The sequence below is a fragment of the Microbulbifer discodermiae genome (genome assembly GCF_040742695.1).
Lineage (GTDB): Bacteria > Pseudomonadota > Gammaproteobacteria > Pseudomonadales > Cellvibrionaceae > Microbulbifer.
This window is the reverse complement of the sequence record NZ_JBFLAB010000020.1, coordinates 1-57671: the sequence shown is the minus strand read 5'-3', so window position 1 is coordinate 57671 and position 57671 is coordinate 1. Positions and strand designations below refer to the sequence as shown.

General features: G+C 56.8%; 47 protein-coding genes. 25 read left to right on the top strand and 22 right to left on the bottom strand.

Annotation, left to right across the window (positions count from 1 at the left end; all coding sequences use genetic code 11):
- Positions 1-89: 89 nt before the first annotated feature.
- From AB1S50_RS09370 to AB1S50_RS09340, 7 genes are all read right to left on the bottom strand, one after another.
- The gene (locus AB1S50_RS09370) at positions 90-722 is read right to left on the bottom strand and encodes a dUTP diphosphatase (protein WP_367150369.1); all 633 of its coding nucleotides are present in this window, start codon (positions 720-722) and stop codon (positions 90-92) included.
- A 27-nt stretch (positions 723-749) separates the two neighbouring features.
- Entirely contained in the window at positions 750-1526 is a 777-nt protein-coding gene (locus AB1S50_RS09365; protein WP_367150349.1) for a TatD family hydrolase, read from the bottom strand.
- A 7-nt stretch (positions 1527-1533) separates the two neighbouring features.
- Positions 1534-1887 carry a PilZ domain-containing protein gene (locus AB1S50_RS09360; protein ID WP_367150347.1) on the bottom strand — a complete coding sequence of 118 codons (354 nt, stop codon included), beginning with the start codon at positions 1885-1887 and terminating at the stop codon, positions 1534-1536.
- A gap of 109 nt (positions 1888-1996) precedes the next feature.
- The gene (locus AB1S50_RS09355; protein WP_367150345.1) at positions 1997-3022 is read right to left on the bottom strand and encodes a DNA polymerase III subunit delta'; all 1026 of its coding nucleotides are present in this window, start codon (positions 3020-3022) and stop codon (positions 1997-1999) included.
- A 147-nt stretch (positions 3023-3169) separates the two neighbouring features.
- Positions 3170-3799, bottom strand: coding sequence for a dTMP kinase (gene tmk, locus AB1S50_RS09350; protein ID WP_367150344.1), 630 nt, complete (start codon positions 3797-3799; stop codon positions 3170-3172).
- Between the two features lies 1 nt (position 3800).
- Positions 3801-4841, bottom strand: a complete 1041-nt coding sequence (mltG, locus tag AB1S50_RS09345) for an endolytic transglycosylase MltG (RefSeq protein WP_367150343.1) — start codon at positions 4839-4841, stop codon at positions 3801-3803.
- A 13-nt stretch (positions 4842-4854) separates the two neighbouring features.
- Positions 4855-5628 (bottom strand): aminotransferase class IV, encoded by a 774-nt coding sequence (locus tag AB1S50_RS09340; protein ID WP_367150342.1) that lies wholly within the window; start codon positions 5626-5628, stop codon positions 4855-4857.
- A gap of 462 nt (positions 5629-6090) precedes the next feature.
- Between AB1S50_RS09340 and AB1S50_RS09335 the strand changes: the two genes are divergently transcribed.
- From AB1S50_RS09335 to AB1S50_RS09290, 10 genes are all read left to right on the top strand, one after another.
- Positions 6091-6795, top strand: coding sequence for a TVP38/TMEM64 family protein (locus AB1S50_RS09335; RefSeq protein ID WP_367150341.1), 705 nt, complete (start codon positions 6091-6093; stop codon positions 6793-6795).
- Positions 6795-9038, top strand: a complete 2244-nt coding sequence (locus AB1S50_RS09330; RefSeq protein WP_367150340.1) for a hypothetical protein — start codon at positions 6795-6797, stop codon at positions 9036-9038. Before AB1S50_RS09335 ends, AB1S50_RS09330 begins: the two co-directional genes overlap by 1 nt.
- Positions 9035-10318, top strand: coding sequence for a glycosyltransferase (locus tag AB1S50_RS09325; protein WP_367150339.1), 1284 nt, complete (start codon positions 9035-9037; stop codon positions 10316-10318). Before AB1S50_RS09330 ends, AB1S50_RS09325 begins: the two co-directional genes overlap by 4 nt.
- A 1-nt stretch (position 10319) precedes the next feature.
- A complete protein-coding gene (locus AB1S50_RS09320; RefSeq protein ID WP_367150338.1) occupies positions 10320-12752 on the top strand; it encodes an endonuclease/exonuclease/phosphatase family protein in 2433 nt (810 codons plus the stop codon).
- Between the two features lie 97 nt (positions 12753-12849).
- Positions 12850-13530, top strand: coding sequence for a Bax inhibitor-1/YccA family protein (locus AB1S50_RS09315; protein ID WP_367150337.1), 681 nt, complete (start codon positions 12850-12852; stop codon positions 13528-13530).
- A 61-nt stretch (positions 13531-13591) separates the two neighbouring features.
- Positions 13592-13984: a sulfurtransferase complex subunit TusD gene (gene tusD / locus AB1S50_RS09310; protein ID WP_367150336.1), complete on the top strand. Its 393-nt coding sequence runs from the start codon at positions 13592-13594 to the stop codon at positions 13982-13984.
- Positions 13985-13987: 3 nt separating this feature from the next.
- Positions 13988-14350, top strand: coding sequence for a sulfurtransferase complex subunit TusC (gene tusC / locus AB1S50_RS09305; RefSeq protein WP_367150335.1), 363 nt, complete (start codon positions 13988-13990; stop codon positions 14348-14350).
- A gap of 2 nt (positions 14351-14352) precedes the next feature.
- Complete coding sequence (gene tusB / locus AB1S50_RS09300) at positions 14353-14628, top strand: sulfurtransferase complex subunit TusB (RefSeq protein WP_367150334.1); 276 nt, start codon at positions 14353-14355, stop codon at positions 14626-14628.
- A gap of 8 nt (positions 14629-14636) precedes the next feature.
- Positions 14637-14963 (top strand): TusE/DsrC/DsvC family sulfur relay protein, encoded by a 327-nt coding sequence (locus tag AB1S50_RS09295; protein WP_455363744.1) that lies wholly within the window; start codon positions 14637-14639, stop codon positions 14961-14963.
- Between the two features lie 780 nt (positions 14964-15743).
- Complete coding sequence (locus tag AB1S50_RS09290; RefSeq protein WP_367150332.1) at positions 15744-18221, top strand: TonB-dependent receptor; 2478 nt, start codon at positions 15744-15746, stop codon at positions 18219-18221.
- A 587-nt stretch (positions 18222-18808) separates the two neighbouring features.
- Here AB1S50_RS09290 and egtD read toward each other — a convergent pair.
- The 3 genes from egtD to AB1S50_RS09275 all read right to left on the bottom strand — a co-directional run bounded on the left by egtD (position 18809) and on the right by AB1S50_RS09275 (position 23857).
- Positions 18809-19777, bottom strand: a complete 969-nt coding sequence (egtD, locus tag AB1S50_RS09285) for an L-histidine N(alpha)-methyltransferase (RefSeq protein ID WP_367150331.1) — start codon at positions 19775-19777, stop codon at positions 18809-18811.
- Entirely contained in the window at positions 19774-21042 is a 1269-nt protein-coding gene (gene egtB / locus AB1S50_RS09280; RefSeq protein WP_367150330.1) for an ergothioneine biosynthesis protein EgtB, read from the bottom strand. The genes egtD and egtB overlap by 4 nt, the downstream gene beginning before the upstream one ends.
- Positions 21043-21241: 199 nt before the next feature.
- Complete coding sequence (locus AB1S50_RS09275) at positions 21242-23857, bottom strand: TonB-dependent receptor (RefSeq protein WP_367150328.1); 2616 nt, start codon at positions 23855-23857, stop codon at positions 21242-21244.
- 293 nt (positions 23858-24150) lie between these two features.
- Between AB1S50_RS09275 and AB1S50_RS09270 the strand changes: the two genes are divergently transcribed.
- A complete protein-coding gene (locus tag AB1S50_RS09270; protein ID WP_367150327.1) occupies positions 24151-26508 on the top strand; it encodes a penicillin acylase family protein in 2358 nt (785 codons plus the stop codon).
- Positions 26509-26532: 24 nt separating this feature from the next.
- Here AB1S50_RS09270 and AB1S50_RS09265 read toward each other — a convergent pair whose 3' ends face one another.
- From AB1S50_RS09265 to AB1S50_RS09235, 7 genes are all read right to left on the bottom strand, one after another.
- Positions 26533-26796 (bottom strand): hypothetical protein, encoded by a 264-nt coding sequence (locus tag AB1S50_RS09265; protein ID WP_367150325.1) that lies wholly within the window; start codon positions 26794-26796, stop codon positions 26533-26535.
- Positions 26797-26892: 96 nt separating this feature from the next.
- Positions 26893-28275 (bottom strand): siroheme synthase CysG, encoded by a 1383-nt coding sequence (cysG, locus tag AB1S50_RS09260; protein ID WP_367150324.1) that lies wholly within the window; start codon positions 28273-28275, stop codon positions 26893-26895.
- Between the two features lie 20 nt (positions 28276-28295).
- Positions 28296-29573 (bottom strand): serine--tRNA ligase, encoded by a 1278-nt coding sequence (gene serS, locus AB1S50_RS09255; RefSeq protein WP_367150323.1) that lies wholly within the window; start codon positions 29571-29573, stop codon positions 28296-28298.
- 19 nt (positions 29574-29592) lie between these two features.
- Positions 29593-29967 carry a fluoride efflux transporter CrcB gene (gene crcB / locus AB1S50_RS09250; RefSeq protein ID WP_367150322.1) on the bottom strand — a complete coding sequence of 125 codons (375 nt, stop codon included), beginning with the start codon at positions 29965-29967 and terminating at the stop codon, positions 29593-29595.
- Between the two features lie 3 nt (positions 29968-29970).
- The gene (locus AB1S50_RS09245) at positions 29971-31320 is read right to left on the bottom strand and encodes a replication-associated recombination protein A (protein ID WP_367150321.1); all 1350 of its coding nucleotides are present in this window, start codon (positions 31318-31320) and stop codon (positions 29971-29973) included.
- Positions 31313-31924 (bottom strand): outer membrane lipoprotein chaperone LolA, encoded by a 612-nt coding sequence (gene lolA / locus AB1S50_RS09240; RefSeq protein ID WP_367150319.1) that lies wholly within the window; start codon positions 31922-31924, stop codon positions 31313-31315. Before lolA ends, AB1S50_RS09245 begins: the two co-directional genes overlap by 8 nt.
- 63 nt (positions 31925-31987) lie before the next feature.
- On the bottom strand, positions 31988-34330 hold the full coding sequence (locus AB1S50_RS09235) for a DNA translocase FtsK (protein ID WP_367150318.1): 2343 nt from the start codon (positions 34328-34330) through the stop codon (positions 31988-31990).
- Positions 34331-34847: 517 nt separating this feature from the next.
- Between AB1S50_RS09235 and trxB the strand changes: the two genes are divergently transcribed.
- The 4 genes from trxB to infA all read left to right on the top strand — a co-directional run bounded on the left by trxB (position 34848) and on the right by infA (position 37624).
- Positions 34848-35795 (top strand): thioredoxin-disulfide reductase, encoded by a 948-nt coding sequence (gene trxB / locus AB1S50_RS09230; protein ID WP_367150317.1) that lies wholly within the window; start codon positions 34848-34850, stop codon positions 35793-35795.
- 43 nt (positions 35796-35838) lie between these two features.
- Positions 35839-36558 carry a leucyl/phenylalanyl-tRNA--protein transferase gene (aat, locus tag AB1S50_RS09225; RefSeq protein WP_367150316.1) on the top strand — a complete coding sequence of 240 codons (720 nt, stop codon included), beginning with the start codon at positions 35839-35841 and terminating at the stop codon, positions 36556-36558.
- The gene (locus tag AB1S50_RS09220; protein WP_367150315.1) at positions 36551-37276 is read left to right on the top strand and encodes an arginyltransferase; all 726 of its coding nucleotides are present in this window, start codon (positions 36551-36553) and stop codon (positions 37274-37276) included. Before aat ends, AB1S50_RS09220 begins: the two co-directional genes overlap by 8 nt.
- 129 nt (positions 37277-37405) lie before the next feature.
- On the top strand, positions 37406-37624 hold the full coding sequence (gene infA / locus AB1S50_RS09215) for a translation initiation factor IF-1 (RefSeq protein ID WP_010130378.1): 219 nt from the start codon (positions 37406-37408) through the stop codon (positions 37622-37624).
- A 68-nt stretch (positions 37625-37692) separates the two neighbouring features.
- On the opposite strand, the gene clpA is transcribed toward infA, so the two are convergent.
- Together clpA and clpS are read right to left on the bottom strand one after the other, a co-directional pair.
- On the bottom strand, positions 37693-39975 hold the full coding sequence (gene clpA / locus AB1S50_RS09210) for an ATP-dependent Clp protease ATP-binding subunit ClpA (protein WP_367150313.1): 2283 nt from the start codon (positions 39973-39975) through the stop codon (positions 37693-37695).
- Between the two features lie 113 nt (positions 39976-40088).
- Entirely contained in the window at positions 40089-40469 is a 381-nt protein-coding gene (gene clpS / locus AB1S50_RS09205; RefSeq protein ID WP_367150312.1) for an ATP-dependent Clp protease adapter ClpS, read from the bottom strand.
- A 283-nt stretch (positions 40470-40752) separates the two neighbouring features.
- Here clpS and cspD point away from each other — a divergent pair, with 283 nt between their 5' ends.
- Positions 40753-41031: a cold shock domain-containing protein CspD gene (gene cspD / locus AB1S50_RS09200; protein WP_367150311.1), complete on the top strand. Its 279-nt coding sequence runs from the start codon at positions 40753-40755 to the stop codon at positions 41029-41031.
- A gap of 136 nt (positions 41032-41167) precedes the next feature.
- On the opposite strand, the gene icd is transcribed toward cspD, so the two are convergent.
- Entirely contained in the window at positions 41168-42418 is a 1251-nt protein-coding gene (gene icd / locus AB1S50_RS09195) for an NADP-dependent isocitrate dehydrogenase (RefSeq protein ID WP_367150310.1), read from the bottom strand.
- Positions 42419-42571: 153 nt separating this feature from the next.
- Here icd and AB1S50_RS09190 point away from each other — a divergent pair, with 153 nt between their 5' ends.
- From AB1S50_RS09190 to AB1S50_RS09155, 8 genes are all read left to right on the top strand, one after another.
- Entirely contained in the window at positions 42572-43159 is a 588-nt protein-coding gene (locus AB1S50_RS09190) for a pseudouridine synthase (protein WP_367150309.1), read from the top strand.
- Positions 43160-43197: 38 nt separating this feature from the next.
- Entirely contained in the window at positions 43198-44343 is a 1146-nt protein-coding gene (gene mnmA / locus AB1S50_RS09185; protein WP_367150308.1) for a tRNA 2-thiouridine(34) synthase MnmA, read from the top strand.
- A gap of 85 nt (positions 44344-44428) precedes the next feature.
- Entirely contained in the window at positions 44429-45061 is a 633-nt protein-coding gene (gene hflD, locus AB1S50_RS09180) for a high frequency lysogenization protein HflD (protein ID WP_367150307.1), read from the top strand.
- A 102-nt stretch (positions 45062-45163) separates the two neighbouring features.
- Entirely contained in the window at positions 45164-46537 is a 1374-nt protein-coding gene (gene purB / locus AB1S50_RS09175; RefSeq protein ID WP_367150306.1) for an adenylosuccinate lyase, read from the top strand.
- Between the two features lie 9 nt (positions 46538-46546).
- Positions 46547-47707 carry a JmjC domain-containing protein gene (locus tag AB1S50_RS09170; protein WP_367150305.1) on the top strand — a complete coding sequence of 387 codons (1161 nt, stop codon included), beginning with the start codon at positions 46547-46549 and terminating at the stop codon, positions 47705-47707.
- 1 nt (position 47708) lies between these two features.
- Positions 47709-48131 carry a GNAT family N-acetyltransferase gene (locus tag AB1S50_RS09165; protein WP_367150304.1) on the top strand — a complete coding sequence of 141 codons (423 nt, stop codon included), beginning with the start codon at positions 47709-47711 and terminating at the stop codon, positions 48129-48131.
- Positions 48124-48618 (top strand): DUF7931 domain-containing protein, encoded by a 495-nt coding sequence (locus tag AB1S50_RS09160; RefSeq protein ID WP_367150303.1) that lies wholly within the window; start codon positions 48124-48126, stop codon positions 48616-48618. Before AB1S50_RS09165 ends, AB1S50_RS09160 begins: the two co-directional genes overlap by 8 nt.
- 557 nt (positions 48619-49175) lie before the next feature.
- Positions 49176-50756: a thioredoxin domain-containing protein gene (locus AB1S50_RS09155; protein ID WP_367150302.1), complete on the top strand. Its 1581-nt coding sequence runs from the start codon at positions 49176-49178 to the stop codon at positions 50754-50756.
- Between the two features lie 110 nt (positions 50757-50866).
- Here AB1S50_RS09155 and AB1S50_RS09150 read toward each other — a convergent pair whose 3' ends face one another.
- Together AB1S50_RS09150 and AB1S50_RS09145 are read right to left on the bottom strand one after the other, a co-directional pair.
- The gene (locus AB1S50_RS09150) at positions 50867-51808 is read right to left on the bottom strand and encodes an SGNH/GDSL hydrolase family protein (RefSeq protein ID WP_367150301.1); all 942 of its coding nucleotides are present in this window, start codon (positions 51806-51808) and stop codon (positions 50867-50869) included.
- 891 nt (positions 51809-52699) lie between these two features.
- Positions 52700-53974 carry a gluzincin family metallopeptidase gene (locus tag AB1S50_RS09145; RefSeq protein ID WP_367150300.1) on the bottom strand — a complete coding sequence of 425 codons (1275 nt, stop codon included), beginning with the start codon at positions 53972-53974 and terminating at the stop codon, positions 52700-52702.
- Positions 53975-54922: 948 nt separating this feature from the next.
- On the opposite strand from AB1S50_RS09145, the gene AB1S50_RS09135 reads away from it, so the two are divergent.
- The gene (locus tag AB1S50_RS09135) at positions 54923-57091 is read left to right on the top strand and encodes a M3 family metallopeptidase (RefSeq protein WP_367150299.1); all 2169 of its coding nucleotides are present in this window, start codon (positions 54923-54925) and stop codon (positions 57089-57091) included.
- The last annotated feature ends 580 nt before the right edge of the window (positions 57092-57671 follow it).

The window sequence follows — 57671 nt, the reverse complement described above, 5'->3', positions numbered from 1 at the left end:
GACACTGAGGGCATGCTGGACATCTGCCGCAAAACCGGACAGGGGAAAGCCGGGGAAGGCTTTTTGCCGCCCGTTAGTGTGAACAGGTCCTAGTTGGCCGGAGCCTTGGACACGGCTCTGTAACGCTCCGCCAGGGCCCTGTAGAGTTGCTCTGCAAAGTCCGCCTCGCCCGTGTCCAGGCTGTCGGTAAGCTCAACCAGGTGCTCGTTGTCCTCGCGGCCGCGCCACACCTTGAGGTAGGTGCCGTCTTTATACCCGTGTTCCTGCCGGAAGCGGTTGAGAATATTCTTACCTACATAGCGCCGGTAGAGCTCATCGAAACCCATGTCCACGTCGGCCAGCAGTTGCGCGAATCCCGTGAGATCGAACTGACGGCTGGCGAGGGTATTGAGGGTAAAAGTCTCCAGATTCGCACGGAAATCGCCGGCAATTCTATTTCGCCCGCTCAGCTCCGCCTCCATGGCACTGGCCACTTGATCCGGACTGCCCTGCTGCAGCTCGAGACTGAGGCCAAAGTGCCAGATATCGACCAGCTCCAGCTTGACCTGGTCCAGCTCCGGCTCCTGCTTTTTCCACCACTTCCAACCGAAATGATCCAATAGTTCGGCGCTCTCCACCCAGATGGCCCGGTACCAGGGAAAATTCTGCTGCCGCCAGTCAGTGTTGACAAGCGTATTGATTTCATCCTGCAGGGTCAGCATCAGCTGCAATTGTCGCTGCATCATAGAGAGTCAAATCCTGTAATGGGCTCAAACGGCCCGGGGAAACAAGCGGAAAAAGTTTTCAGTGGTCGCTTCGGCCAGCCGCTCGAAGGGCAAGCCGCGCAGATCTGCGACAAATTCCGCCACCTCGCGTACATACGCGGGTATATTGGATTTGCCGCGATAGGGAACCGGTGCCAGGTATGGGGAATCGGTTTCCACCAGCAGTCGGTCCAGGGGAATCCTGCGGGCAACGTCGCGCAGTGCCGCCGCATTCTTGAAGGTCACTATGCCGGACAGGGAGATATAGTAATTGAGATCCAGCGCCGCTCTGGCCATCTCCCAGCTCTCTGTGAAGCAGTGCAGTACCCCGGCGTGCTCCGGATTTCCATGGGCCCGAATCAGGTCGATGGTTTCCTCGCGGGCATCGCGACTGTGCACTATCACCGGCAGCCCGGCCTGCCCGGCCGCCTGCAGGTGCGCGGTAAAGCTGCGCCGCTGAATTTCCTTGGTGTCAGTGCTGTAATAAAAATCCAGACCGGTTTCCCCCAGCGCGACGACACCGGGCTTGCGTGCCAGCGCCAGCAGGGTATCGACTTCCGCCAGCCCTGACTCCACATCCAGTGGATGCACACCGACGGAGCAGACCACGTCACTATAAGCGGCCGCCAGCTCCACTACCCGCTCGACATTGTCCAGGCTGATGCCCACACACAAAAACTTATGCACGCCACGATCGCGGGCCAACGCCAGTACGGCATCGAGGCCGCCATCGAATTGATCCAGCTTTAGCCGGTCCAGGTGACAGTGAGAATCAACAAGCATGGGGTATTTACAGCGTGTGAGTCGGTCGGTTCGATTCCAGCGATCCGGCCAGATAGGTCTCAATCTTGTTTTGCGCTACGTGGTCCTTATCGCTGAATTGGATCCCCACACCGGGAGTGCGGTTGCCCTGGGCACCGGTGGGGGTGACCCAGACTACCTTACCCGCCACCGGGACCTTCTCCGGCTCATCCATCAGGCTGAGCAGCAGGAATACGTCATCGCCAAGGTTGTAGGCCTTGTCCGTACTGATAAACAGGCCGCCGTTTTTGACATACGGCATATAGGCCGCATAGAGCACCGACTTGTCGCGAATCTTCAATGAAAGGATGCCGTTGCGGGCACCGCCTCCCATGGCCTTCATGATCGCCCCCTGTTGTTCCTGTACCGGGATAACTTATCCGAGCAGCCGGCGGCTGTCCAGATTCCACAGAATCCGCACCTCACCGGTGCAGTAGCTTCGTCGCAACCGGTCACTGGTAGAGCCTCCCCCATCGCACCAACAGTTCCTCCAGCAGCAAAACCCGATTGGGATTGGCTCCGCTCACCAGTGCCTGGCGCCCCTGGGACAGGTGATCGTAAAAGGTGAACAGAGCGCGCAGATCTCTCTGCCCCACCCTGGGCAGTCGCTGCAGCAATCCCATGATTTGCGGGTCCAGGGTCAGATCGCAACTGCGCGCACGCAGCATCTGCGTAACCCAATGCTGCCAGAACTGCAGCAACATAGTGAGTTCTATATCGCCGGATGGGGTTGCCCAACGCCCGGCTATCGCCACGGCGCTAGCGCCAGCGCGGCTGAGCGCTGACAGATCCTGTAGGAACTGATCACGGGCTTCGCGGAACTCCGGTTCCGCCAGCTGCAGCGCCAACAGCGGCGCACCACTCGCCAGCGCCAGTACCCGCCGCCCGATCTCGCCATCGAGACCGCCCGCCTTCAGCCAGCTCAACGCCGTATCCTCTGGTGGCGCCGCAAAGGGCAACAGTTGGCAACGGCTGCGAATCGTCGGTAACAGCCCTGCCGCTGCGTCGGTGATCAGCAAAAAGATCACCGCCGCTGCCGGCTCTTCCAGGTTCTTCAGCAAAGCGTTGGCCGCGCTGGCATTCATCGCCTCCGCAGGTGCCAGCCAGATCACCCGCGCGCCCTCTCTGCCGCTGGTCCTGGCAACAAATTCCCCCAACCGGCGAATCTGTTCCACCTTGATGGGACCACCGGACTTGTCCGGCTCGACCCGGAGAAAATCCGGGTGCGAACCCGCCTGCCACAGACGGCAGCCCCGACAGTCGCCACACGCCAGCCCATCGCGCGGCTGCTCGCACAGCACCAGCGCGACAAAAGCTTCTGCAAAACGCCGTTTACCGAGACCTGCCTGCCCGCTTAACAACAAGGCGTGCGGAAAGCGTTCCGCCCGCCACTGGGCGCCGAGCCGCTGCCAGGATTTCCCCTGCCAGGGCAGAGGTGACGGGGTCGCGGATGGCGTGTATTTGTTACTGTCCGGCACTGGATACCTATCCCGTCCTATTTAAGTCCACTCACCCGAAAACCGAGATCAAGCATTAAGTTAAATTTTTAACCTAATGATTTACATATAAATAATTGGGCACGTGTATCACAAAATTGTGCCCATAAATAATCCACCTCTGGCCACCTAAGCTTCCAGCAAGAGGCGTTCCAGTTCACACTGAAGCTGGTGTTGAATACTTTCGAGGGATGCACTGGCGTCGATGATCGTATAGCGCTCCGGTGCCGCCGCGGCCCTCGCCCGATAAGCCGCCCTTACCCGTTCGAAAAAGGCGATCTGTTCACTTTCGAAGCGGTCCGCAGCCCCTGTTCCCGCAGCCCGCTTCAAGCCCACCTGCGGGTCCAGATCCAGCAACAGCACCTTGTCCGGGCGCAGTTCCCCTTGCACCATCTGCTCCAATTGCCCGATCAACACGCCGTCCAGCCCCCGGCCACCGCCCTGGTAGGCATAAGTTGCATCGGTAAACCGATCGCAAATCACCCACTCACCCCTTGTCAGTGCGGGCTGGATAACCTCCGCCAGATGCTGGGCGCGGGCAGCGAATACCATCAGCAATTCTGCAGTGGGATCCACCTGCTCCTTCCGCCGGCTCAGCAGCAACTCTCTCAGTTGCTCTGCCAGAGGTGTGCCGCCGGGTTCCCGGGTCTGTACGAAACCGACCCCCCGCTGTTCCAGCCAGCGGGTGATAAACAGCAGATTGGTGGACTTGCCGACACCCTCTCCCCCTTCCAGGGTGATCAATTTCCCACGCTTCAAGTCAGTCCCCCTGTGCCGGGCTGGAGCGGTAGTCGCTGCGGCGCCTGAGCTGATAGGCGCGCACAGCGCGGTTGTGTTCGGCCAGTGTCGCCGAAAAATGGTGATACCCGTCACCCTTGGCGACGAAGTAAAGGCTGTTCCCATCCTCGGGGTTGAGCGCAGCCCGAATCGCCTCTCGCCCGGGCAGGGCTATCGGCGTGGGCGGCAGTCCCCGAATGACATAGGTATTGTAAGGTGTTGGCCGCTGCAAATCAGCGCGGCGCAGATTGCCATCGTAGGTCTCACCAAGGCCGTAGATTACCGTCGGATCTGTTTGCAGCCGCATACCTCTATTGAGCCGGCGCACGAACACGCCGGCAATGGCTTCGCGTTCGGATGGCTGACCCGTCTCTTTTTCCACCAGCGAAGCCATGATCAGGGCCTGGTACGGGGAGTCGTAGGGGAGCTCCGCAGCGCGGGCCTGCCACTCCTCCTCCAGCACCTGTTGCATCCGCTTGTGGGCCTGCCGAAGCAAATCCATATCCTTGGTCCCGGAGCGATAGATATAGGTATCGGGAAAAATCCAACCCTCGGGACTTTCCCCTGCGAGCCCCAGTGCCTGCGCCGCTGCCTCTGCGGTCTCGCCCTGTGCGGTCTTGACTATTTTCCGGCCAGAGCGGACCTGATTGAGCGCCTTCTGAAAGGTCCAGCCCTCAACCAGTGTAAGGCGGTAGCGGGTTACATCGCCGCGATTGAGACGGCCCACCAGATCCATGGCATTGGAACCCTGGGGGAGCAGGTATTCCCCCGCGTGAATGGCCGTTTCCCCACGCCAGCGCGCATAGAGCACTGCGAGGCGGGGCCACTGGATCACACCCTGCCGGCTCAGCCGGTTGAGGACACGGGACAGATTGTTCCCCTCCTCCACATCGATACGCAGCCCCTCCCCGGGAATGGCCAGCGGGCGCACCAGGCTGGCCTGCGCCGCCCACAGGGCAGCACCCGAAACCACTGCGGCCACCAGGACAGTGCCGATTACAAAGCGACGGATAGGCGCCTCCAATTTGCTTGTCTACTCACCACAACCCTTCCGCGACCAGCCGTTGCAGGTTTTGCGTTGCCTCACCGGGCCTCCAGCGGCGAAAACCCAACAGTTCCACCACCGGGACTATGCCGCGAACACTGTTACACACCGCCAGCTCTTTTGCTTGCAGTACAGAGTCCAGCGAGCAGGGCCGCTCCAGCAGCGGAATCCCGCTGTGGAGCCAGTCCCGCATCACTCCCCGCACACCTGCGCCGGTCAGATCCGGAGTCACCCAGTCGCTCCCCTGCCGCAGCAGAATATTACCATGCAGTGTTTCTATCACCTGGTCGCTGTCGTCCATCAGCAGGCCTTCGCAGGGGCCGCACTCCGACGGCAGCTCAGCGGCGGCGAGATTATATCGTTTCCGCGATAGCCTTTTGCAGCCGGGGTTCACGCCCCGGGAAGTGAGCAACCGGGTCTTGCACAGAAATAGAGTGGCGCCCTGTGCCGACAGGGGGCCGGAATCCAACTCCGAGACCGTCAGATCCCAGTAGCGGTCACCTCCCATCCTGCCGTATCGCAACCGGAGTTTCAGCACCCGGCCCTCCAGCTCGGCCACCGCCGTCCTGACCCCCTGTTCCAGGCTTTGTAACTGGTCCACCGGTAAAGCGCTGCAGCGCTGCAGCCGCGCGAGGTGCAATGGCCACAGCGGCAAGTTGCCACCCTGACAGCGCATGGTTTCCAGCAGCCCGTTGGAGATGCTGTGGTCCGGGGGCAATTCCGCTACCGCCGCGCCGTTCTGAAAGTAGAGGGGAAGTGGAGTCATAGGCACTGTGGGAACGCCGGACCTTTACTGAACCCTGTTTGTGTCGCGGTCAGCAGCATTCATGGGCATCGCATCGCCTGCCGTTTGAGGGCGGCCGAGTGTAGCAGGATGCCGGGATGCCTCCAAGGCCAGGGATATTACTCCAGTCATCGGGAAGAGTGAGGGGTGTGGGCATATATCCAAACTGTATACTTAAGTTTAAAAAATTACCATAACTAATTGATTTTATTAAATAAATTTAAGCTGATAATAAATTTACAAATCTCCCGCGAAACAAACTGGACCGCGGCTTTACCCCTGGTGGCCGGAGGGCCGGAATTCCCTCATTTACACAGCGATCCGGGTCCAGTTGCACTGCATCGGGCCAAAAGGCGGATGGCCGCAAACAGTTGGCTAGGCTGTAAAGTGGAAGGCCGCGAAGTGTTCCCGGTCTGCAGTATCGACTCGGGGCGTGGTAAAGGCGTGAAGAGTTCTCCGATATGGATTCCAGTGGTCTGCATCCTGGTGGTGACCCTGGCCCTCGGCCTGATTCTGTATTTCGATCTCGACGACCAACTCGTCACCCTGCTTCAGTGGCTCGACGGCCAGGGCTGGCACGCGAGCCTACTGTTCGTTCTGATCATGGCGGCGGCAATTGTCTGCCTGGCCCCGGGAGTGGTTTTCACCATGGGGGCCGGATTCGTATTCGGTGTGATAAAGGGCACCATCTTCGTCCTGGCCGGTACTGTACTCGGCGCCACCATCGCATTCCTGATCGCCCGCTACTGTATAGGGCCCCGCCCTTCGCGCTGGCTGCTATCTCACGTGAAACCGCCCAATTTGGGGGAAATCATGCGGGACGAAGGTTGGCGCTTGATTATGCTCACGCGACTGGTGCCGCTGTTTCCGTTCAAACTGTCCAATTACTTTTTCGGTCTCACGCCTGTGCGCCTGTGGGATTTCGTTCTGGGCAATTTGATCGGCATCATCCCGCTGACGGTACACAATGTTTATATAGGTTCTATCGCCTCCGACCTGGCCACAATGGGCAGCATGGACGCCGGGCGCACCCCGGTGCAATGGGCCTTCTATGTGCTGGGATTCATTCTGGCTATCGTCGGTGTGGTGGGACTGATGCGTTTTGCCCGCCGCGCTCTGGCGCAAAAAATTGATATCGAGGACCTCTGATGCCCTGGATGAAATGGTTGCCCTGGCGGTTCATGGTCGGCAAATTCGCCAGAGCACACGGCTTTCTCGACCCGCTTTCGGTGATGGCGCGCCTGCAACGGTTTTCGGAGCCCTCGGAAGTTGCCGAGCCCATAGAACTGCTGCGCGCAGGAGTGGTTTTCCACGCCCGCGCGCTGATGAACAGCAAGGTGATTCAGCACAATCTGGACTGGGTCTGGCCCTACTGGGTGGAACGCCAGTTTGACCCCACCGACAAGTCGTTTATTCCCCGTGCCTTTTCCATCACCCACTGCAATCTCAGCCACCGCAACTGGACCGCCGTGGGCCAGCCGGACTGCGAGGAAATGCCTATCGTCGACCCCCGCGGTCTGCTGATGCCCTATTACGACAGCTGGTCGATTGATGTATGGGTGGTGGATGACAGCGGCGACAGGCTGATACCGGCTAAGACGGACGACTGCTGCCAGAGACTGGAAATGGGAAGCAATATTGCCGTGGTCACCGAAACCGCCAGTGGTGGCAACCGCCTGCGCAACCGGGTTTTGGTAGAGGGCGGCATTAAAGATCGCCACTGTGTACTGGAGCTGACGGCTGAGTGCCGGCAAGGCGGCTGGCTGGTGGTGGCACTGCGGCCATACAACCCCGAGGGTGTCAGCTTTTTGCACAAGGTGCGACTGGACGAGCGCCGCCGCAGCTGGTTGATCGAGGAGAAGCAGGCGGTGGAGTTCGACCGCCCGGTGGAGCGGCATCTGGCATCCGATTATCGGCACGGCGATGTTTTCCTGCACCTGGAGGATACTGGAGGCCGGACCCACAGCGAATGTGAAGTGGGCATGGCTACCGCCGGCGCCATGTTTCGCGTTGAATCCGGCGACCCACTGGATATCAGCGTGCATATTCCACTGCACAGCGACAAACATACTTCCGGCCCCGCCCAGCGCTGGGCCGACTGCCTGCACAATCACTGCGCCCTGTCGGTACCAGACCCGCATTTGCAGTTTATCTATGATGCGGCCGTACGGACCCTGATACTGCATTCGCCCTGCGATGTTTACCCCGGCCCCTTCACTTACAAGCGGTTCTGGTTTCGCGATGCGGCCTTCATGATCCAGTCACTGCTTTATGCGGGACTTGTGGAGCGCGCCGAACGCGCTCTGGATCAATTTCCGAAACGGCAAAAGGGTGATGGTTTCTTCCACTCCCAGGACGGTGAGTGGGACTCCAACGGAGAGGCCCTGTGGATATTCGATATTTTCTGCCAACTGACCAATCGGCACCTCAAGTCCCGCTGGCGAGAACCGGTTTTGCGCGGGGCCCGCTGGATTGACTCTAAACGCAACCCCAGGGACGGCAGTCGCTGCGGCGGCTTGCTGCCGGCGGGCTTCAGCGCCGAGCACCTGGGCCCAAACGACTGCTACTATTGGGACGACTTCTGGGGACTGGGGGGACAATTGGCAGCCGCAGCCATCTGCGACCGCGAGGGACTCCAGCAAGAACGCGAGGCCTTTACCGCCCAGGCGATGGATTTTCGCCAGACCATCGACGCCAGCCTGGCTGCGGTGGCCGAACGGCTGGGACGGCCCGCGATGCCCGCTTCCCCGAATCGCCGGCTGGATTCCGGCGCCATTGGATCCATCGCCGCCGGCTACCCTCTACAGCTCTATCCCGCACAGGATCCCCGCCTGACAGACCTGGTGGAGTATTTACTGGACAACTGTTTTGTCGGCGGTGGTTTCTTCCAGGATATGATTCACTCCGGTATCAATGCCTACCTCACCCTGCATATCGCCCAGGTGATGCTGCGCGCCGGGGATAGCCGCTGCCTCCAGCTCATGCGCAATGTCGCGGCCCTGGCCTCACCCACAGGCCAGTGGCCGGAAGCCATCCACCCCCACTCCCTGGGCGGCTGTATGGGCGACGGCCAACACGCCTGGGCGGCGGCGGAGTGGATCGCCATGCAGCGCAACTGTTTTGTGCGCGAGGAGGGCGAATCCCTCATACTGGCTTCCGGTTTGCCGCCGGAATGGCTCACCGACGAATCGGCTCGGGCGCCAATCACCTTCGGCCCCGCCCTCACCCGCTTTGGCAAAATCTCGCTGGAAATCATCCCCGGCACCAGGCCCCAGGTCCGGTGGATAGCGGAGTGGTATCGCCGGGAGCCCCCCATCGAGGTGCGACCTATTGGTTTCGTCGCAGCCGTGGCGAGCGCGGACACCAGCCTGGTGGAGCTTACCGCCCTGTGAACATTGTGATGCTCACCAACACCTACCTGCCGCACGTGGGTGGGGTCGCCCGCTCGGTGGCTGCCTTCAGTGACGAATACCGGCGGCGGGGACACCGGGTGCTGGTTGTAGCGCCCACTTTTCCGTCTGAGATAAGGGGTGAGCGCGACGTTGTGCGCATTCACGCCCTGCAGAATTTCAATGGCAGTGATTTTTCCGTAGCTCTCCCTTTCAGCGGCGACTTGCGGGAAAAGCTGGAGGATTTTCAACCGGATATCGTCCATTCCCATCACCCTTTCCTGCTGGGCATGACCGCGCTGCGTATCGCGCGCGAGCGGGAACTGCCACTGGTTTTTACCCACCACACCCTCTATGAGCGCTACACCCACTATGTCCCGGCAGATTCACAGGTCTTGAAGCGATTTGTAATCGAACTTGCCACCCGCTACGCCAATCTGGCCAGCCTGGTGTTTGCCCCCAGTCAGAGTGTGGCCGCGCTACTGAAGTCACGGGGAGTCGCCACACCGATAGCTGAGGTTCCGACCGGAGTATCTGAGCTCCAGTTCACCCCCGGAGACGGTCTCTCCGCGCGCACCCGCATGGCAATACCCGCCGGGGCCTTTGTGCTGGGCCATCTGGGCCGGCTGGCGCCGGAAAAGAACCTCGACTTTCTCGCTGGCGTGGTGGCCAGCTTTTTGCGAACCCATAGCGACGTTCACTTCCTGCTGGTGGGCAGCGGCCCCAGCGCCGCAGGTGTTAAGGCCCTGTTTGCCAGTCGCGGGCTCATCGACCGCCTGCACATGCCCGGAACCCTGCAGGGGGTGGAACAGCGGGATGCCTACGCCGCCATGGATGCGTTCGTCTTTTCCTCTACCAGCGAAACCCAGGGTATGGTGCTCACGGAAGCCATGGCCGCTGGCACGCCGGTTATTGCAGTGGATGCCAGCGGCAGCCGCGAAGTGGTACGAGACAGAGTAAACGGTCGCCTGGTAACACCTGGCAGCGCCGCAGAGTTCACGCAAGCGCTGGAATGGCTATACCAGCTCGACGGCGCCGAACAGCAGGCATTAAAAAAGGCAGCCCTGCAGACCGCACAGCATTTTTCCATGCACACCTGTGCCGATCTGGCATTGAAACTCTATCAGCCGCTACTAAAACACGACTGGCGCCTGGACGACTCCCTGTATGCCCAGTGGCTGCGCATGCGCCATTTGGTTGCGGCACAATGGGAAATCATCGAAGGCGTCACCAGTGCCGCCGGTGCCGCCCTGGGTGGCGAACAACCCCGGCACCCGGATTGATATGTTATCCCGAATTGAGTCCCGTCTGCGCCGCTGGCGCCGTCACTTCAGCCGCAGCGAGTGGATGGCGAAGTTGCTCAAGCTCTCGCGCAGCGACAGCCACCCCAACGACCACGGTCTGATTCTGATCCAGATCGACGGCCTCGCCTATCCTCAGCTGCAAAAGGCGCTCGCAAACCGGAAGATGCGCTTTTTGCGCCGCCTGATTCGCAAGGAACACTACCACCTGCAGCATCTTTTCCCCGGGGTTCCATCCACCACCCCCGCGGTACAGGCAGAGCTTTTCTACGGCGTCCGCGCAATCGTACCCGCATTTGGCTTTATGATGCGCGACACCCAGGAACTGGTCAGGATGTACGACCCCAAAACAGCCACACGGGTCGAGGAAAAACTCAAAGCCTGCCACACCGAGCCCCTGCTGCGTGGCGGCAGCTGTTACCTGAGCCTGTTTCGCGCCGGTACCGAGGATGGCGAGGCCCACTTTTGCCCCGCCTCCCAGGGCTGGGGCCCCGCCCTGCGGGACGCCGGCCCAATAACCGTACTACTGGTGTTGCTCAGCAATCTCTGGGGCTTTGTCCGCACCGGCACCCTGCTTCTGATCGAATCGGTGCTGGCGCTGGTAGACTCAGTGCGCGGCATCATTGCCGGCCAGGACCTTTGGCGGGAACTGATGTTCGTGCCCACCCGGGTCGCAGTGACCATTCTGATGCGGGAACTGTGCACCTTTGGGGTCAAGATAGACATAGCCCGTGGCTTGCCTATCGTATACGTCAATTTTCTCGGCTACGACGAACAATCCCACCGGCGCGGGCCCGGATCAGCCTTTGCACACTGGACCCTCAAAGGCATCGACAATGCCATCTCCAGAGTCTGGCGGGCCGCGCACCGCTCCCAGCGGCGGCACTATGATGTGTGGATTTTCTCCGACCATGGCCAGGAATATGCGCAACCCTACCAGGAGCGCTACGGGCGCTCGCTGGCCGACGCGCTGGCTGAAGTTCTGGCTGAACTGCCCGCGAAAGCCCAGGGCTTCCGCAGCAGTGGCCACCAGGGTGTGCAGTTACAGCGCGCGCGCCTGTTCGGCAGTGAGTGGATCGAAAAAATGATCCCCTCAGACCAGGGCGAAACAGTACACAGTGAATCCCCCCTGGCGCTGGCCGCCCTGGGCCCTGTGGCCATGTTGTACAACGTACGCCTAAATGGCTGCTCCCGCGCCGACATAGCGCGCGCGGTGGTGGAGAAAGCCGGAGTTCCGCTGGTGCTCTACAAAAACGGGGAGGGACCGGACGCACCCGTGGCCGGCTGGCACCTGAGTGGCGCAGTGCAACTGCCTCAGGATGGCCCCCGCCTGCTCGGTGACGACCATCCCTTCAGGGACGAGACCGCCGCGGACCTGGCCCAGTTGTGCCGGCACCCGGATGCGGGGGATTTCCTCATGTTCGGTTGGTGTGCCGGCCAGGAACCCATGACCTTCGCGGTGGAAAACGGCTCCCATGGAGGCCCGGGCCCCAACGAAACCAATGGCTTCACGCTGCTGCCCGCCGACATTCACACGCCGGCCAAGGGTTTTTGGCGGGCTGAGGATCTGCGCCGCGCCGCACACCAGTTCCTGCAGGATTCAAGGCTTGCTCTGCCCTCCCCCAGGTCGGTGGGCGCCAGAACCCTGCGTATCATGACGTACAATGTCCACAGCTGCCTGGGCATGGATGGAAAATATGCACCCGGACGCATTGCGCGCATTATCGCCCGCTACCAGCCGGACGTAGTTGCGCTGCAGGAACTGGACGTCAGCCGAGCCCGCAGCGGGGGCGTAGACCAGGCGCAGCAGATAGCGCACTACCTGGAAATGGAGTTTCAGTTCCACCCGGCCATCCACTTGGAGGAGGAGCGCTACGGCGACGCCATACTGTCTCACCTGCCCATGCGCCTGATCAAAAAAGGGACACTGCCGGGTCCACCGGGACTGGGCAGCCCCGGCCTTCTACCGGGACTGAACGAACCCCGCGGTGCAGTCTGGGTCGAAATCACCCACAACGGCGAAAAGATACACCTCATCAACACTCACCTGGGCCTCAGCAAATCGGAGCGCCTGCGCCAGATAGAGGCTTTGCTGGGCCCCCGGTGGCTCGCCAACCCCCGCTGTAAGGACCCCAAGGTCTTGATGGGCGATTTCAACACCCTGCCGAACTCGGTCGAATACAACCGGCTGGCCAGGAGCCTGCACGACGCCCAGCTGCATGCCCCGGGACACAGGGCGCTCGGCACCTTCCCCAGTCGCATGATTCAGGTCCGCATTGACTATGTGTTCGTCGAGCGCCACATCCGGGTCACCAAAATACAGGTGCCGCGCACCGAGCTGACCCGCCTGGCCTCGGACCACCTGCCTCTGATTGTCGACATAGAACTGCCGTTAACCAGCCACAACCCCTGCTGAAGTCTGGCCCGCTCAGCCCCAGAACCACACTTCGACTTGATGGTCCAATCCAGTATCGATATGATTCATCTCAATCGTTCACTAGCAGGAGTCGCTAATGCAACCAAGAGTCTATTCACAGTCCGCCGTAGTGGATCGTCAGGAAACGGCCAAAGTACTACGCAACACCTATACCCTTCTGGCCATGACAGTGCTCTTCAGCGCCTTTACCGCCGGTATCGCAATGGCTCTGGACATGGGCCGGGGACTGGGCCTGCTGTGTTCCATCGCCGCCATAGTACTGGTCTGGTTTGTGCTGCCGCGCACCGCCAACTCGTCTGCCGGCGTGGGCGTCGTATTTGCATTCACCGGTCTGTTGGGCGCCTCCCTGGGCCCCTTGCTCAACCACTACCTGGGTCTCGCCAGTGGTGGACAGGTGGTCATGCAGGCACTGGGCACCACCGCGCTGGTTTTCTTCGCCCTGTCCGCCTATGTGCTGACCACACGCAAAGACTTCAGCTTTATGGGTGGCTTCCTGTTTGTGGGCCTGATCGCGGTGCTGGTATCCGCCCTGGGCCTGATGATCGCGAGCTTTTTCGGCGTCTACCTGCCGATGGCGCAGGTGGTGTTGAGCGGTGTGATCGCACTGCTGTTTTCCGGGTTTATCCTGTATGACACCAGCCGCATCATCAACGGTGGAGAAACCAACTACCTGATGGCCACCACCGCCCTGTATCTGGATATACTCAACCTGTTCACTGCCCTGCTGCATCTGTTCGGCTTCGCCTCCGACGACTGATCCCGTAGCGGTGAACCCATTGGTGCCCCGCCCTTGCGGGGCACTTTGCGTTTAGCCTTCTATGAAATTCTCGCTCGCAGTTTACGCCGCCCCCCACTCGTCCGAGTCCGCATTGACGGCACTGCGCTTTGCCCGCGCCCTGCTGGCCGCCGGGCACCAGATCTACCGTGTATTCTTTTACTGCGACGGCGTGCACAACGGCAGCGGCCTAAGCGCACCGCCCCAGGACGAGCCGGATCTGCTGAGCCAGTGGCAGGCCCTGCAACAGGAGCACCAACTCGACCTGACGATCTGCATCGCCGCCGCCCAGCGGCGGGGTCTGCTCAGTCAAGCGGAGGCCAGACGGCTGGAGAAACCCGCAGCCAACCTCGCCCCAGGCTTCGACCTGGCCGGCCTGGGACAGCTGGCTGACGCCGTCGCCCGGTCGGACCGCCTGATCACCTTCGGAGGCTGAACCATGACAAAAAGATTGCTGGCCCTATGCCGCCAGGCCCCTTATGGCAATGCACTGGCACGCGAGGGACTAGAGGCGGTACTGGCGGCAGCGGCAATGGAGCAGGCCCCGGACCTGCTGTTTAGTGGTGACGGCGTCTTTCAGCTGCTGCCACAGCAGTCCCCCCAGGCGATCGGACAGAAAAGCCTGCAGCGCAACCTGCAGGCGCTGCCGATGTTTGGTATAGAAAGGGTATACGTGTGCAATAAAAGCCTGGCAAAACGCCACCTCTCCATAGAGCAACTGGCCCGGGAACAATTCGAAATAGTGCCCGTCGCCGACAGCGGTGCTTTTATCAGGAATTACGACTCAGTAATGAATTTCTAACCATGACCCTGCACATTGTCAGTAAATCGCCCTTTGCCAGCAACGCGCTCAGGGACTGCCTCTCCGCATTTGCCGATGGTGACACCCTTCTATTGATCGAAGATGGCGTCTATGCGCTGCAGGGCAACCAATTGGAAGCTGTTGGGCCCGCCTATTGCCTGGAAGCCGACGCCCAGGCAAGAGGCGTCTCTGTTCCCCCCGGCGTTCAGGCCCTGGATGAATCTGGCTGGGTGGATCTCTGTACCCGCCACAACCCCATTGTCAGCTGGTTCCAGTGATGGAAACGATGCGAGTCAACGGCAAAGCCGTCACCCTGGACAGGGATGGGTACCTTCGCCACCTGTCCGACTGGAATCCGGCAGTGGCGCAGGCACTGGCCAAACGGGAGGGAATAGAACTTACCGAGGCCCACTGGCAGCTTATCGAATTATTGCGGCAATTCTACCGGGAATTCGAATTGGCACCTGCCATGCGCCCACTGGTTAAGTATGTAGGCCGGCACCTGGGAGCCGACAAGGGCCGTAGTATTTATCTGATGCAACTTTTTCCACCAAGCCCCGCCAGGATTGGTAGCAAAATCGCCGGATTACCGAAACCCACCAACTGCCTCTAGCAGCCATCAATCCAGCAGCAGCTGTCGCCAGGTTTCATTCAGGGAATTTGCTGATAATCCAATGGACCCGGAATTTCCGCATGGTGGAGTTTGCAGTTGAACGAAATCGAACCAATTATTGAATAAGTGTTCATTGAAACTCAAAAACTGCCAGTATCCATAATATTTACAACCACCCAAACTTTTCTGGCCATGCGCGGCCTCAGCAGCCACAAAAAAATCAAATGGAAAAACAACTATTGTTATAAATGATGCAACCAAATGAGTGACCGGCTAACAACAAGCTTCCGGGTTAGCCCTCGATTCAGAAAGAGTGAGGCCCTTTCGATACTCCTGCCTCCTGAGGAAATCAAGCTATATTCAAGAAGGGATAGCGCTGTCAAAATATTTCAAGCGGAGCTTGGGCTTAACAAATAATCTATAAATCCCTGCAAAAAATACATACGCATTTAGCAGATTTTTATTGAGTAATAACTCCCGACAACCCCCTATTCCCACAATCAATTTTTCCTACACCTCAAAAGAAATATCAAAAAGAATAATAAAGTGCCATTTTTGGAATAAAAATTTTCTCAGTTCTGGTACACCTGTATAGAAAAAAGAAAACTAATGTGATAATTTCGAGTTGATGCTCTGAAGGTCTAGCACAAAGAAAATAATAGTACACCGCAGTTGGCACGCTGTGGAAAAAGGACCAGCCTTACACCGGCAATCATTATTCTTTTGGAGTTCTCCACCGTAGTTGTGTGCCCATATAACAACAAATCACTGGAGAGTTCGATGAGCAAACACCAATTCATTGTACGATGTCCACTGGCATTGGCTATTGCCATCAGCACACAGGGCCTGGCGGAAGATCTGACCCTGGAAGAGGTTACCGTCACCGCCCAAAAGCGCGAACAGAATGCACTGGACGTGCCGGTAACCGTGGACATCTTTTCCAGCAACGATATAGACAACACCAATGCGCTCAGGTTGAGCGATATGGCCAACTATATTCCCGGCTTTGATGTCAGCTCCGGTATCACTCAATCGGCGTTTAGCATCCGCGGTATCAGCAGCCCCACTATCAGTGCCGGCGGCGACCCCTCGGTGTCCGTTTTCTACGATGACGCCTATGTTCCCGGTCCGGCTACCTCCATGTCATTTACAGATATCCAGCGGGTGGAAGTGCTAAAAGGCCCCCAGGGTACACTGTTCGGCCGCAATGCGGCGGCCGGCACAGTCAATATATTGCCCAATCCGCCACAGAGCGATTTCGATGGCTTTGTTTCAATGCGCATAGGTAACTTTGGCCTGCGGCAGCTGGAAGGTATGGTAAATGAGCCGATGACCGACCACCTGTTTATACGCGGTAATCTGATCAGCTACCAGCGCGATGGATTTGTCGAGAATATTTACCCCGGTGGTGCGGATTCAGGGGCCGAGGATCTTGTAAGCGGCCGCCTGGCTGTGCGTGGGGAGATCAGTGACAGCACCACCGTGCAATTCGCCTACGACTGGGACAAGGTGAATAATTCACCTCGCCAGGCCATAGGTGTCAGTCCCTATGGTTTCAGCACAGACCCCTTCGCCGGCAAGGTGGAAAACGATGTGCGTGGTGATGGCGAGACCCGCTCTATGTCCACACTCAACGCCAAATTGATGCACAGCTTTAATGATGACTGGAGCCTGAAGTGGGTATCCAGTTACCGCCGCTGGGAAACCTATAATCGCGAGGAGGAAGATGGCACGGCCGACCCCAGCCGCTACCTGGATACCAACAATATTTTCGACTCAGATATCAGCTACCACGAACTGCAGGTGAATTTCATCCGCGAGCGCCTGACCGCGGTCATGGGAGTCAATTACTCACACGAAAACATCTTCCAGAGCACCGAAGTCACTGCCACCGCCAACTCGTTGACCCGTCTGGTAACCACCAATATCATCAATGACCCGATTCTGCGCGAACAGATCGCCAGCGGTGCTGCGCTGTCCGTGGGGGGGTACCAGGGCGATGGCAGTGCCGGCGATCTGGCTGCTGATCAGGCGCTTGCTGCCCTCGACACTGTCGATCATCTGTGGGAAGCAGACGACTGGGCCACCTTTACCACCCTATTGACAGGGGCCGCGTTACCACAAACCGGGGTTTTATACGAGATAGTCGCCTACAATATGCTCGGCACCGGTATGCTGCTTGGCCCTATCTACGCAGACTGGAACTGGGTTGAGCGGGTGGAAAACACTGGCGACTTTACTAACTGGGGCATCTATTTCGATCTGGATTATGCCTTTACCGACAAATTTAACTTTCTTGCCGGACTCCGCTACAGTGCCGACGAGAAATCCTTTACCTGGCTGACACCCGGTACAAATTTCCGCGGGCGACGCACAGAAATAGAGGAGGTGATTTTCTCCACCGCCGACAACTACAACGTCGGACAGGGTGTGCGCCGGGCCAGCGATAAGTGGAGCGCAACCACCGGTCGCCTGGTGGGGCAGTATCATTTCAGCGACCGGGCGATGGCATTTTTATCCTACTCCACCGGTTACAAATCCGGCGGCTTCGACTCCCTCAATCTCCTCACCGCCGACACACCCACCGAACCGGAAGAGGTAAAAAATACAGAACTCGGGCTGAAGGGCGACCTGCCCGGCAATCTGCGCGTACAACTCAGTTATTTCGATATGATCGTGGACAACCGCCAGCGCAGCGTAGAGAGCAAACCGCCCGGCTCCGCCAACGCCCTGCCCCGGGTTATCAATGGTGACCAGAAGTTTAACGGCTTCGAGATCACCCTCGATTGGCTTCCCCTGGACAGACTCCGCCTGGGTCTGGTGACCACGATCCGCGACCAGGAATCCCAGTGGGACCCCTTCTATGATGCAGAGGGCGAATTACAGCAGGACCGCGATAAATCCTCTACCAATACCGCCTACACCCTGACCATGGACTGGACACCGGCGGTACCTGTGGGATCGATACAGTTACACATGGACTACATCTACGCGGAGAACAACGACCAGCTGGACCCCAATTACCTGGCCAGTTTTGGTGCCATCAAGGGTATCGGTGTGGACGACAAACGTCTCAACGGTCGCCTGTCATGGCAGAATAGCAGCGCCAGCTACGAACTGGCACTCTGGGGGCGCAACCTGTTGGATAACCAGCGTGCAGCCATTCCGAGCGGTCGCACCCTGGAAGTGTTTGGTACGCCTTACACAAATATTTTAGAACCCCGCAGCTTTGGAGCTGAGATACGCTATAATTTCTAAATTTTATTGAGGGGCAGAGGGAATTTTACCGCATAATCGAACAATATTTCTTCTAACCTTTTATGCTCGCGGTTTGCCTGACATGCTCTCCACTTTCCAGTCCGCGCAGCTTCAAACAGTGTCCACCACTTACGAGAACGATAGTTTAGAAGCCAGTGGAGCCATAGCCTCAGAAAAGCTTCCACAAACCATAGTGCGTCGACCAATCGAGCAATCTCAAACGTATAGTACCTGTCATTGGCGAGAAAAAACCCTTTTCTCCCGCCACACATAAAACTCTGCATCGAACCCTATCCGAGCCTCAATCCACTACTTGCGCCGAATACTATTATTTCATTTGAACTTTAACTGTAATTGCCTGCTAAACCGCCATGATAGGGAATTCAATTGTTTGCCCCACCACAATTGAACCTGTATTCATAATTACAGACCTAAACCGACTTAGGCTCAATTCGGCAGGAGTAACATTTTGTCGGATACCGGTAGTCTGCTAGATAAGAAACGCAACTGAGTTCTATGTATTCGTCAGGCAGTATTGTATTGAAAACTGCAGTGGTGAACCTATCATCTAGCTAAATTGGTGCCAGTCAAGTCTTTTGCGCATAGTGGACCGCGTAATTTGCTCCGGGGTCTAACCAGTGCTCGACCGGTGTAAAGCCCGTTGCACAGAGTAATTGGTTGAAACTCTCGATGGTATACTTGTGGCTGTTTTCGGTATGGATAGTCTCTCCTTCCAGAAAACTGATCTCTTCACCCGCCACGGTGACCTTGTGGCTTGCCAGACAAACCAGATGCATTTCAATCCGCTTGCGTAAAGGATGATAAAAGGCGCGATGCGCAAACAGGCTCAGATCAAAACTGCCGCCCAATTCGTTGTTTATACGGACCAACAGATTTTTATTGAAAGCTTCGGTGAGGTGCTCGCTGTCGTGATAGGCGCGCTCCAAGACTACGGAATCCTTATCGAGATCAGTGCCCACCAATAGTCCATCGCCAGAGGTTAGCGCTGAGGCAAAACAGGACAGCAGCTGCTGTGCCTCCTCCTGCTCGAAGTTTCCCACCGTAGAACCGGGGAAAAAGATTACGCGGTTACGGCCGCTGCCGATGGACAACCCTTCCCAGATTTGACTACAGGTAAAATCGCCAATCGCTTCGCGTACTGTGAGATTTGGCAGTCGACAGCGGATTCGCGCTTTTGCCTCCAGCAGAATCTCTGGAGAAATATCCATCGGCACATAAGCCACTGGATCAGCAAGTTTGGCGAGAAGGGGTTCCACTTTTTCACAGTTGCCGGCACCGGGTTCGATAATGACTGCTTTTGGCCCTATTCGTGCCGCCATCTCGTGAAGGTAGTCCGAGAAGATCTCAGCTTCGGTACGGGTGACGTAATAGTCTTGCAGTTCGCAGATTCGTTCAAACAGGCGCGAGCCAGTTTCATCATAAAGGTACTTGCATGGCAGGGTCTTTTGCGTACTTCTTAGGCCCGCCAGCACATTTCGCAGAAATTCGGTGCGCTCTAGGTTATCGTCCCGGACAATTCTCAATGGCATATTCATGACAGATCCCCCGCGAGGCGCAGGCCGGTGAACTGCCAGCTTTGGTGTGGATAAAAAAAGTTGCGGTAGCTCAGGCGAATGTGGTCAGCGGGCGTGATACAGGAGCCACCTCGCAGGACTTTCTGATTACACATGAATTTACCATTATATTCACCAATCGCATCGACTCTGGCTTTGAAGCCGGGGTATGGCAGATAAGCGCTGGAAGTCCATTCCCACAGATCACCAATAAACTGGTGCCGGCCACTGCGGGATCGCAGTGGTTGATAAGCGCGGCTTTCCAGCAGATTCGCGCTAGCCAACTGGTCCGGCTGGCGCAGCAGATAGGCGGCCACTTCCCATTCAAATTCGGTTGGCAGCCGATTGCCGGCCCAGGTTGCATAGGCATCGGCTTCATAGTAATTGAGGTGGCAGACCGGCTCATCACTGTGCAAAGGCTGCAACCCCGAGAGGGTGAACTGATACCACTGCCCTTCCCGCTCGTGCCAATAGGCGGGATGCCGCAAATTCTGCTGTTGTAACAGGGCCCAGCCATCGGATAGCCAAAGGCGCGGTTCAAGGTAGCCGCCGTCTTGGATAAATTCCAGGTATTCGCCGTTGGTCACCAGCCGGGAGGCGATACGGTAGTCTCCAACCAGGTGCTGGTGTGCCGGCCCTTCGTTGTCAAAGAAGAAGTGCTCTCCCTCACTGCCGATACCGTAGACACCGGCAGGAATTTCCAGCCAGTCGAGGGCCGTAGCACTCAATTCACCCTGGTTGTCCGTGTACTCTGAGTCTGTATAGGCCGGGAAGGCGGGGTTCAGGGAAAAAGCATGTTTGATATCGGTGAGCAGCAGCTCCTGGTGTTGCTGCTCATGATTCAAGCCAAGAACCAGTAAATCGAGAGTGTCGGTTTTTAATGGGGAGTTTTCCAACAGCTCAGTAACGGCAGTATCGACCGCTTTGCGATAGGCTAACACTGTTTCCATGTGGGGCCTGGATAGTAAGCCCCGCTGCGACCGCTTGTACGCCGTACCCAGCGAATTGTAGTAAGAGTTGAACAATTGGTGAAAAGCGGGATCGAAGGACCGGTAACCCGACTGCTGTTGCAACACAAAGGTTTCAAAAAACCAGCTGGTGTGGGCCAGGTGCCATTTGCCGGGACTGGCATCGGGCATTGACTGCAACTGCATATCCTCTGCCGAGAGAGGCTCCGCCAAGTGTTCTGTTTCACCCCGAATGCGCTGGTAGCGCGAGAAGACTTCCACCTGAACTTCCGTGTTCACTCCACGCTCACATATGGTCATGATCCGGCCAACTACAATTGTTTTGAAGGCATGATACGCAGTTCTGGCGCAATTCCTATGGCATAAACCACAAAGTTGACAGATTTAACGCCACTTTCTAAGTCCATCAGGGCCTAATTCGATCAAGCAAAAGGCCGGCGATTGCCGGCCTTTTGCTTTGGGAACAGATTGGACTTACTTAGAAGCGTACAGTGAAATCCGCTCCGTAGGTGCGCGGCAGATAGCGCCAGCCGGGGCTGGCGCCGATGGCGGCACCAGTGCCACCGAAGCCACCGGCAATGTCCTCGTCGGTGGCATTTTGCATCCACAGTGCGGCGGAGTAGCGGTCGGAAGCACTGTTCCAGGCGGCGCGCAGGTTGACCAACTGGTAGTCATCAATGATACGTGCCGGATCGGTGATGGAGCCGATACGCTCGTCCGTCCAGTTGTAGTCGGCACGCAACCTTACCTCAGCTCCGGAGTTCATGGGCACAGTGTACTCGGCCATCAGGTTGAGCTTGTTTTCGGGCGTGGATACCCGGGGCTGCCCAACTCGCGAGTCCGCTTCGGTTTCACCGATTGCCTCGATAATCTGATAGCGAGTGAATTCCGTGTCCAGATATGAGTAGTTACCGGCAATAAACAGATTGTCGGTAGCGGCCCATTGCAGCTCTATTTCAGCGCCGGTGCCCTCGGCATCGGCATTTCGCAGGTTATAGCTGGGGATGGGTGCGCCCACCAGATCTAGCTCCTGCAGATTGTCATACTGATAGGAGAATACCGATGCATTGAAGCGTACCCGGTTGTCGAACAGGCTGCTCTTCAGACCCAGCTCGAGATTGACCACATTTTCCTGATCGAAAGATGCATCAACGCCAGGACCAAAATTCAAGCTGTTGAACCCCCCAGCCTTGAAACCGTTGGCCAGCGAAACGAAGGTCATCACATCGTCGTTCCAGCGGTAGTCCAGCACGATACGACCGGAGATATCGCTCCAGCTGTCGCTGAGCTTGCTGTCCAGAGACGGCTGGCCGTTGTTGTAGAAGGCAAGGCCAAAAGGCTGCTGCAGGGCTACCTGCGGCAGGGGCAGACTGTTCACATTGACAGGCACTATAACGCCGGGCTGCACTTCGACCGGAATGGTAATGGTCAGGGGATCGCCATTCTCATCCACCAGTCCTGTCGTGCCGCCCAGGGTGATCGGCAACAGGTTCTGATAAGCGGTTTCAATGGTGAAATCCTTCTTATCGGCGGTGTAACGGGCGCCGACGGTCAGGTCCATCTTGTCGGTCAGGCTCCAGGTAAAGTCACCGTAAATGGCCGCAGAGCGATAGTCGCCGGTATTGAGCACATTCTCGTTCCAGGGGTTGTCCCCGGCAACCCAGGGGGCTATGCCTCCCATCAGCTGGGTCACAATGTCCTCGCGGCTCAAATTGGCGGCGGTCAGGCCCAGGGGGCCAAGCCCATCGGCCATGGCGGCATCCAGCAAACCGGTCCCCAGCAGCAGGTCGTATACGAAATTGGATACTGCAAAGCCCTCAAGACCGGCCTGCGCCAACTGCGTACGCGTCGCCACGGCCAGATCTTCCAGCTCAGTGGTGGTCAGGTTCAAGCCCTCACTGGTCGCCTGGACACCCTCGTACACGGCGAAAGACTCCAGTGAACCGGTGGTGAAAAAGGCTTCAGTCAGATGCTCCAGCTTTTCCTGTGAGTAGGAGGCACCCAGGGTCCATTTCAGGTTATCGGTGGCGCCGTTGAAACGAAATTCCTGGGAGAACTGACTCTGGTCGTCGAGGTTGGCGGAACCGAACATGTAATCGGCTTGTGCCGTGCCGTCTTCGTCCTGCTGCAGATGGGCGTCGAAGGCGCTGTAGGCGGTGATGGAGGTAAAGGTAAAATTGTCGAAATCCCTAGTGATGGTCAGGGAGGTACCCCAGGCGTCACGATCCTCGATGGTCGGAGTGTCCAAAGCATAGTCCCCAAACACGTCGGTGCCGCCATCACGCTCCTGCAGTGACGGAACCACGGACGAGCGCAGTGCACTGCCCTGGTCCAGAACACCGTAGTTTGCGCGCCACAACACCTCTGTATTGTCCCCTGGTTCCCACAGCAGCGCCACGCGATAGGTTTGGCTGTCCTGGTCACCGGCACTGAAGCCTCCGGCCAGGTTGTCGGCCCAGCCGTCGCGGCGGTTGCTGGACAGCGTGGCGCGACCGTACAGGTTATCGGCCAGCTGATAATTGAGCAGTAGATCGCTGGATTGACGGCCGAAGTTGCCCGCGGTCAGGCTCAGTTCGGTCTCATTGCCGGCCTGAGGCTTCTTGGTGATGATGTGGATGGCACCACCGGTGGCGTTGCGCCCGAACAGAGTACCCTGGGGACCTTTCAGTACTTCCACCCGCTCGATATCGGTCAGTGGTACTTCGGCACCGGCACCGCGACTCGCGTAGACACCGTCAACATAGACGGCCACTGCAGGATCGGAGCCAACGGTAAAATCACCGGTCTGAATACCGCGCACGTTATAGGTGGGCTGTAGCGGGGTATCGTTGTTCATCTCGACCCCGGGGGTGAACTTACCCAGATCGGTAAGGTTCTCGACTCCCAGGTCATTGAGGTTTTCGCCGGTAAAGGCACTGATGGCAATCGGCACATCCTGGAGGTTTTCCGCACGTTTCTGCGCGGTAACCACCACCTCTTCGATTTCCGCCGCATGCACGCCACTACCGAAGGCGGTGGCAATTGCAATGGCTCCTGAGAGAGTGGAGAGGCTGAAGTGCCGGGTTTTACCGGGCTGATCGGCGCTTTGCATCATCGCGTCCTCGCGTTTGTTGTTATCAGCTAAGGGAATTATTTTTTCTAGTAATTGGCACCATGTTACGATTCCGGTGAAAAATTGGAAGCCCCGATATGACTTTTCCCCGTTGACTGGTCAGTTCTAATTGGCGCGCAAACCCACAAGTGAACTTTTGTGACTTTGCTGACAGCTCTTCCCAGAGAGTACGCTCAATGACAGCAGCTTCATTCAAAACAACAATTTGATTGTCCCGCGGGGCTGGTAGACTGCCCCATCGATAAAAATACACCTCTCTAATCTGGAGCCCATTGATGGCCATAAAAGTATCCGCTGTACGCTGGCTCACCTTTGTGGGGCTGACAGTTGTAGGAGTCCTGGTGTTGGCCGTGGCGGTGACATGGATTTGGCTGCGGGGCAGCCTGCCTCTACTTGAGGGAGAGCTCGAAACCGGAAAGCTGAACAGCCCTGCGACCATCTACCGGGACACCCAGGGCATTCCTCTGATCGAATCGGAGGACCGCAGCAGTATTGCTTTCGCACTCGGGTTCCTGCACGCACAGGAGCGTTTTTTCCAGATGGATCTGCTGCGACGCAATTCCGCCGGCGAGCTGTCGGAGCTGTTCGGGGCGGTGGCACTGGAGCACGACCGGGAGATCCGCCTGCACCAGTTTCGTCAGAGGGCCGAGCGCAATATAAAGGAGATGTCTCCGACTCACCGCCGGATACTGAAAAAGTATGTGCAGGGGGTAAATAGCGGCTTGCAGCAGTTGGGCCGTCTTCCCTGGGAGTATGCGCTACTGCGCCGGCAACCGGAACCCTGGACGGCGGCGGACAGTATGCTCACCATTTTCAGCATGTACCTGACGCTGCAAAGCCATAACGGTAACCACGAGCGCCGCGATACCGCACTTGCCAAACTGCTGCCGGCGGATCTCTACCAGTTCTTTTTTCCCGCAGGCGGTAGCTGGGACGCACCGCTGATCGGCGACGCGCGCCCCCCGGTCACCTTGCCTAGCACACCCATTGCAGCGCTACTGAAAGACGACACCACCATCGCTTACCGGGAAATGACCAGCGACGACCAGGTTTTCGGCAGCAACAACTGGGTTGTGGGCGGTGCCCTCAGTGGGCACGGGAGCGCTATTCTGGCCGATGATATGCACCTGTCCCTTGGGGTACCCAATATCTGGTATCGGGCCGGATGGCAGATTCCCGGTACGGACCGCCATATGCGCGGCGCCACCCTACCCGGGGGACCTCTGGTGGTGGTGGGCAGCAATGGCCTGGTGGCCTGGGGTTTTACCAACACTATGGGCGACTGGGGTGACCTGATCCCACTGGAGGTGAACGAGGCTGGGGACCGTTATCGCACACCCGATGGCTGGCGGGCCTTCATCGTAGATCGCGAAGAGATTGTGATCAAAGGCGAAAAGCCGGAAACCCTGCTGGTGCACAAAACCATCTGGGGCCCGGTTGTAGCTGAGGATTATAGTGGCACTCCCCTCGCCTACCGCTGGGTCGCCCACGACCTGCAAGGCGGCAATATCAATCTGCTGCAGATGGAGGGGGTCGAGACCGCCGAAGAGGCACTCGACCTGGGCCCGCTGTTGGGTATACCACACCAGAATCTGGTGGTTGGCGACAGCCGCGGCAATATCGGCTGGACAGTGGGCGGGGCCATACCCCGCCGCGTGGGACTGGATGGCAGCCGTTCGGTTTCCTGGGCCGACGGCACCGCCTTCTGGGATGGTTACCTGGCGGCAGAGGAGCAGCCGCGGCTATACAATCCTCCTTCCCACCGTATCTGGACCGCCAATGCGCGCACCATGGATGGCCCTTTCCTGCAGTTGATGGGAGATCAGGGCTACGCTCTGGGTGCCCGGCAGCAGCAGATCAGGGATGACCTGTTTGCTCGGGAGTCATTTGATGAGGGGGACATGCTGGATATCCAGTTGGACCAGCGCGCAATATTTTTACATCGCTGGCAGCAACAGCTGTTGACGCTGCTGAAAAATGACAAGCGCTATGAGGCAGTGTTGGAACAGATCGAAAATTGGGGCGCCCAGGCCAGTGCGGACTCAGTGGGCTATCGCATAGTGCGCAACTACCGGTTGAAATTTCTGGAGCTGACAACGGCCCCACTGCTCACTCATATGCAACGCCGCCAGGCGGACTTTGCTTTCGGTTCGCTCAAACGCCAGCTGGAGTATGCGGCCTGGGAAATGCAGACGATGGAACCGGCACATCTGTTGAATCCGGATTTTGAGTCCTGGCGGGCACTGAAACTGGCCGCTCTGGACAGCGTCCTGACGCGGATGGCCGAGGGTGGGCGGCCGCTGGCTGAACAGACCTGGGGGGTGCAGAATACGGCCGAAATTCGCCATCCCCTGGGCCGTGCCGTTGAGGTGGTCAACTGGTTTACCGCCATGCCCGCCGATCAGCTCTCCGGTGACAGCCACCTGCCCAGAGTCCAGTCATCCCGCAGTGGTGCCTCACAACGTATGGTGGTGGCACCGGGTCGCGAACAGGAGGCGATTTTTCATATGGCCACCGGCCAGAGTGCCCACCCCTTGTCGCCTTTTTTCGCCAACGGCCACAGGGACTGGGTAGAAGGCAATCCTTCCCCGCTCAAAGAACAACCAGCGCGCTATACGCTGCTATTGAAATAGGCGAGCTAAGGTCGCCGATTGGACTCAAACGGTTTCATCCAAAATGGCAAAGGACAGCAGGGATGTGAACAGGCTCAGCGCAAGGACAAAGGGGACCAGCGGGAAGCACAGCATCAGCAGGCAGCTGCCCAGCCAGAGTTTTTTTACCCGTTTTTGCCTGGCGCGGTAGGCACGGGTATAGCGCCGGGCCTGGGCATCATGGGGGCTTGGGAGGCGGATTTCGCCAGCTACCGGCAAAAATGCACCCAGAAAAAGCATGCAGTAAAACCGGACAATTGCCACAGTCATGACGGCCACCCAATCGGTATCTATCCCCAGTATAGTGGCTCTCTCCAATGGCTCTCTGGGGAGAAAACCCGGTAGCCCGAGGCGGACGGAATCAGGTCAGCGGCGAAACCAGCTCAATTTATCCCGGAGGCTCACGACACCGCCGATGATACTCAAGGCCGGCGCCTCAATTTTTTCCCGTTCCGCCAGCCCCGGCAATGTTTCCAAGTCGCCCACCACTACCCGCTGATCCGGCGTGGTGCCCTTTTCAACCAGGGCAGCCGGGGTTTCTTTTGACAGGCCGTGATCAATCAACTCGCGGCAGATCGTCTCAATCCCCGTGAGCCCCATGTAGAAAACCAGGGTTTGGCCCGGGGTGGCGAGCTCGCCCCAGGGTAAAGCCAATACCCCATCCTTCTGGTGACCGGTGATAAACCTAACGGACTGGGCGTGATCCCGGTGAGTCAGGGGAATGCCCGCGTAACTCGCGCAGCCGGAGGCGGCAGTGATTCCCGGCACAACCTGAAATGGAATGCCCGCATCGGCAAGGCGGTCAATCTCCTCGCCGCCGCGACCAAAAATAAATGGATCCCCGCCCTTTAGGCGAAGCACCTTGTTGCCCTGCCGGGCCAGATCCACCAGGCGCTGATTGATGTCCTCCTGGGGCACGGCGTGAAACTGTTTTTGCTTGCCCACGTATATACGCTCGGCGTCGCGGCGCACCAGTTCCAGTACCGCCGGAGATACCAGCCGGTCGTAGAGCACTACATCCGCCTCCTGCATAAGCCTTAGGGCGCGAAATGTGAGCAGATCGGGATCCCCGGGGCCTCCACCCACCAGGTAGACCTCCCCCCGGGACTCGGGGCTGCCCTGCCACTCACCGAGGCTGTGCAGCAGCTCCGCACGCGCTTGCTGGAACTGCCCCGCCTCCACTTTGCGTGCTACAGGACCACTGAAAACCCAGCGCCAAAAATCCCTGCGCACAGGCTCCGGCAGGGCTGCTTTCACCTGCTCGCGGGTGCTTGCGGCCAGCTCTGCCACAACTCCCACAGCGGGTGACAACAGCGCTTCCAGTTGTGCGCGAATGCGGCGCGCGAGCACCGGGGCACCGCCACCACTACTGATACCTATCGCGAGCGGGCCCCGCTCCACTATGGCGGGAAAAGTAAAAGTACAGAGTTCGGGGGAATCCACCACATTCACTGGCAGATGCCGCACCCGTGCATCCGCACTAACCGCGGCATTGACCGAGCTGTCGGAGGTGGCGGCGACTACCAGATCAACGCCGTCCAGGTGACGGGGCTCGTAGCGTTCGGAAAGCCAGCGCCCACCACTTTCCCGCACCAGTTCCAGCAGTTCTTCCCCCACTTCCGGCGCCGCCACGAGCAGCCGCGCACCGGCCTTGTGCAGCAGGCGCGCCTTGCGCGTGGCGATGCCACCCCCACCCACCAGCAGACAGGGGCGGTCCAGCAGGTCGAAGGCGAGCGGAAGGTAACGCAAGGATAGATTCCCTATATTGATCAGCCGATAATGGTGGCGCCCCCCATGTAACTGTAGAGGGCCTCGGGAACTTCGATAGTGCCGTCTTCACGCTGGTAGTTTTCCAGCACGGCAATGAGGGTGCGCCCGACCGCAAGGCCGGAGCCGTTGAGCGTGTGTAGGAGTTCCGGTTTAGCGGTTTCCGGGTTGCGCCAGCGGGCTTTCATGCGGCGTGCCTGGAAGTCGCCTACCAGTGAACAGGAGGATATTTCCCGGTATTTGTCCTGGGACGGTATCCACACTTCAATATCGTAGGTTTTGCGCGCTGAAAACCCCATGTCTCCGCCGCACAACACCACAGTGCGATAGGGTAGATGCAGTTTCTCCAAAATGGTTTCTGCGTGGCGGGTCAGGGACTCGAGCGCCTCTTGTGACTGGTCCGGACGCGAGAACCAAACCAGCTCCACTTTTTCGAATTGATGCTGGCGAATCATGCCGCGGGTGTCGCGGCCGTGAGAACCCGCCTCGGAGCGGAAACAGGGCGTGTGGGCCACGTATTTGTGCGGCAATGGATTCCCCTCCGGAACTATTTCATCCCGGTAAAGGTTGGTGAGGGGAACCTCCGCGGTGGGGATCAGATAGAAGTCCCGCTCGTCCTCCAGCTTAAACAGGTCTTCGGAAAACTTTGGCAGCTGAGAAGTGCCGTAGAGAGACTCCCCGTTGACAATCACTGGTACGTTGGCTTCGCGGTAACCGTGCTCCCCGACATGCACATCGAGCATAAACTGAGCCAGGGCGCGGTGCAGCTTGGCCACCGGTCCGCTCATTACTGCAAAACGCGAGCCGGTGAGCTTGGCCGCGACTTCGAAATCCAGCCCCCCCAGTTGTGCTCCCAGGTCCACATGGTCCCGGATCTGGAAATCAAACCTGCGCGGCTGCCCCCAGCGGCGCACTTCCACATTGTCATCTTCGGTTTCCCCTTCCGGCACCGATTCGTCGGGAAGGTTGGGGATGGCCGCGAGAACCGCGTCGAGTTCCTGCTGCAGCGCGTGCAGTGCCTGCTTGGCTTCCGCCAGCTGGCCGCCGAGAGATTCGACTTCCTGCAGCAGCGGCTGGATATCCTCTCCTGCGGCCTTGGCCCGGCCGATATTTTTGGACTTGCTGTTGCGCGCATTCTGCAGACTTTCGGTGCGTACCTGCAGTTCTTTACGGCGCGCTTCGAGGTCTTCCAGGCGGTCGGTGTCCAGCGTTACGCCGCGCTTGGCGAGTGCCTTGGCGACCAGCTCCATTTGCGTGCGAATAAGTTTTGGGTCGAGCATGTTTGAAATTCTTACTGCGTCAGAAGTATTTTGTGGTCAGGGCTACGGCCGCGGCGGTGGCGCTGAGGCACGCTGCCAAACTGATCGCGACATAGGCCAGCGCCGTGAGCGGGGCGCCATTGTGCCACAACAGCAGGGTTTCCAGCGAGAAGGTAGAGAAGGTAGTCAGAGCACCGAACAGTCCGGTCATCAGCAGCAAGCGCCACTCGTGTCCGAACAGCCCTCGCTCAACGATCAATACGTAGACGATCCCGATCAGGAATGCGCCGGTGATATTGACGATAAGGGTGCCCAGGGGAAAGCGGCCCTCAAATACCGGGTAGGCCCAGAGACTAACCAGGTGCCGGATCAGTGCTCCCACAGCGCCACCTAAGGCAATTGCCAGCCACTGCATGGATTATCCTCGCTCGTCATCGCGATAACGCTGTTGTTCACTTTCCAGGTTGCGGCGGCGCAAATCCGCCAGTTTGTCGGCAATCCTGAGTTCCAGGCCGCGCGGCACCGGCTCGTAATAGCGGCGTCCGGCAATCTTTTCCGGAAAATAATTTTCCCCCGCGGCAAAGGCGTCCGGCTCATCGTGGGCATAGCGGTATTCCGCGCCATGGGCCATGCTTTTGGCCAGCTTGGTGGGCGCATTACGCAGGTGGATCGGCACTTCGTAGCTGGGTTCCTGCCGCACATCCGCCGACACCTGTTTGTAGGCGCTGTAAACCGCATTGCTCTTGGCCGCCACCGCCAGGTAGGCCACTGCCTGGGCGATGGCCAGTTCCCCTTCCGGGCTGCCCAGACGCTCCTGCACATCCCAGGCGTTCAGAGAGAGGGTCAGCGCGCGTGGGTCCGCATTGCCAATGTCCTCGGAAGCCATCCGCACCAGCCGCCGCGCTATATACAAAGGGTCGCAGCCGCCATCTACCATACGGACGAACCAGTAGAGGGCGGCGTCCGGATCCGAGCCCCGCACCGATTTATGCAGAGCTGAAATCTGATCGTAAAAGTAGTCGCCACCCTTGTCGAAACGCCTGATATCGGCACTCAGGACCTCCTCCAACACGGTTTCGTCGATTATCTGGCCGCCATCGGTTTCCGGGGCCAGGTCGCAGGCAATTTCCAGCAGGTTCAGGGCGCGGCGGGCGTCGCCATCGGCGGCGTCGGCAATTTGCTGCACAAGCTCCGCGCTGATGGAGATATTCCGCCGCAACAATTCCCCGTCAGTTTCCAGCGCCCGGGCCAGCAGGGTCCGCAGGTCGGCGGTACTGAGGCTGCGCATCAGGTAGACACGGCAGCGGGACAGCAGGGCGTTGTTGAGTTCAAACGCAGGGTTTTCCGTGGTGGCGCCGACGAAGGTGACTACACCCTCCTCCACGTAGGGCAGAAACGCATCCTGCTGGGCTTTGTTGAAGCGGTGCACTTCGTCCACGAACAGGATGGTGCCACGATTGTACTGGGCCCGGTACTGCTCGGCCTCGGCGACGGCCTGGCGAATATCCTTTACTCCCGCCAGCACCGCGGACAGGGTACTGAAGCGGGCATCGCACTCCTGGGCCAGCAGCCGCGCGAATGTGGTCTTGCCCACACCCGGAGGCCCCCACAGCACCATCGAGTGCAGCTGTCCGCGTTCCACCGCCTCCCGCAGGGGCTTGCCCGGTCCCAACAAGTGGGCCTGGCCCACAGTTCCGGCCAGGGTGTCGGGCCGCATGCGCGCGGCCAGCGGCTGGTGTCCGCCGGGGGGCTGAAACAGATCATTCATCTTTGATAACGTCGGTACCCGCCGGCGGTTTGAAATTAAACATCGAAGAGGACAGGCTCGGGTTGGCGGTCATGCCGCTGAAACTGATCCGGGTGGTTTGCCCCATGCCGTCGCGAACGGTCATCTTGGAGGGCATACCGTTTTTACCAAAGCGGATTTCCATGGTTTTGAAGGGTGCGGAAGCGCGCTTTGGCACCAGCTGATAGCCCCCCTTTTTCCTGGATACCTCGAAAGACCCGCGAATCTCGCCCACCTCTCCACCCAGCAGCAGTGCCGGGGTCTCCTTGAGGCGGTTGTCCACCGGGCGGATAGTCACCTGCTCCAGGTCGGGATCGTAGAGCCACAGCTTCTTGTTGTTGGTGACCAGAAGCTGAGCAAAGGGCTCACCGGTTTCCCAGCGCAGTTTTCCGGGGCGCTGAACTGAGAAGCTGCCACTGCTCTTCTGCAGTACTTCACCCCGTTCGTCCAGCATCGTCTGTTGGAATTTTCCGCTGAGGGAGGCCAGCGGTTGCAACAGGCGGCTGAGATCCTCGGCGGGATCCGCCCAGGCCGACGCCGTAGAGACGAGGCATAGTGCGAAAAAGCTGCGCAAAATCAGTTTCATAAGGGTCTTCCACTGCAGGGGTTTCCATAAAGCCTAGCCGGCGCCTCTTGAACAGTGGCTGAATTACACCGGCGGCGGTGCCAGTACTTCGCGGTTGCCGTTGTGCCCGGCTTCCGACACCACGCCGGCCGCCTCCATTGCGTCGATGATCCGTGCGGCGCGATTGTAGCCGATACGCAATTGGCGTTGTACGGAGGAGATGGATGCTTTGCGCGACTTGGTGACGAAAGCCACTGCCTCGTCGTAGAGGGCATCGCTTTCCGGATCACTCCCCTCCCCGGCCTCAGTCTGCAGACCGGGAACCGGGATACTGTTGTTGGTGTCATCGACAATTCCATCAATGTAGTCGGGTTGTCCGCGCCGGCCCCAGTCCGCCACTACCTTGTGCACCTCGTGGTCATCGACGAAGGCCCCGTGTACCCGGATCGGTACACCGCTGCCCGGCGGAAGGTAGAGCATGTCGCCGTGTCCCAACAACTGCTCGGCACCTCCCTGGTCGAGGATGGTGCGCGAATCCACTTTGGAGGAAACCTGGAAGGCGATTCGCGTGGGCACATTGGCCTTGATCAGGCCGGTAATCACATCCACGGAGGGCCGCTGGGTCGCCAGCAGCAGGTGAATGCCAGCGGCCCTGGCCTTCTGGGCGATGCGGGCGATCAGCTGCTCCACCTTTTTACCGACGATCATCATCATATCGGCAAATTCGTCGATCACCACCACTATGGAGGGAAGTGGCTTGAGTTCGGGGGCAGTCTGATCGGACTCGGGCACGCTGGACAGGGGATCCGGCTGCCAGGTGGGGTCCGTTAGTGGCGTGCCCTGCTCGGCGGCCTCCTTAACCTTGCGGTTGAATCCGGCCAGGTTGCGGACACCCATTGCCGCCATCAGTTTGTAGCGGCGCTCCATCTCGCCGACACACCAGCGCAGGCCGTTGGCGGCATCGTTCATGTCCGTGATGACCGGCGCCAGCAAGTGTGGAACCCCCTCGTAGACCGACAGTTCGAGCATTTTTGGATCCACCAGGATCAGGCGCACCTGTTCCGGTGTGGACTTGAACAACAGGCTCAGCAGCATCACATTGATGCCCACCGACTTACCCGCACCGGTGGTCCCCGCCACCAGCAGATGGGGCATCTTGGCCAGATCGGCCACTACCGGCTGCCCGGCGATATCGTGGCCCAGGGCAAGTGTCAGGGGTGATTTGGCGCTGTCGTACACATCCGCCGACAGGACTTCGGAAAGGCGCACCATATGCCTTATCTCGTTGGGTATCTCGATACCCACCACCGATTTCCCCGGGATCACTTCCACTACGCGCACGCTGATCACTGCCAGGGACCGCGCCAGGTCCTTGGCCAGATTGGTGATACGGCTCACTTTGACGCCGGGTGCGGGCTGGATCTCGAAGCGTGTCACCACCGGGCCGGGAAGTACTGAAACCACTTCGGCGATAACACCGAAATCCTTGAGTTTGAGTTCCAGTAAGCGCGACAGTGCTTCCAGGGAATCCCGCGAGAAGCCCTCCTTTTTGTTCCGGTCCGCCGGGTCCAGCAGTGACAGCGGCGGCAGAGTTCCGGTAACAGGACCGGTGAAGAGTTCGCCCTGCTTTTCCTTGGCGGAGCGCTGGCTGAGTTTGGGCTTGGGGGGGGCAGCCTCTATCGCCGGCGGCAGTCGCTTGGCGGAGCGCTGTTTCTCTTCCTCAACAGCGGCTTTACGCACCAGCACCGCCTGCTGCGCGGCCCGCCGCTCCGCGCGCTGCTGGTGGGCCAGGCGCAGTCGGGCGGTTATCCAGGCGCTGAAGCCGAGCACATTGCGCCCTATGGCCTCGCACAGTTTAAGCCATGAAAACCCGGTGAAAACGGTGATGCCGATGGCGAACAGCGCCAGCAGCAATATGGTTGCGCCCACATAGCCGAGGCCGGCCTCGGTATTGCCGGCTACGGCAGCTCCGACAATGCCACCGTTGGAGAATGGCAGTGGCGGTGTACTCTGTTCAAAACACAGGGAAGCCAGTCCGGCGCCGGTGATCAGCAGTACCAACAGGCCCGAAACCCGGAGTGCGAACAGTGCACCGTGAAAGCGCGCATTGCGATCGCGCAGAATCCGGTAGGCGCGCAGGCCGATAAACAGGGGGAACAGATAGGCCATCCAGCCCAGCAGGGACAGGCCGACATCCGCCAGCCAGGCACCAGCCGGGCCTATGGCATTGCGTATCTCGTCACCCTCTCCGGTGTGGGACCAGCCCGGGTCTGCGGCATCATAGCTGAGCAGGCTGATACCCAGCAGCAGAGTGCCCGCCAGCAGAGCGATCAGGCCCCCCTCCCGGATCAGGCGCGCTATCAGGGATTCCGGGAGGGCTTCTTCGCTGTCGGCTTCAACATCATTGATCGCGCTTTTGGCCTTCAATGGCTTACCTCTATCTGTCTTTTTTGCAGGGATCGGCAGGGCGCCGCCGTTTGGGGCCTGCGTCAGCGGACTGTGTACTACAGACCCGGGTGAATTGCCACCAACGGGCTTTTAAGAGATTACTTTAGAGTCAATCTACCCTTTTGAAATCAATTAGTTAAGAGCAAATTTTCGCCTACACTGTAACCCCTATGCACAGCTGTACAGCAACCGCTCCCCAGGGTCGCTGCCAGGCATTGCGGAAAGACTCTGTTTACTCAGCTATTTTATATAAATCAATTAGTTAACTCAGTTATCTCATCTTCTCTATAACCAGTAGCAGATCAAAGGCTGGGGGCGGTTGTAAGGGATAGGCACCGCTAATGGCACAAATAAAGTGAGACTATTTCGCTGGCCCCTGTCCTTCGCCTATTATGTGCGCCATGTTGATAGTCCCCGCTGATCAAATACTGTCCAGGGACAATCGAGCGCACTAAAGCGAATACACTTTTTTAGAGGCTGATTTGAAGAGCAATTCATGAGTAACAACCACCATCGTCTGATCATTCTCGGTTCCGGCCCCGCCGGATATACGGCAGCTATTTATGCCGCTCGCGCCAACCTGAAACCGGTGGTGATCACCGGAATGCAACAGGGTGGACAGCTGACCACCACCACCGAGGTGGAAAACTGGCCCGGGGGTGTGGCCGACCTCCAGGGGCCGGACCTGATGGTCCAGATGCAGCAGCATGCGGAGCGTTTCGATACGGAGATTGTTTTTGACCACATCGAATCCGTGGACCTTCAGCAGCGCCCCTTTACCCTGCGGGGCAACGACACCTATACCTGCGACGCGCTGATCATTGCCACCGGCGCCTCCGCACAGTACCTGGGACTACCTTCCGAACAGGCATTCCAGGGGCGAGGCGTCAGCGCCTGTGCCACCTGCGACGGCTTTTTCTATCGCGAACAAAAAGTCGCCGTAGTGGGTGGGGGCAACACGGCGGTCGAGGAAGCGCTGTACCTCTCCAATATCGCCAGCGAAGTGACACTGGTCCACCGTCGCGACGAATTGCGCGCGGAGAAAATCCTGCAGGACCGCCTGATGGACAAGGTCGAAAACGGTAATATCAATGTCTGCTGGCACCAAACCCTGGACGAGGTGCTGGGCGATGACAATGGCGTGACCGGCGTACGGCTGCGCAGCACACTGGACGATTCCACCAGAGAGCTGGATGTCTCCGGTGTCTTTATCGCCATAGGCCACAAGCCCAACACCGATATCTTTGCCGGCCAGCTGGAAATGAACGGCGGCTATATACTGGTGCAAAGCGGTCTCGATGGCAACGCGACCCAGACTTCCATCCCCGGGGTCTTCGCCGCCGGTGACGTCTCCGACCATATCTATCGCCAGGCGGTGACCTCAGCTGGCAGCGGCTGTATGGCGGCACTGGATGCCGAGCGCTTCCTGGACGCACAGCCGTAACCTCGGGGAGGTCGGCAGCCTCTAGCCGCTGCCGGCATCGTCTTTGAGCAGGGATAACAACTCCATACCGGCCCTGCTGGACCCAACACAGATTGGGTTTCCGCCTGGCCGGCACGCCCTCAGCGATCCCAATGGCCTGCTGGCCATTGGTGGAAGATTGACTCCCGCCTGGCTGGAAGCGGCATACCGACGAGGAATTTTCCCCTGGTACGAGGAGGGACAACCGATCCTCTGGTGGAGTCCCTCACCCCGCTGCGTGGTCTTTCCCCAGGAATTCCGTATAGGCCGTACCCTGCGCAAGCTACTGCGACAGCAGCGGTTATCGGTGACCTTTGACCGGGCATTCGGACGGGTCATCCGCGCCTGCAGCGCCCCCAGATCCGGCAGTGACGGTACCTGGATTACCGGGGCAATGCTGCTTGCCTACGAGGAGATGCACCGCCTGGGCCACGCGCACTCGCTGGAGGTCTGGCGGGGCGACGAATTGGTGGGCGGGCTCTACGGTTTGGCCTTCGGAGGGGTATTTTTCGGCGAATCCATGTTTAACCGGATACCAAATGCGTCCAAAGTCGCTTTTGTCCACCTGGTGCGCGAATTAGAATTGTGGGGCTGCCCGCTCATAGACTGTCAGGTTAGCAATCCGCACCTCCTGAGTCTCGGAGCCAAGGAGATTCCCCGCAAGGAGTTCGAACACCTGCTGCGGGAGGGCCTGTCGATGCCGCCCTTCCAGCAGCCGTGGAGATCCGTGTGGCGCTATGAGTAAGTTATCCCGGCTGGATTCCGTGCGCCTGCTGGCCACCCTGCCCCACCCCTGTGGCTACCTGCCCGACCGGGAGGCCACCACTGTGTTTATCGATCCGCAGACCCCGGTGGACCGCAGGCTCTACAGTCGCCTGTCGGAACTGGGGTTTCGGCGTAGCGGCAGCTATCTGTACCGCCCCCAGTGCGCCGACTGCAGGGCTTGCGTGCCCACCCGTATCCCGGTGAATCTCTTCCGCCCAAACCGCGGGCAGCGGCGCTGCTGGCGCCGTAATTCGGACCTGGAGGCTTTGCAGGTCCAGTCCATCGACACAGACGAACACTACGAACTCTACGCGCGTTATATCGAGAACCGCCACGCGGACGGTGAGATGTATCCACCCAGCCGTCAGCAGTTGCGGGATTTTCTTATCCCGGCCTGGGATTCTACCTGTTACGTCGAATTTCGTGCCCAGGGGCGACTGGTCGCCACAGCGGTTACGGATCTGCTGATCGCCGGAATGTCGGCCATCTATACTTTTTTTGACCCGGAAGAGCGCCAGCGCGGACTGGGCAACTACTGCATCCTGTATCAGATACAGTGGGCGCGCCAACTGGGGCTGAACAGCCTCTACCTCGGCTACTGGATCGAACAGTGCGACAAAATGGCCTACAAGAGGCAGTTCAGGCCGGTGGAAATGTTGCGCGGCAACCACTGGTCCCGGTTGTCTGAGGAGGACTGAATTCGGAGTCCATTCGCGGAAATTTTGCGCTGGCGTGCCTTTTCGTGCAAAATGCACGCCCGTCGCACCGCGGCCCCGGCTGCGGGCACCGGGCTTAAAGTCAGAACACAAGTTAAAGGTTGTTGCCGCATGGCAAAAGACGATTATATCGAAATGGAAGGCGAAGTGATCGACACCCTTCCCAACACCACTTTCCGTGTCAAACTGGAGAACGGTCATGTGGTAATCGCGCATATTTCCGGAAAAATGCGCAAAAACTATATTCGAATCCTCACCGGTGACAAGGTCAAGGTAGAGCTGACCCCCTACGATCTCAGCAAGGGCCGGATCACCTATCGCGCCCGCTGACCCGGGTCTGCGCGACGCAGACGAAAAAGGCCACCGAAAGGTGGCCTTTTTTGCTCAGTTGGCCCCGCTCAGGCGGGAACAGCAGTTTTCAATGCCAGCTCATCGTCCTCAATGGCGACCTCGACCCGGCCACCCTCTTCCGCCAGTTCGCCGAACAGTACCGCCTCGGCCAGCGGTTTGCGCAGCTTGTCGCGAATCAGGCGGGCCATGGGCCTGGCGCCCATTTTCTCGTCATAACCATTGACCGCCAACCATTCGCGGGCCTCACTGCTGACTGCCAGCGTCACCTTCGACTCATCCAACTGAGCCTGAAGTTCGACGATAAACTTGTCCACCACCGTCTTGACCACGTCTAAATCCAGTGCGGCGAACTGAATGATATTGTCCAGCCGGTTGCGGAATTCCGGTGTAAACAGTTTCTTGATTTCCTCCATGCCATCGCTGGAGTGATCCTGGCGGGTAAAACCGATTGAACGGCGACTCAACAGCTCGGCGCCGGCATTGGTGGTCATTATCAGAATGACGTTGCGGAAATCGGCCTTGCGGCCGTTGTTGTCCGTCAGGGTACCGTGGTCCATCACCTGCAGCAGAAGGTTAAACACCTCCGGATGCGCCTTTTCAATTTCGTCCAGCAATACCACGCTGTGAGGGTGCTTGGTAACCGCATCGGTCAGCAGCCCGCCCTGGTCAAAGCCGACATACCCGGGAGGGGCTCCGATCAGGCGGGAGACAGTGTGCCGCTCCATATATTCCGACATGTCGAAACGGATTAGCTCGATACCCATCACCCTGGCCAGCTGGCGGCAAAGCTCTGTTTTGCCCACCCCGGTGGGTCCGGCAAACAGGAACGAACCTATGGGCTTCTCCTCGGCCCCCAGACCCGCCCGGTTGAGCTTGATGGCGGTGGACAGTTCGGCGATCGCCCGATCCTGTCCAAATACCACCATGCGCAGGTTGTCATCCAGTTTGGCCAGGCGTTCCTTGTCCGATGCGGACACCGTCTTGGCGGGAATGCGGGCCATCTTGGCGATGATCTCCTCGATCTCGCCAATACCGATTTCCTCTTTGCGCTCTTCCGCCGGCAGCAGCGCCTGGTAGGCGCCCGCCTCATCGATCACATCGATGGCCTTGTCCGGGAGGAATCTCTCGGTGATATGGCGACTGGAAAGCTTGGCCGCGGCCTCCAGGGCACCGTCGGTGAATTGCACCTTGTGGTGGTCCTCGAAGCAGGTCTTCAGCCCCTGCAATATCAGTACCGTCTCTTCCACCGAGGGTTCGTTGACGTCGATCTTCTGAAAGCGGCGCGACAGCGCGCGGTCCTTTTCGAAAATGCCCCGGTATTCAGCAAAGGTGGTGGAGCCGATACACCGCAGCTGGCCGCTGGACAGGAGCGGCTTGAGCAGATTGGAAGCATCCATCACACCACCGGATGCGGCGCCGGCGCCGATGATGGTGTGAATCTCATCGATAAACAGCACTGCGTGGTCGCGCTTCCTGAGTTCAGCCAGGAGTGCCTTAAAGCGCTTCTCGAAATCCCCACGGTACTTGGTGCCCGCCAGCAGTGAGCCCAAATCCAGTGAGTAGATGGTTGCATCCAGAAGCGGGCCCGGGACATTTTCATCGACGATGCGGCGCGCCAGTCCCTCGGCAATCGCTGTTTTGCCGACTCCGGACTCGCCTACCAAGAGTGGATTGTTTTTGCGCCGACGGGCCAATACCTGAGTGACCCGCTCCACTTCCGGTCCGCGCCCGACCAGGGGGTCGATACGTCCCAGGACTGCCTCCTGGTTCAGGTTGGTGGCGTAGCTTTCCAGCGGATCGGAACCGCCCGGCTCCGCCGCTGAGGACAAATCCTCGTCAACCTGTTCCGCCCCGTGATCGGATGTCGGACTGTTGTTTCCACTGGAGCCGACCCGCGACCTCGAGATACCGTGGGTGATATAGTTCACCACATCGATACGGGCCACACTCTGCTGTTTCAGGTAATAAATCGCCTGGCTTTCCTGCTCGCAAAAGATGGCCACCAGTACATTGGCTCCGGTCACCTCCTTCTTGCCCGACGACTGCACGTGAAACACTGCCCGCTGCAGCACCCGCTGAAACCCCAGGGTGGGCTGGGTTTCCCGGTCCGTATCGGTCTCGGGAATCAAAGGCGTGGTCGAGTCGACAAACTCCAGAAGCTCCCTGCGCAAAGCGCTGAGATCAGCGCCGCATGCATGCAGCACATCGGCGGCTGACTCATTATCCAGTAACGCCAGTAACAGGTGCTCGACGGTCATGAATTCATGACGCTTCGCCCGGGCACCCTTAAAGGCCAGATTGAGCGTTACTTCCAAATCCTTGCTGAGCATTGAAACCTCAACCCCAAACGACAAATTGACCCGCCAAATACACTCCGCGCACCTCTATGTCTGATAGGTTTCTTGAGTGTGCCCGATTCCGTTCGGGCGACGGGGCCCTCGCGTCAATCATCGCCGCTGTCGTCGGCTTCAATCTCGCACAGCAGGGGATGCTGGTGCTCGCGGGCGAATTGATTGACTTGTGCGGCTTTTGTCTCCGCTATATCCCGAGTATAGACACCGCAGACCGCTTTTCCCTGGGTATGGACCTGCAGCATCAGCTGTGTGGCCCTCTCCCGGTCCACCGCAAAAAACCTCTCCAGGGTCTCCACCACAAAGCCCATTGGCGTGTAATCGTCATTGAGCATGACCACCTTGTACATAGGTGGAGGCTTCAGCTGCGGGGCCGCCTCCTCCAGCGCCACATCGCCCACAAAATCGTCCAGATCGGGGCTGTCGGTGTCGGGATCGTGGGAGTTTAGTTCAATGGCCGTCAATATTCCCATAGTGTTCGAGAGGTCAGATCCGGTGGAGAATTGGGCAGTATTAATTGTCTCTGTCAGCCTTCTTAGCGGCGAGTCCACATTGTAACCTTAATTTTGCGCCGAAACAGTGCACAGCGACAGTCCTTGACATTCGCAGGGCAGTTGGCTACAAGAGGAGCTGTCCGCGATTTCTCGGATCATATCGCAAGCAGGACTGCGGTATGGGTGCAGAAAGGCACCGATAAAAATAAAAACTTTATTAAGCGGCCAGGGGGTCGCCAAGGCAATTTAGAAGGATTTCGCCATGCCTACCGGTACCGTCAAGTGGTTCAACAACGCCAAGGGATACGGGTTTATTCTTGCGGACGAGGGGGGAGAGGATTTATTCGCGCACTATTCCGCAATTCAAATGGAAGGTTACCGTACGCTGAAGGCGGGACAGCAGGTCACTTTTGACATCATCAAGGGCGATAAAGGCTTACACGCCGCCAACATCAGTGTTAACACACCTGCGGCAGCGACTGCCGAGCCGGCTGAAAGCGAGCCGGTGCAAGAGAAAGAGCCCAGCCCCGAACCCAGCTGAGCCCCTGTGAGCACCAGCTTCGGCTGCGGCAAAATAATTTTCCCTATGCCCGGCTGGTTTGTCACAAAACTTTTGAACTAGCCCCGGCGCCAACAGGCGCGGGGCTAATGCAGTTTTTTGTGGCCGGTGGTTTACCTCAACCCATGTGTTTAATGACTTCGTCGCCGAATTCCGAGCAGGATTTCAACGCGGCACCATCCATTAGGCGTTCAAAATCATAAGTGACCGTCTTTGCCTCAATGGCGCCCTCCATACCCTTGATGACCAGATCAGCTGCCTGGTTCCAACCCAGGTGACGCAGCATCATTTCGGCCGAGAGAATCAGAGAGCCAGGGTTTACCTTGTCCTGACCGGCGTACTTGGGCGCAGTGCCGTGGGTGGCCTCGAACAGGGCGACCTCATCGGAGAGGTTGGCGCCGGGTGCTATGCCGATGCCCCCGACCTGCGCCGCCAGCGCGTCGGACAAATAGTCACCGTTCAGGTTCAGGGTGGCGATCACATCATACTCAGCCGGGCGCAGCAGGATCTGCTGCAGCATGGCATCCGCAATGACGTCCTTGATTACAATGTCCTTACCTGTCTTGGGGTTTTTGAATGTCAGCCAGGGGCCGCCGTCCAGCGGTAGCGCGCCAAATTCATCCCGGGCCAACTCGTAACCCCAATCGGCAAAGGCACCCTCGGTGAACTTCATGATGTTGCCTTTGTGTACCAGGGTCACGGAGTCCCGGTCCTGGTCAACGGCGTACTGGATGGCTTTGCGGACCAGGCGCTTGGTACCCTCTTCCGATACCGGCTTTACTCCGATGCCACAGTGCTCCGGGAAGCGGATCTTCTGTACGCCCATCTCCTCCTGTAGGAACTTGATGACCTTTTTCGCCTCTTCGCTGTCGGCCTTCCACTCGATGCCGGCATAGATGTCCTCGGAGTTCTCGCGGAAGATCACCATATCCACCTTGTTCGGCTCCTTGACCGGCGAAGGTACCCCCTGGAACCAGCGGACCGGGCGCTGGCAGACATAGAGGTCGAGCTCCTGGCGCAGAGCCACGTTCAGGGACCGAAAGCCTCCACCAACAGGGGTCGTCAATGGACCTTTGATGCTCACCACATAGTCCTTGATGGCCTCCAGTGTCTCCGCTGGAAACCAGTCACCGGCGTAGGTTTCAGCCGCCTTCTCGCCACAAAAGACCTCCATCCAGGCGATGCCCTTGTCGTTTCCGTAGGCCTTCTGGACCGCAGAATCGATAACTTTGCGCATGACTGGGGTAATATCCACACCGATACCGTCGCCCTCGATAAAGGGGATGATGGGGCGATTTGGCACCTGCAGTGAACCGTCGGAATTGACTGTAATTTTGTCGCCGTCTGCCGGCACTTGGATATGACCCATATTGCTTAAACTCCCAAAGGTTCCGTGACTGTTTTAGATCGGGTATCGCTTCCCGTCCGCCCCTCTGCACCGGGCGGATAAAAAATCGGCGGGATTATACCAGCATCGGCCCATTTTTGTAGTTGTATTACAATACCCGATTTGGACCCGGGCATGAGCCAGATCATCCTGCTCAATAAGCCATATGGTGTTTTGAGCCAGTTTACCGACGCCGAGGGGCGCCCCACTCTGTCGGACTATATCCAACGCGCCGGCGTCTATCCCGCGGGCAGGCTCGACTTTGACTCGGAGGGGTTGCTGCTGTTGACCGACGACGGCCAGCTGCAGCATCAAATCAGTCACCCGGGTAAAAAGCTGCCAAAAACCTACTGGGTGCAGGTGGAGGGGGAAATATCACCCCAGGCCCTCGACATACTGCGCAACGGCGTCCCGTTAAAGAGTGGCTTGACCCGCCCGGCCAGAGCCAAAAGACTCGCCGCCGCCGGCGTATGGCCCCGCCACCCACCGGTGCGCAAGCGCCTGTCGGTGCCCACCTCCTGGCTGGAACTCACCATTCGCGAGGGCCGTAATCGACAGGTACGGCGGATGACAGCGGCGGTCGGCTTCCCCACTTTGAGACTGATCAGAGTCGCGATTGGAAACTGGCGGCTGGGTACACTGCAACCGGGGGAGTTCACGATGGTGGAAGTCCACTCTGGCCGCAAGCGGCCGCCCGTGGCCAGAAAGCCCTTTCGCAGGTAGAATTGCGCCCTTTTTACAGTCAGGCATCTGTTTAATTTATGTCCAACTCTACAGTGTCTAGCCAGCGCGTCATCGTCGGCATGTCCGGCGGTGTGGACTCTTCCGTCGCCGCTCTGTTGCTTATGCAGCAGGGCTATCGGGTTGAGGGGCTGTTCATGAAGAACTGGGATGAGGATGACGGCAGTGAATACTGTACCGCCAAGGCGGACCTGGCGGATGCGCAGGCTGTCTGCGCCAAACTTGGCATCAAGCTGCACACAGCGAACTTCGCGGCCGAGTACTGGGATCATGTATTCGAGTATTTTCTCGCCGAATATCGGGCCGGGCGAACGCCCAACCCGGATATTCTGTGCAATCGCGAAATCAAGTTCAAAGCTTTTCTGGAGTACGCGGAGGTACTGGGTGCCGATGCCATCGCCACCGGTCACTATGCGCGGCGCAGGGACAGCGGCGGCCATACCTATCTGCTCAAGGGGCTGGACAGTAACAAGGACCAGAGCTACTTCCTGCACGCGGTGGGCGAAGCAGAGTTTGCCCGCTCCCTGTTTCCGCTGGGCGAGCTGGAAAAACCCGAGGTGCGCCGGCTTGCGGAAGAGCGGGGTTTCGTTACCCACGACAAGAAGGACAGTACTGGGATCTGCTTTATTGGAGAGCGCCGCTTCAAGGATTTTCTGGAGCGCTACCTGCCCGCTCAACCGGGTGATATGGAAACGCCCGACGGCAAAGTGATGGGACAACACAGCGGCCTTATGTACCACACCATAGGCCAGCGCCAGGGGCTGGGTATTGGCGGCGTCAAAGGCACTGGGGATTCGCCCTGGTATGTGGTGGGCAAAGACCTGCAGCGCAATGTGTTGTTGGTGGCTCAGGGCGCCCATCACCCACTGCTCTATGCCACCGGGCTGGAAACCGCGCCCGCCCATTGGATCAGTGGTCCGGCGCCGGCGGAAGAGTTTCGCGCGCAGGGGAAAACCCGCTATCGACAGCCGGACCAGGACTGCACGGTACGGGTAATGCCGGACAAAAGCCTGTCTGTGACTTTCGACCGGCCACAGCGCGCCATCACGCCGGGCCAGTCGCTGGTGCTCTACCGGGGCAAAACCTGTCTGGGAGGAGCGGTTATCGAAATACCCAGGGGCACGGGAAGCGCATTGCCGGACAATTTTGACAGTAATTCCACGTAATTGCGCAGGTTTTCAAGGGCGACAGTCCAATCAATGAGGGATCATTGATTGGGCTACCAGGTAAATAGTTGAGTAAGGAGCGACTTTGAGGAACTGGCGGGAACAGGCACTGGCGCTGGCCGGTATTTTCCAGGCAGCGGTGCTGGTGGAACGGCTAGCGAAGACCGGCAGCGCTCCCCAGGATGAGCTGGAAACTGGTGTATACAGTCTTTTCCAGCAAAACCCGGATAGAACAGAAGATGTTTTCAACGGGGCCGCGCAACTGCTGCCGGGGCTACGGGTCTCGCGCGAATTGCTGCAATCCCGGCGACACCCGGAGTACACCGACTCGCTGCGTTATGCGCTGTCGATCCTGCACTTGCAGCGTCAATTGCAAAAGAAGCCGGATCTCCTGTCTATTATCGGCAGCCGACTCGAAAAGGCCAGGGAGCAGGCAGAGCACTTCAGTCCCACGCACGAAAACGTAATCTCTAATCTGGCCGGTATTTACAGCGATACCCTGAGTACTTTCCGTTTCCGCATCCAGGTTCTCGGAGACTTTAATTTTTTGCAGCAACAGCGTATCGCCAATCAAATTCGCACCATGCTGTTTGCGGGTGTGCGAGCCGCCACCCTGTGGCGGCAGCTCGGTGGTCGTCGGCTGCACCTGTTGTTTCAGCGCAAGAAGCTGCTCGCAGCAACAGAGCAATTGATCGGCCAACTGGATGCTGCCACCTGAAAACTAGTGATTTCGCTTAGTTGCGCCGGAATTCAAGAACGTCAATCCAGGTGAGAAGGGATAAACGACTGGGTTGTCCAGTGACTAAATTGGAGCAAAAACATGACAGTTGACTTGTCCGCACTCACCGCCGTATCCCCTATTGACGGGCGTTACGCGAGTAAAACAGCCCCGCTGCGTGATATTTTCAGCGAGTATGGACTGATCCGCGCGCGGGTGGAAGTCGAGGTGCGCTGGCTGCAGCAGCTCTCGCGGCACCCGGACATCGCCGAGGTGCCGGCATTCGACCAGGCTTCTGAGCGCCTGCTGAACGATCTGGTAGCCAATTTCGGCCCACAGGATGCCGAGCGCATCAAGGAAATCGAAGGCACCACCAATCACGATGTCAAAGCGGTGGAATACTTCATCAAGGAAAAGATAGCTGCGCTGCCACAGCTGGCGGAGGTCAGTGAGTTTGTGCACTTTGCCTGCACTTCCGAAGACATCAACAACCTTTCCCACGCACTGATGCTGCGCGCCGGTCGCGATCAGGTGCTGCTGCCGGCAATGCAGAAAATCGAGACGGAAATTGCCGCGCTGGCAAAAAAATTCGCCGATGTGCCCATGCTTTCCCGCACCCATGGCCAGACAGCGAGCCCCTCCACTGTCGGGAAAGAATTCGCCAATGTGGTAGCGCGGCTGCGCCGCCAGATCCTGCAGGTACAGCGTGTCGAGTTACTGGGCAAGATCAACGGTGCGGTAGGCAACTACAACGCACACCTGAGCGCTTACCCCAATATTGACTGGGAAAGAAACGCGGAAGAGTTTGTCACCTCTCTGGGACTGACCTGGAACCCCTACACTACGCAGATAGAACCGCACGACTATATAGCGGAACTGTTTGATGCCATAGCGCGCTTCAATACCATTCTGATCGACTTTGACCGCGATATCTGGGGTTATATTTCCCTCGGTTACTTCAAGCAGAAAATTGTTGCCGGCGAGGTGGGCTCTTCCACCATGCCGCACAAGGTCAACCCCATCGACTTCGAAAACTCAGAGGGCAACCTGGGGCTTGCCAATGCCGTCTTGCAGCACCTCGCCACCAAGCTGCCGGTCTCCCGCTGGCAGAGAGATCTCACTGATTCCACCGCGCTGCGCAATATGGGTGTCGGTGCCGGCTATGCCGTCATTGCCTATGGGGCAACGCTGAAGGGAATCGGCAAACTGGAGATCAATCGTGAGCGGCTGGCGGAAGACCTGGACAGTGCATGGGAAGTATTGGCCGAGCCGGTTCAAACCGTCATGCGCCGCTATGGAATCGAGGAACCCTACGAAAAACTCAAGGCGCTGACACGGGGCCAGGGCATCAACCGCGAGACCCTGAAGACTTTTATCGACGGGCTGGATATACCCGCCGAAGCGAAGCGGTCGCTGCAGGCGTTGACTCCTTCAGGTTATGTTGGAAATGCTGTGGAGCAAACCCGCAAAATTTAGGCCCTGACCGTGACTATTCCACCCCCCCTCACCCACCTGGGCACAATGCCAGTGGCGGAATTCCTGCGGGATTACTGGCAGCAAAAGCCACTACTGGTACGCAACGCCTTCCCCGGGTTCGAATCCCCCATCTCCGGGGAGGAACTGGCCGGCATGGCGCTGGAGGACACAGTTGAATCCCGCCTGGTGCTGGAACAGGGCGGCGATGGCCCCTGGCAGCTGCGCAACGGGCCCTTTCGGGAGGAGGATTTCCTCAGACTGCCCAAGAGCCACTGGACGTTGCTGGTACAGGCAGCAGATCAGTGGCTGTCGGAAATAGCGCGGCTCAAGGGGTATTTCCGCTTTCTCCCGGACTGGCGTCTGGACGATGTGATGGTCAGCTACGCCGCGGACCAGGGCAGCGTCGGCCCGCATTTTGACTATTACGACGTCTTTCTCCTGCAGGCCGAAGGCAGACGCCTGTGGCACCAGGGGCCCAAAGTGGACCCCCAGAGCCCGCGCCTCGAAGGTACGCCGCTGCATGTACTGCGGGACTTCGAGGCACAAAACAGCTGGCTGCTGGAACCCGGTGACATGCTCTATCTGCCGCCGCAATTCAGCCACTGGGGGATTGCCGAGGGTGCCTGTACCACCATTTCGATCGGATTCAGAGCACCCTCCGCAGCTACCATTCTTGAGGATCTGGCCGCAGAAGTGGCCCGCTCCCTGCCCGACCAGTTGCGCTACGCCGACCCCGGCCTGCAAGTGGCTGCCAGCCCGGCTGAAATCGATCCGGCCGCGGTGGCGCGTCTGCGCAACCAACTGGGCCAGTGGCTGCAACAGGAAGATTCCATCGCCCAGTGGCTGGGAGCCGTCATGACCGAACCCAAGTATCCGGATGTCGTGGCGCTGGATGCCGGCGAAGCAGAGGACTGGCGCCAACAACTGCCGTCAGGTACTGAGCTGGTTCTAAATCCCGCCTCGCGCTGTGCCTTTTGCCGCCAGCCGGAAACACTGTTTATCGACGGAGAGGCGCTGCCCGCACCCATCGCTTTTGCCGAGCGCCTGTGCGAGTCCCGAAGCCTGACCCGAAAAGATATTGAAGCCTGGCCCCAGCTCGCCGATACTGACGGCCTCATCGACCAACTGGTGTCCCAGGGGACCCTCATCTATCCACCAGAGGATTTCTGAAGTGTCAGCCAAGGTTAATCCGGCAGACTGGCATAAGGACCAGAGTAAAATCCGGGCCCTGCGCGACCAGGTGTTTGTCCGCGAACAAAAGGTTCCGGCACATATTGAATGGGATGACCAGGAGGCCACCGCGCAGCACTTTCTGCTTCACTGTGACGGTTCAGTAGTGGGCACGGGGCGTATTACAACCACTGGCAAGATTGGACGCATGGCTATTCTGCGAGAAAAACGCGGGCTGGGCCTGGGGCGCCAACTGCTGGAGAGCATCTGCCATCATGCGCAGACGCGGGGACTTGACCAGGTCTACCTGCACGCCCAATGCCACGCCGAGGCTTTCTATCGCAAATGTGGTTTTGAACCAGTGGGAGAGCAGTTTTTCGAGGCGGGCATAGCCCACATCAAAATGGTGCGTAGATTTGTCTGACAGCGGACGGATCACCGCACAAAAACTGCAGGACCTGCAAGGTTTCCGACTAGCCCTGGGCACACTCCTGCAAAGTGCCAGGCGACATCTCAGCATATTTTCCCACGAACTGACGCGGCCGCTGTACCACGATCCCCGAATTGAGCAACTGCTATCGGGCTTTGCCCGCAGAAGCCGCGACAGCCGGGTGAGAATCCTGGTATGTGACAGCCAAGCTGTGGCACAGCGGTTTCACCGGGTCCTCGCCCTTACACATAAACTCGGCACCCATATTAAAATCCGCAGGATTCAGGCCGCTGTGGAAGTACCCGAATGGGAATTCGCCATCGCCGATGACCGGCACGCGTTGGTGAGAGAGGATTTAGACCAGTGGCTGGGATTTCTCTCGCTGGATGAACCACTCCGGGTGCGCAAGCTCAGCGAGAAATTTGAGCAGGCCTGGTGCCGCGCTGCAGAGGACCCTGCCCTACGCCGCCTGTCGCTTTAGCTGCTTGTCGCACAAACCTTTCCTGGTCACTCTCAATCCGGAATTGCGGCACATGCCCGCAAAATCGTCACCACAAATCAAGCAGTTGCACGCTTGATTTGCAACCCGAACACCTCTGCTTGGAACAAGAAGTGTTGCAAGCTATTTCTTCAACAGCCGGTTGATTCACTTGCACTTTTGAGCAACCAATAAATTTCAGGCGAAAAAACTATCAGCGTAAAAATTTGCTGAGGGAATGCCCAGAAACTTACCATTCCCCCGCGTAGATCTGTCTCAAATCGTAAATCGCGTATCCTATGGGAGTAACTCCGATTTCTCTATCCAATTTGTAGACTGGCCTAGTAATTAATAGTTTGAAAAGTCACATAAATTATATTTCGCTTTCGCATATAAGACACAAATTTTTACAGACCTATTTGCTTTTATTGTTTGCAAAATCTCTAAAATCCATATAGTACATTAAAAAATTTAATAAAATTTTACAAAAACATTTAATCCTATCTAAACCCTTTATATGATAGCGTTATAAAAACGCTATAAGGATAGGAGCACTATCCATGAGAAGTTTGTTATCCTCGTTAAAAGCCTATTTCATAAGTCTTGTATTGATCTTATTTTTATTTATTTGTATTGCATGTGAAAGAGAAGACAGTAAGTTCAGTGATTCAGAGCCCAATGAAGTTGAAGTGGTCGCCAAGATCGATAATGTCAATATCACATTATCTGAAGTTGACAAAAAAATTATCCTTAAACGCCACGATCTCTATTTGGCAGAATATCAATTGCGCTTCAATACCTTAACAGCGATTGTTGAAGATCATATTCAGGCCAGACCTCCTGCAACTGATAAGGCAGTTGTAGAGTGGCTGCTACCCTACCCTGAACCACCGCGGCTGAAGCTCGATTTGAGAGGGAGGAGCCTACGGGGAAATCCCAAAGCACCCATCAAACTGGCAGTATTCTGTTCTTATCAGTCTGTACACTGTGCGCGCTTGAATCTTGTATTACGCAAACTGCTCAATGACTATGCAGGCTGGCTTGCCGTAGTACCCTTCGATTTCCCGATGGACTATCACCGCCAGGCCAAAGCTGCCGCTATGGCGGTCCGTTGCGCAGATACAGGGGATTTGGCATGGCTATACACTGATGGAATTTACGCTCGTGCTAAAGAAATGGCGGATAAACCAATTGAACAATTGGCTTCCCAGATCGGAATTTCCCCGGAATCATTCAAGGGATGTTTAGAGCGCAAAGATCTGCAGACCGCTATAGCCAAAGATATTGCTTTAGCCCAGGAAATGGGTTTGCGCAGTGTTCCCGTAGTATTTGTAAACGGCCTCTATGTGAAGGGGCCAATGCCTTACGAGCACTATGCCATGTGGATCGAGCGGGAGTCCGGACGACTGGGATTTTCTGCAGCGGACCCACACCCTGAGGCAGCGTCTTTTCGAACCGCTTCGGCCGGACTCAGCGAGACGCTACTGCCTCTCATTCTCACAGGTACCAGTATTTCATCAGATGAGGATAATTCGACGGCCTTGATTGCTGTTCGCACTAACCCCCCACAAGCCTTTTCAATTGGTGACCTGCTCCTGGCAGGTGTGGAGTTGTTATCTATTGAGCGCCAATATGTCATTTTAGGTACCCCAAGTGGTCATGAGAGATTAAGTCTAAAGGGCGAAGATGGAACCTATATGCAGGTTCTGCTAACCGGTGATATAGAGCGGGATGATGCGACAATGCGCAGTATCGAACAATTGGAGGATTCCACCAGCAAGCTGATCGAACCTTCGGCAGTAGTTCCCTTGGGGCGCGAATGGCTCCAGCAGCAGTTGCAGTCTCGCGCTGAACTGGAAGAGAAGTTTGTTTCCGCCGAGCATGTTGTGGATGGACAAAACCTGTTAAAGCTGGAAGATATCGGTGGTAATGAGTTTTTTACCGCTCTTGGCTTTGAAGAAGGTGATGTAGTCCTGCGCGTCAATGACACCTGGGTCCATAGTGGACAAAATCAATTATGGGAAGCTCTGAGCAGCGGTCAGGTGATCGATGTAACTTTTATGCGCAAGGGTTTACCCCAGCGTTACCAATACATAGTCCAGGAAAAAGGGTATTTTGAACAATCTGAGGGGGATCAGTAGAATAGGTAAAAACAATCTGTATCGAGCTAAAATTACCGGGGACCAGCTTGCCTCCGAGGTTTTAAAACGGAAGGACTCCAGTAGTGGAGTCCCTGTTCACCGCCCAGAAGTTATTTATCCGGATTGCCGGCCCACATCAGGTTGGCAACGGTATTTTGTCCCTGAATGCTTGGATGAAAGCAATCTCCGCCATTCATATCGTCGGCTGTAAACTGGAAGGTTCCCACGTTCTGTTGGGCCTCTCCGGTGTATTCCGCCACCACTTCGATACCGTTGATACCGTTGTAGGCAGCAGCTTCCTGTTGCAGCACCTGGTTGTATAGCTGCTGAGCTGCCGCAATACCCGCTTCACGGGTCGCAAAGGATTCGCCATTTAAGGTGCCACCATTTGTAGCGATTCGACAGATGTCGAAGCTCGACCAGACACTTTCACAATCAACCGCCGGATTTCCAGTCTGCTTACTGATACCCGCAGCACGCAAGTCCTGCACCCGTGGCACCGAGCCTAATACGATAGTGGAACCCACAGGCAAGCCATTGATCAGCTTATCCAGGCCCGCGGTGACGGCACCACGCCACTCAGCCTCTGTATAGAGTGGATCGGTGCAGTTGGCCGGATTGACACAATCGCGATTACAGATGTCGTTGCCACCCAGCAGAACTTCTACATGGTCTGCAATCGGAGTCTCCGCCAATACGCGATCTGCCTGAATACTGAAGCTATCCCCACCGGAACGCATTTCAGCACCGGAGCGGGCGGGATTTTTATTGGCCACGATGTTTGGATCTAAGGCCTTATACTTGTCGTGTACGCTATTGACACTGGCGTTGGAGCCATCAAACCAGCTGCGCTCCGGTTGGTCTCCCCCCAGCAAGCAGAAAAGGCCGATAAAATCATTGCTGGTGCAATTGGCGGCGAATGCCATAGTAATACTGTCGCCTGCGGCTGTGGTTTTGGCAGGTAATGCCCAAGTGTGGAAGGAGGTTAAACTCGATACGACTAGGAGGGACAACAACAGATTTAATTTTCGCATAGTATATTCTCCGATCATCTATTTAGATCTTTATTGTTTGTTATGACGCGGTGAACGGAACTATTTTAAATACTCTATAAAGGGTTTTTTGCTTTTTTCTCATGACCAAATAGTCCGCCCCTCTATTTGAGAGGTAAGTCGCTAATCTGTCGCCACAAGCTTTTCAGTTTGTTACATAAGGGATGTTTATCACGCTATTTTATTTAGGTTTCCATAGTGACATGACGTCCAGCTTTTCATATATAAATGAAATTTATTAAGATAGCTAGTTACTCCTGAAGGCCCAACCTAGATAAAAATAGAATTTTTTTGTATTTTGAAAATAGAAAATTCTCCAAAAGAATTCTATGGATTTTCTTCTGTTAGAATATAGCGATTAAAAAAATAAAAAAATCCAATCCTGCAATAGTTCCAAAAAGTACTCCCTGAAATTAAACAGCGCCATCAGCGATTTCCCATCTTGAGTTTAAGCTGCCATGGTGGTGGCAGCGTTTCAAGGTATAACTGGTTTGACGTCTATCGGCTAAGGTGGTTGTTGTAAAACCAGAAGTCACGATCTAGGCCGACCTTGGCTGTTGAGACAGAGTCATAGGCCTGGAAGTAGACCGCTTCACAGTACACGAATCGCTAGAGCTACTCGACGAATATACTGTTCCGCCAGGGGCGCCCCTATCATCCATGAAGATTTGGATGCTGTTGGCCTTGAGCGGTCCCGTAAAGACCATGCTGATGAACTGGCCACCTTTCTATGTGTTCATAATGGCTCTGACTTCCCAATCAAGAAAAGCATAAAAAGTGCTTCTTCTTTTGTGTAAAACAAAACTTCTACGTTTTTCAGGCAGCCTGATAAAAAACTATAAAAAATTAAATTTATAAAACGTCACTATATAGTATTCTACACTGTGTCTTCTACATTCCAAGAGACTTCTTGAACCACTCAATATTTTTATGAGTAGTTAAAGCCTGTAATTCTATCAATAGATCCGAAGTCGAAAGCTCTTTATAACCTTGCAATTTCTTAAGAAGAATCTTGAATTTCTTATCACCGATTTTCTGATGTAAATCGAATAAAATTACTGGACCTTTGATATATAAAACTGCTGTGGCTTTTGGGTCTTTCCTGCTCAAATTGTAAATTTCAGGCAATCCAAGTAACTTCGACCTATTCTTATCTACAATATCTTTGATCTTTGAGCCACTAAAATGAGATCGAGCTAACCAGGAAGTATATTCAGCAAAACTTTCATTGAGCCAATCTTCCCAAGTAGAGGTTTCAGCTTTATTCCACCAAAAATGCGCTGTCTCATGAAAAATCAAATTGGTCGTATCTTCTTGGTTATCACTTGTAGTCAAAGCCCAAAAATTTCCTCTTGAATAAGAGGGTCCTTTGACTCTGGGGGTAATCAGAAACTGTAATCTGTTATTAATTTTGCTGGGTAAATTACCATTCAATACTTCCATATATTCGAGTGCAGAAATTGAGGTTTCCGCTATAGAAGTTATTGATTCTTTAGCTTTCATATAACTAATATTTAAATTGACTTCTTTGTAACGCATTGATTCCAACACTACATTAGGACCAGCAAATAGGACTAAGTCAAAGTTTTCATAGTCTCGTTTAAGCTTATAAGTATTTTCCATACGCAAAGACTCTACGACCGCATTTGAAGCTATACCCCATTTCTCTGGCACTGTGACATTCAAATCGACAGAAAATGGACCAATCCCCAAAGGAGAAGGGCCAATTAACACTGGATACCAAGCTGAATACAGTCCCATTTCAACGCCAGCGGAATCTGTTTCCCATATTCGAAAATAATTTAATTTATCTATAGGGGCCATATAACTAATTTCTAAATTACAGTATTTTCCATTCAGAATCGGCCAATCAAAGAGAATTTTACGGGAAGAAGGAAGAAAGGTATTTCCCGGTTCACCGTGTAAATCTATGTTAAACTTGATTGGGTTCTCAGATTTAGAACAAGTTAACGAGCTGATCTTCACATTCTGATTGATGACCATAACCAAATCTTCATCAATTTTTAACGATTGATTCGGTAAAATATGAATATCTGCGGCTATGGTGTTTTCCGTCAGTACTACTTGTCCTTGGTACTTAATTTCAGCATTAGCGATAGAGGAAAAGCATAAAATTAAGAAAACTGAGTATCTAAGTAAATTCATACATGCCTCTTCTGTAAGTGGATTACCACCTTGGGTTTACACTGACATGGACGGTGGCAACTATTCGAAGTAGAACTGATCCGGCCTCTGTCAGTCAAGGCTACTGTTGGGGGCGGCGGCTATTGTAGAACCAGATAACGATCCAGGCAGGCCTTGGCCACTGAGACGACGTCATAGACATGGACGTAAACCTCTTCATACCTCTCGGATCGCCATAGCCGTTCGAAAAACACATGGACCCGCCAGGCAGGCGCTCTTGCCATCCGTGCTGGTGAATTGGCTGTCCTGGTCGGTGTTCATGATGTCTAGCTTTCCATGCTGCTGCTCCACAGCCTCTTCAACTGCCTCCAGGTAAAATGGAGGTGGAGACCCGCCAGACAGTACAAGCCGATAGTACCTATCGACCACAGCCGTTACGCAAACAAAGCCTCTCGCCATGGGAATGAAGGGCAACTCGATCGCCCAGACCGAATTGGGCCGGATACAGTATAAAGAACCCAATATGGGTATAGAGAGTATCTCCCCCCGACAGAAACCGGCAATCTCACAACCTCTACTTACCGCCTCTGCCACCAAAATGGGGGGCGCTTTCCGGGTTGATAAGGTTAAGGGGAATGTCCACTAGCCACCATGTCAAGGCTAGCATTTCTCCCTAAAACCCAACAAAAATTTAGACAATTATTCGAGAAAACGACTTAACATCTTCCCACTAACAAAAAGCGACGATCCGTTTATTTATTGGGACCGATGGCGCTTGAATCAACTTGACGATGCGATACTATGGGAAACGGACTTCGGCCTCCGTCTATCCAGGCGGGTCAAAAGCCAGACTAAACCCTGCCATTGGCAGTGACGCCCCGCTCCGGGCGTTATTTGTACTGCACAATCCGGCCGGGTCCCGTATCTATCCATACAATGAAGATCAACTGCGAACCACTCGGAGAAATTATGCGTAATTCCCTGATCGCCACCGCTATTGGCGCCAGTCTGGTACTGGCAGTCTGTTCGAACAGCAGTCAATCAACCGATCCGCAGGCCTTGGCCACGACGCCCGATACCACCGGTTCTCAGAGCATGGAAATGAAAAACAACTCTGCCACCAATCCGCTGATGAAGCCCAGCCCACTGCAGGATCAGGCACCGCAGTTTGACCGAATCAAAACCGGGGATTTCCGCCCAGCCTTCAATGCCGGCTTCAAAGAGCATCTCCGTGAGATCAACAATATCGCCTATAACCCCGAGGCGCCCTCTTTCGACAATACCATTGTTGCGATGGAGAGAAGTGGCGAGCTGCTGTCACGGGTCTCGACAGTCTTCTTTAACCTTGCGGGCCTGATCTCCGATCAGGAGTTTCAAGACATCCAGTCGGAAATGGCCCCAAAGCTGTCGGAGCACAGTGACAAAATCTACCTAAATCCGGCACTGTTTGACCGTGTCAATAAAATCCACCAGCAAAAGGCCAAGTTGAATGCGGAAGACCAGCGGCTGGTCGATTACTACTATGATCAATTTGTTCGAGCCGGTGCGAAATTGTCGGATCATGACAAGTCTAAAGTCCGGGAGATCAATACCGAGTTGGCCAGGCTCTCTACGGAGTTCAATAACAACATCCTCGCATCCTTCAAGAACGATACTATCCTGGTGAAGGACAGAAAAACGCTCAGGGGACTGTCCGAAGACCAGATTGACTCTCTGGCGGCGGCCGCCAAAGCTGATGGCAAAGAGGGGTATATGATCACCCTGGTCAACACCACCCGCCAGCCGATCCTGGCCAGCCTGGACAATCGCGCACTGCGCAAGAAAATCTGGGAAACATCGGCCAACCGCGCCGCCGACACCAATGGCCCACTAACTATCCGCATGGCGACACTGCGTGCAGACAAAGCCAAGCTACTGGGTTACCCCAACTGGGCATCTTATGTTACTGCGGACCAAATGGCCAAGACACCGCAGGCCGTTTTCAAGATCCTCGACGACCTGGCCCCCAAGGCGGTATCCAAAGCCAAGTCAGAGGCAGCCGACATCCAGTCTATGATCAAGGCGCAAGGGGCCAATTTCACCGTGCAGCCCTGGGATTGGGCTTACTATGCGGAAAAAGTTCGCGCTGCCAAATATGACCTGGACGCAAATGAGGTCAAGCCTTATTTCGAATTCAACCGGGTGCTGAATGACGGGCTGTTCTTCGCCATGCACCGCCTGTATGGCATCACCGTGAAACCACGCAATGATCTGCCGGTATGGCATACCGACGTCAGAGCATTCGAAATCTTCAATGAAGACGGCAGTTCCATCGGCCTGTTTTATCTCGACCCCTATGCCCGCGAGGGTAAGAATGGCGGTGCCTGGATGAGTGAATATGTCACCCAGAGCGGCCTGCTGGGTAACAAGCCCGTGGTCTACAATGCGCTGAACATTCCCAAGCCGGCAGAGGGACAACCCACACTAATGACCTTCGATGAGGTCAATACCATGTTCCACGAGTTCGGCCACGCCTTGCACGGCCTCTTCTCAAAGGTGAAATATCCTAGCCTCGCAGGCACCGCCACTGCACGCGATTTCGTGGAATTTCCGTCACAATTCAATGAGGACTGGAGTATCGATCCGCTGGTGTTGGCCAACTACGCCAAGCACTACAAAACCGGAGAGACAATTCCACAGGCGCTTCTGGACAAGATTCTCAAGGCGCACAAGTTCAATCAGGGCTTTGACACCACCGAATACCTGGCGGCTGCGCTGTTGGATATGGAGTGGCACAGTATCCCGGCCGGGACCCAAATCAAGGATTTCAACGCCTTCGAGAAGAAAGCGCTGGCCGAGCACGGCATCGATTTTGCCCCAGTTCCGCCCCGTTATAAGTCCGCGTATTTTAGCCACATTTTCGCTGGCGGTTACTCCTCCGGCTACTACGCCTACCTGTGGACCGAAGTGTTTGCGGCCGATGCTTTTGCCTACCTGAAAGAACACGGTGGACTGAACCGTAAAAACGGTGACAACTACCGCGATCACATCCTGTCCATGGGCAACAGTCGGGACCTGATGCAGGACTATATCGACTTCCGGGGTCAGGAGCCATCCACCCGAGCGCTGTTGGTCCGCCGCGGTCTGGTGAGCAAATAAATCGCAACCGCTATTTAGGAAAACAACCGGTCAGCTTTCGCTGGCCGGTTTTTTTGAGGAAACCGTTTCTCAAGCCAAATCTTGTGTTTAGTGCACCATTCACGTGCGACAGCACCTACCCGATAAAACAACACCAAAGACACTTTTTCGGTTCCGCGCTATAACGGCTGGCCAATTGGAATTGTTGAAAGTGTTAGCGGTCATCGCCACGAAACAATCTCTATTTGGAGAGTCTGGCCTCAAACCTCTACTTACTGCGATTCCTGAATTGGCAAGGGTATCACTTGCGGCGCCTATTACCAACTGTTACCTATCGTACTAAAGATAGCGCCAGATCTTCCAGAAGATGCAAGTCGATTGTGGAGGGGAGAGACCATCAGGCAGAATTTCGCTGCACTCAATATAATGCCATGCTTGGTGGAACTGCGAGTAGTCAAACTAGTGGGCCATGCGGTTAATTAGGTAACACATTTTTGGCTCGCTGCACTGAAGCCAGTACCGTGTCGGCGCTCTTTGTCCATTTAAATGGTTTGGCAAGATCGCGGTTATGAACACGAATAAATCGCTGCAGCTCGGCCTT

Bases quoted from the DNA above. Each gene is read 5' to 3' on its own strand.
- AB1S50_RS09245 (WP_367150321.1), bottom strand. From the start codon at position 31,320: ATGAATGATCTGTTTCAGCCCCCCGGCGGACACCAGCCGCTGGCCGCG.
- AB1S50_RS09315 (WP_367150337.1), top strand. From the start codon at position 12,850: ATGCAACCAAGAGTCTATTCACAGTCCGCCGTAGTGGATCGTCAGGAA.
- icd (WP_367150310.1), bottom strand. From the start codon at position 42,418: ATGGGTCATATCCAAGTGCCGGCAGACGGCGACAAAATTACAGTCAAT.
- AB1S50_RS09330 (WP_367150340.1), top strand. From the start codon at position 6,795: ATGCCCTGGATGAAATGGTTGCCCTGGCGGTTCATGGTCGGCAAATTC.
- AB1S50_RS09155 (WP_367150302.1), top strand. From the start codon at position 49,176: ATGAGAAGTTTGTTATCCTCGTTAAAAGCCTATTTCATAAGTCTTGTA.
- clpA (WP_367150313.1), bottom strand. From the start codon at position 39,975: ATGCTCAGCAAGGATTTGGAAGTAACGCTCAATCTGGCCTTTAAGGGT.
- purB (WP_367150306.1), top strand. From the start codon at position 45,164: ATGACAGTTGACTTGTCCGCACTCACCGCCGTATCCCCTATTGACGGG.
- AB1S50_RS09365 (WP_367150349.1), bottom strand. From the start codon at position 1,526: ATGCTTGTTGATTCTCACTGTCACCTGGACCGGCTAAAGCTGGATCAA.
- lolA (WP_367150319.1), bottom strand. From the start codon at position 31,924: ATGAAACTGATTTTGCGCAGCTTTTTCGCACTATGCCTCGTCTCTACG.
- AB1S50_RS09145 (WP_367150300.1), bottom strand. From the start codon at position 53,974: ATGAATTTACTTAGATACTCAGTTTTCTTAATTTTATGCTTTTCCTCT.
- AB1S50_RS09275 (WP_367150328.1), bottom strand. From the start codon at position 23,857: ATGATGCAAAGCGCCGATCAGCCCGGTAAAACCCGGCACTTCAGCCTC.
- AB1S50_RS09295 (WP_455363744.1), top strand. From the start codon at position 14,637: ATGCGAGTCAACGGCAAAGCCGTCACCCTGGACAGGGATGGGTACCTT.
- infA (WP_010130378.1), top strand. From the start codon at position 37,406: ATGGCAAAAGACGATTATATCGAAATGGAAGGCGAAGTGATCGACACC.
- AB1S50_RS09290 (WP_367150332.1), top strand. From the start codon at position 15,744: ATGAGCAAACACCAATTCATTGTACGATGTCCACTGGCATTGGCTATT.
- mnmA (WP_367150308.1), top strand. From the start codon at position 43,198: ATGTCCAACTCTACAGTGTCTAGCCAGCGCGTCATCGTCGGCATGTCC.
- trxB (WP_367150317.1), top strand. From the start codon at position 34,848: ATGAGTAACAACCACCATCGTCTGATCATTCTCGGTTCCGGCCCCGCC.
- AB1S50_RS09270 (WP_367150327.1), top strand. From the start codon at position 24,151: ATGGCCATAAAAGTATCCGCTGTACGCTGGCTCACCTTTGTGGGGCTG.
- tusD (WP_367150336.1), top strand. From the start codon at position 13,592: ATGAAATTCTCGCTCGCAGTTTACGCCGCCCCCCACTCGTCCGAGTCC.
- tusB (WP_367150334.1), top strand. From the start codon at position 14,353: ATGACCCTGCACATTGTCAGTAAATCGCCCTTTGCCAGCAACGCGCTC.
- AB1S50_RS09370 (WP_367150369.1), bottom strand. From the start codon at position 722: ATGCAGCGACAATTGCAGCTGATGCTGACCCTGCAGGATGAAATCAAT.
- egtD (WP_367150331.1), bottom strand. From the start codon at position 19,777: ATGAATATGCCATTGAGAATTGTCCGGGACGATAACCTAGAGCGCACC.
- cspD (WP_367150311.1), top strand. From the start codon at position 40,753: ATGCCTACCGGTACCGTCAAGTGGTTCAACAACGCCAAGGGATACGGG.
- serS (WP_367150323.1), bottom strand. From the start codon at position 29,573: ATGCTCGACCCAAAACTTATTCGCACGCAAATGGAGCTGGTCGCCAAG.
- AB1S50_RS09220 (WP_367150315.1), top strand. From the start codon at position 36,551: ATGAGTAAGTTATCCCGGCTGGATTCCGTGCGCCTGCTGGCCACCCTG.
- clpS (WP_367150312.1), bottom strand. From the start codon at position 40,469: ATGGGAATATTGACGGCCATTGAACTAAACTCCCACGATCCCGACACC.
- AB1S50_RS09340 (WP_367150342.1), bottom strand. From the start codon at position 5,628: ATGACTCCACTTCCCCTCTACTTTCAGAACGGCGCGGCGGTAGCGGAA.
- AB1S50_RS09190 (WP_367150309.1), top strand. From the start codon at position 42,572: ATGAGCCAGATCATCCTGCTCAATAAGCCATATGGTGTTTTGAGCCAG.
- crcB (WP_367150322.1), bottom strand. From the start codon at position 29,967: ATGCAGTGGCTGGCAATTGCCTTAGGTGGCGCTGTGGGAGCACTGATC.
- tusC (WP_367150335.1), top strand. From the start codon at position 13,988: ATGACAAAAAGATTGCTGGCCCTATGCCGCCAGGCCCCTTATGGCAAT.
- AB1S50_RS09360 (WP_367150347.1), bottom strand. From the start codon at position 1,887: ATGAAGGCCATGGGAGGCGGTGCCCGCAACGGCATCCTTTCATTGAAG.
- AB1S50_RS09150 (WP_367150301.1), bottom strand. From the start codon at position 51,808: ATGATCGGAGAATATACTATGCGAAAATTAAATCTGTTGTTGTCCCTC.
- AB1S50_RS09135 (WP_367150299.1), top strand. From the start codon at position 54,923: ATGCGTAATTCCCTGATCGCCACCGCTATTGGCGCCAGTCTGGTACTG.
- AB1S50_RS09320 (WP_367150338.1), top strand. From the start codon at position 10,320: ATGTTATCCCGAATTGAGTCCCGTCTGCGCCGCTGGCGCCGTCACTTC.
- AB1S50_RS09265 (WP_367150325.1), bottom strand. From the start codon at position 26,796: ATGACTGTGGCAATTGTCCGGTTTTACTGCATGCTTTTTCTGGGTGCA.